This is a genomic window from Sphingomonas sp. P3_C6 (assembly GCF_056402595.1).
This window is the reverse complement of the sequence record NZ_JBFUHB010000014.1, coordinates 57,177-109,944: the sequence shown is the minus strand read 5'-3', so window position 1 is coordinate 109,944 and position 52,768 is coordinate 57,177. Positions and strand designations below refer to the sequence as shown.

The 52,768-nt window shown below is 64.1% G+C and carries 67 protein-coding genes (2 of these 67 only partly in view); 14 read left to right on the top strand and 53 right to left on the bottom strand.

Annotation, left to right across the window (positions count from 1 at the left end; all coding sequences use genetic code 11):
• On the bottom strand, positions 1-1,494 hold the 5' portion of the coding sequence (gene guaA / locus AC1DT7_RS14790) for a glutamine-hydrolyzing GMP synthase (protein WP_478036787.1). The gene continues 63 nt to the left of window position 1, outside the view; the window shows 1,494 of its 1,557 coding nt (coding positions 1-1,494); the start codon lies at positions 1,492-1,494; its stop codon lies off the left edge, out of view.
• A gap of 58 nt (positions 1,495-1,552) precedes the next feature.
• Positions 1,553-2,098, bottom strand: coding sequence for a hypothetical protein (locus AC1DT7_RS14785; protein ID WP_478036786.1), 546 nt, complete (start codon positions 2,096-2,098; stop codon positions 1,553-1,555).
• Between the two features lie 105 nt (positions 2,099-2,203).
• Between AC1DT7_RS14785 and AC1DT7_RS14780 the strand changes: the two genes are divergently transcribed.
• Positions 2,204-3,301: a 50S ribosomal protein L11 methyltransferase gene (locus tag AC1DT7_RS14780; RefSeq protein WP_478036785.1), complete on the top strand. Its 1,098-nt coding sequence runs from the start codon at positions 2,204-2,206 to the stop codon at positions 3,299-3,301.
• 31 nt (positions 3,302-3,332) lie between these two features.
• On the opposite strand, the gene AC1DT7_RS14775 is transcribed toward AC1DT7_RS14780, so the two are convergent.
• From AC1DT7_RS14775 to rpsL, 36 genes are all read right to left on the bottom strand, one after another.
• On the bottom strand, positions 3,333-5,465 hold the full coding sequence (locus tag AC1DT7_RS14775) for a prolyl oligopeptidase family serine peptidase (RefSeq protein ID WP_478036784.1): 2,133 nt from the start codon (positions 5,463-5,465) through the stop codon (positions 3,333-3,335).
• 89 nt (positions 5,466-5,554) lie between these two features.
• Positions 5,555-5,977 (bottom strand): 50S ribosomal protein L17, encoded by a 423-nt coding sequence (rplQ, locus tag AC1DT7_RS14770; RefSeq protein WP_478036783.1) that lies wholly within the window; start codon positions 5,975-5,977, stop codon positions 5,555-5,557.
• A gap of 199 nt (positions 5,978-6,176) precedes the next feature.
• A complete protein-coding gene (locus tag AC1DT7_RS14765; RefSeq protein ID WP_372852003.1) occupies positions 6,177-7,241 on the bottom strand; it encodes a DNA-directed RNA polymerase subunit alpha in 1,065 nt (354 codons plus the stop codon).
• Between the two features lie 95 nt (positions 7,242-7,336).
• Positions 7,337-7,726 carry a 30S ribosomal protein S11 gene (gene rpsK / locus AC1DT7_RS14760; RefSeq protein ID WP_034161671.1) on the bottom strand — a complete coding sequence of 130 codons (390 nt, stop codon included), beginning with the start codon at positions 7,724-7,726 and terminating at the stop codon, positions 7,337-7,339.
• Between the two features lie 59 nt (positions 7,727-7,785).
• Positions 7,786-8,154, bottom strand: coding sequence for a 30S ribosomal protein S13 (gene rpsM / locus AC1DT7_RS14755; protein WP_478036782.1), 369 nt, complete (start codon positions 8,152-8,154; stop codon positions 7,786-7,788).
• A 239-nt stretch (positions 8,155-8,393) separates the two neighbouring features.
• Positions 8,394-9,104 carry a hypothetical protein gene (locus AC1DT7_RS14750; RefSeq protein WP_478036781.1) on the bottom strand — a complete coding sequence of 237 codons (711 nt, stop codon included), beginning with the start codon at positions 9,102-9,104 and terminating at the stop codon, positions 8,394-8,396.
• 22 nt (positions 9,105-9,126) lie between these two features.
• Positions 9,127-10,476, bottom strand: a complete 1,350-nt coding sequence (locus AC1DT7_RS14745; RefSeq protein ID WP_478036780.1) for a sensor histidine kinase — start codon at positions 10,474-10,476, stop codon at positions 9,127-9,129.
• Positions 10,476-11,168, bottom strand: a complete 693-nt coding sequence (locus AC1DT7_RS14740) for a winged helix-turn-helix domain-containing protein (RefSeq protein ID WP_478036779.1) — start codon at positions 11,166-11,168, stop codon at positions 10,476-10,478. Before AC1DT7_RS14740 ends, AC1DT7_RS14745 begins: the two co-directional genes overlap by 1 nt.
• A gap of 291 nt (positions 11,169-11,459) precedes the next feature.
• A complete protein-coding gene (locus AC1DT7_RS14735) occupies positions 11,460-12,017 on the bottom strand; it encodes an SRPBCC family protein (protein ID WP_478036778.1) in 558 nt (185 codons plus the stop codon).
• Positions 12,018-12,085: 68 nt separating this feature from the next.
• Complete coding sequence (locus AC1DT7_RS14730) at positions 12,086-12,736, bottom strand: adenylate kinase (protein ID WP_478036777.1); 651 nt, start codon at positions 12,734-12,736, stop codon at positions 12,086-12,088.
• 31 nt (positions 12,737-12,767) lie between these two features.
• A complete protein-coding gene (gene secY, locus AC1DT7_RS14725; RefSeq protein ID WP_478036776.1) occupies positions 12,768-14,132 on the bottom strand; it encodes a preprotein translocase subunit SecY in 1,365 nt (454 codons plus the stop codon).
• Positions 14,133-14,320: 188 nt separating this feature from the next.
• Positions 14,321-14,863: a 50S ribosomal protein L15 gene (gene rplO, locus AC1DT7_RS14720; RefSeq protein WP_478036775.1), complete on the bottom strand. Its 543-nt coding sequence runs from the start codon at positions 14,861-14,863 to the stop codon at positions 14,321-14,323.
• A 118-nt stretch (positions 14,864-14,981) separates the two neighbouring features.
• A complete protein-coding gene (gene rpmD, locus AC1DT7_RS14715) occupies positions 14,982-15,182 on the bottom strand; it encodes a 50S ribosomal protein L30 (protein WP_299904200.1) in 201 nt (66 codons plus the stop codon).
• Between the two features lie 5 nt (positions 15,183-15,187).
• Positions 15,188-15,910 carry a 30S ribosomal protein S5 gene (rpsE, locus tag AC1DT7_RS14710; protein ID WP_478036774.1) on the bottom strand — a complete coding sequence of 241 codons (723 nt, stop codon included), beginning with the start codon at positions 15,908-15,910 and terminating at the stop codon, positions 15,188-15,190.
• 2 nt (positions 15,911-15,912) lie between these two features.
• The gene (gene rplR, locus AC1DT7_RS14705; RefSeq protein ID WP_478036773.1) at positions 15,913-16,272 is read right to left on the bottom strand and encodes a 50S ribosomal protein L18; all 360 of its coding nucleotides are present in this window, start codon (positions 16,270-16,272) and stop codon (positions 15,913-15,915) included.
• Positions 16,272-16,805, bottom strand: coding sequence for a 50S ribosomal protein L6 (gene rplF / locus AC1DT7_RS14700; protein WP_478036772.1), 534 nt, complete (start codon positions 16,803-16,805; stop codon positions 16,272-16,274). Before rplF ends, rplR begins: the two co-directional genes overlap by 1 nt.
• A complete protein-coding gene (gene rpsH, locus AC1DT7_RS14695; protein WP_272626176.1) occupies positions 16,805-17,200 on the bottom strand; it encodes a 30S ribosomal protein S8 in 396 nt (131 codons plus the stop codon). The genes rplF and rpsH overlap by 1 nt, the downstream gene beginning before the upstream one ends.
• 10 nt (positions 17,201-17,210) lie before the next feature.
• Positions 17,211-17,516 carry a 30S ribosomal protein S14 gene (gene rpsN / locus AC1DT7_RS14690; protein WP_372852027.1) on the bottom strand — a complete coding sequence of 102 codons (306 nt, stop codon included), beginning with the start codon at positions 17,514-17,516 and terminating at the stop codon, positions 17,211-17,213.
• A gap of 1 nt (position 17,517) precedes the next feature.
• Positions 17,518-18,075, bottom strand: coding sequence for a 50S ribosomal protein L5 (rplE, locus tag AC1DT7_RS14685; protein WP_478036799.1), 558 nt, complete (start codon positions 18,073-18,075; stop codon positions 17,518-17,520).
• A gap of 31 nt (positions 18,076-18,106) precedes the next feature.
• Complete coding sequence (rplX, locus tag AC1DT7_RS14680) at positions 18,107-18,424, bottom strand: 50S ribosomal protein L24 (RefSeq protein ID WP_301085640.1); 318 nt, start codon at positions 18,422-18,424, stop codon at positions 18,107-18,109.
• Positions 18,424-18,792 (bottom strand): 50S ribosomal protein L14, encoded by a 369-nt coding sequence (gene rplN, locus AC1DT7_RS14675; RefSeq protein WP_332716285.1) that lies wholly within the window; start codon positions 18,790-18,792, stop codon positions 18,424-18,426. The genes rplX and rplN overlap by 1 nt, the downstream gene beginning before the upstream one ends.
• A 61-nt stretch (positions 18,793-18,853) precedes the next feature.
• Positions 18,854-19,126 carry a 30S ribosomal protein S17 gene (rpsQ, locus tag AC1DT7_RS14670; protein WP_372852031.1) on the bottom strand — a complete coding sequence of 91 codons (273 nt, stop codon included), beginning with the start codon at positions 19,124-19,126 and terminating at the stop codon, positions 18,854-18,856.
• A gap of 11 nt (positions 19,127-19,137) precedes the next feature.
• The gene (rpmC, locus tag AC1DT7_RS14665; protein ID WP_372852033.1) at positions 19,138-19,356 is read right to left on the bottom strand and encodes a 50S ribosomal protein L29; all 219 of its coding nucleotides are present in this window, start codon (positions 19,354-19,356) and stop codon (positions 19,138-19,140) included.
• 1 nt (position 19,357) lies between these two features.
• The gene (rplP, locus tag AC1DT7_RS14660) at positions 19,358-19,792 is read right to left on the bottom strand and encodes a 50S ribosomal protein L16 (RefSeq protein ID WP_272626165.1); all 435 of its coding nucleotides are present in this window, start codon (positions 19,790-19,792) and stop codon (positions 19,358-19,360) included.
• Between the two features lie 12 nt (positions 19,793-19,804).
• Positions 19,805-20,500 (bottom strand): 30S ribosomal protein S3, encoded by a 696-nt coding sequence (gene rpsC, locus AC1DT7_RS14655; RefSeq protein ID WP_372852037.1) that lies wholly within the window; start codon positions 20,498-20,500, stop codon positions 19,805-19,807.
• Positions 20,500-20,877 carry a 50S ribosomal protein L22 gene (rplV, locus tag AC1DT7_RS14650; protein ID WP_272626161.1) on the bottom strand — a complete coding sequence of 126 codons (378 nt, stop codon included), beginning with the start codon at positions 20,875-20,877 and terminating at the stop codon, positions 20,500-20,502. The genes rpsC and rplV overlap by 1 nt, the downstream gene beginning before the upstream one ends.
• Positions 20,877-21,152, bottom strand: a complete 276-nt coding sequence (gene rpsS / locus AC1DT7_RS14645) for a 30S ribosomal protein S19 (RefSeq protein WP_034161646.1) — start codon at positions 21,150-21,152, stop codon at positions 20,877-20,879. The genes rplV and rpsS overlap by 1 nt, the downstream gene beginning before the upstream one ends.
• Positions 21,153-21,157: 5 nt before the next feature.
• The gene (rplB, locus tag AC1DT7_RS14640; protein ID WP_478036771.1) at positions 21,158-21,994 is read right to left on the bottom strand and encodes a 50S ribosomal protein L2; all 837 of its coding nucleotides are present in this window, start codon (positions 21,992-21,994) and stop codon (positions 21,158-21,160) included.
• The gene (locus tag AC1DT7_RS14635; RefSeq protein WP_478036770.1) at positions 21,994-22,311 is read right to left on the bottom strand and encodes a 50S ribosomal protein L23; all 318 of its coding nucleotides are present in this window, start codon (positions 22,309-22,311) and stop codon (positions 21,994-21,996) included. The genes rplB and AC1DT7_RS14635 overlap by 1 nt, the downstream gene beginning before the upstream one ends.
• Complete coding sequence (rplD, locus tag AC1DT7_RS14630; RefSeq protein WP_478036769.1) at positions 22,304-22,933, bottom strand: 50S ribosomal protein L4; 630 nt, start codon at positions 22,931-22,933, stop codon at positions 22,304-22,306. The genes AC1DT7_RS14635 and rplD overlap by 8 nt, the downstream gene beginning before the upstream one ends.
• Positions 22,934-22,935: 2 nt before the next feature.
• Entirely contained in the window at positions 22,936-23,691 is a 756-nt protein-coding gene (rplC, locus tag AC1DT7_RS14625) for a 50S ribosomal protein L3 (RefSeq protein WP_478036768.1), read from the bottom strand.
• Positions 23,692-23,905: 214 nt separating this feature from the next.
• A complete protein-coding gene (rpsJ, locus tag AC1DT7_RS14620; RefSeq protein ID WP_034161642.1) occupies positions 23,906-24,217 on the bottom strand; it encodes a 30S ribosomal protein S10 in 312 nt (103 codons plus the stop codon).
• A gap of 118 nt (positions 24,218-24,335) precedes the next feature.
• Positions 24,336-25,526, bottom strand: a complete 1,191-nt coding sequence (gene tuf / locus AC1DT7_RS14615) for an elongation factor Tu (RefSeq protein ID WP_478036767.1) — start codon at positions 25,524-25,526, stop codon at positions 24,336-24,338.
• A 76-nt stretch (positions 25,527-25,602) separates the two neighbouring features.
• A complete protein-coding gene (gene fusA, locus AC1DT7_RS14610; protein ID WP_478036766.1) occupies positions 25,603-27,678 on the bottom strand; it encodes an elongation factor G in 2,076 nt (691 codons plus the stop codon).
• A 67-nt stretch (positions 27,679-27,745) separates the two neighbouring features.
• Positions 27,746-28,216: a 30S ribosomal protein S7 gene (gene rpsG, locus AC1DT7_RS14605; RefSeq protein ID WP_478036765.1), complete on the bottom strand. Its 471-nt coding sequence runs from the start codon at positions 28,214-28,216 to the stop codon at positions 27,746-27,748.
• A gap of 76 nt (positions 28,217-28,292) precedes the next feature.
• A complete protein-coding gene (gene rpsL / locus AC1DT7_RS14600) occupies positions 28,293-28,664 on the bottom strand; it encodes a 30S ribosomal protein S12 (RefSeq protein WP_019516007.1) in 372 nt (123 codons plus the stop codon).
• 307 nt (positions 28,665-28,971) lie between these two features.
• Here rpsL and glpD point away from each other — a divergent pair, with 307 nt between their 5' ends.
• A complete protein-coding gene (glpD, locus tag AC1DT7_RS14595) occupies positions 28,972-30,432 on the top strand; it encodes a glycerol-3-phosphate dehydrogenase (RefSeq protein ID WP_478036764.1) in 1,461 nt (486 codons plus the stop codon).
• Here glpD and AC1DT7_RS14590 read toward each other — a convergent pair.
• On the bottom strand, positions 30,425-30,988 hold the full coding sequence (locus AC1DT7_RS14590; RefSeq protein WP_478036763.1) for a DUF4337 domain-containing protein: 564 nt from the start codon (positions 30,986-30,988) through the stop codon (positions 30,425-30,427). The two genes, glpD and AC1DT7_RS14590, sit on opposite strands and share 8 nt — an antisense overlap.
• Before the next feature lie 117 nt (positions 30,989-31,105).
• Here AC1DT7_RS14590 and trhO point away from each other — a divergent pair, with 117 nt between their 5' ends.
• The 3 genes from trhO to AC1DT7_RS14575 all read left to right on the top strand — a co-directional run bounded on the left by trhO (position 31,106) and on the right by AC1DT7_RS14575 (position 33,842).
• Entirely contained in the window at positions 31,106-32,050 is a 945-nt protein-coding gene (gene trhO, locus AC1DT7_RS14585; RefSeq protein ID WP_478036762.1) for an oxygen-dependent tRNA uridine(34) hydroxylase TrhO, read from the top strand.
• Between the two features lie 230 nt (positions 32,051-32,280).
• Positions 32,281-32,631 (top strand): YciI family protein, encoded by a 351-nt coding sequence (locus AC1DT7_RS14580; protein WP_478036761.1) that lies wholly within the window; start codon positions 32,281-32,283, stop codon positions 32,629-32,631.
• Positions 32,628-33,842 (top strand): RNA polymerase sigma factor, encoded by a 1,215-nt coding sequence (locus AC1DT7_RS14575; RefSeq protein WP_478036760.1) that lies wholly within the window; start codon positions 32,628-32,630, stop codon positions 33,840-33,842. The genes AC1DT7_RS14580 and AC1DT7_RS14575 overlap by 4 nt, the downstream gene beginning before the upstream one ends.
• A gap of 118 nt (positions 33,843-33,960) precedes the next feature.
• Here AC1DT7_RS14575 and AC1DT7_RS14570 read toward each other — a convergent pair whose 3' ends face one another.
• From AC1DT7_RS14570 to AC1DT7_RS14555, 4 genes are read right to left on the bottom strand one after another with little or no spacing between them, the layout of a single operon-like run.
• On the bottom strand, positions 33,961-35,379 hold the full coding sequence (locus tag AC1DT7_RS14570; protein ID WP_478036759.1) for a coniferyl aldehyde dehydrogenase: 1,419 nt from the start codon (positions 35,377-35,379) through the stop codon (positions 33,961-33,963).
• 37 nt (positions 35,380-35,416) lie between these two features.
• On the bottom strand, positions 35,417-35,866 hold the full coding sequence (locus AC1DT7_RS14565) for a hypothetical protein (protein ID WP_478036758.1): 450 nt from the start codon (positions 35,864-35,866) through the stop codon (positions 35,417-35,419).
• Positions 35,863-36,618 (bottom strand): prepilin peptidase, encoded by a 756-nt coding sequence (locus AC1DT7_RS14560; protein WP_478036757.1) that lies wholly within the window; start codon positions 36,616-36,618, stop codon positions 35,863-35,865. The genes AC1DT7_RS14565 and AC1DT7_RS14560 overlap by 4 nt, the downstream gene beginning before the upstream one ends.
• Entirely contained in the window at positions 36,611-36,865 is a 255-nt protein-coding gene (locus AC1DT7_RS14555; RefSeq protein ID WP_478036756.1) for a hypothetical protein, read from the bottom strand. Before AC1DT7_RS14555 ends, AC1DT7_RS14560 begins: the two co-directional genes overlap by 8 nt.
• A gap of 119 nt (positions 36,866-36,984) precedes the next feature.
• On the opposite strand from AC1DT7_RS14555, the gene AC1DT7_RS14550 reads away from it, so the two are divergent.
• A complete protein-coding gene (locus AC1DT7_RS14550; RefSeq protein ID WP_478036755.1) occupies positions 36,985-37,404 on the top strand; it encodes an acyl-CoA thioesterase in 420 nt (139 codons plus the stop codon).
• 220 nt (positions 37,405-37,624) lie between these two features.
• Positions 37,625-38,812 (top strand): acetyl-CoA C-acyltransferase, encoded by a 1,188-nt coding sequence (locus AC1DT7_RS14545; RefSeq protein ID WP_478036754.1) that lies wholly within the window; start codon positions 37,625-37,627, stop codon positions 38,810-38,812.
• Positions 38,813-39,030: 218 nt separating this feature from the next.
• Here AC1DT7_RS14545 and AC1DT7_RS14540 read toward each other — a convergent pair whose 3' ends face one another.
• Both AC1DT7_RS14540 and AC1DT7_RS14535 read right to left on the bottom strand, forming a co-directional pair.
• Positions 39,031-39,486 (bottom strand): GNAT family N-acetyltransferase, encoded by a 456-nt coding sequence (locus AC1DT7_RS14540; protein WP_478036753.1) that lies wholly within the window; start codon positions 39,484-39,486, stop codon positions 39,031-39,033.
• 8 nt (positions 39,487-39,494) lie between these two features.
• On the bottom strand, positions 39,495-39,977 hold the full coding sequence (locus AC1DT7_RS14535; protein WP_478036752.1) for an SH3 domain-containing protein: 483 nt from the start codon (positions 39,975-39,977) through the stop codon (positions 39,495-39,497).
• Between the two features lie 118 nt (positions 39,978-40,095).
• On the opposite strand from AC1DT7_RS14535, the gene AC1DT7_RS14530 reads away from it, so the two are divergent.
• Entirely contained in the window at positions 40,096-41,094 is a 999-nt protein-coding gene (locus AC1DT7_RS14530; RefSeq protein ID WP_478036751.1) for a 2-hydroxyacid dehydrogenase, read from the top strand.
• Between the two features lie 4 nt (positions 41,095-41,098).
• On the opposite strand, the gene AC1DT7_RS14525 is transcribed toward AC1DT7_RS14530, so the two are convergent.
• Positions 41,099-41,950 carry an ABC transporter permease gene (locus AC1DT7_RS14525; RefSeq protein ID WP_478036750.1) on the bottom strand — a complete coding sequence of 284 codons (852 nt, stop codon included), beginning with the start codon at positions 41,948-41,950 and terminating at the stop codon, positions 41,099-41,101.
• Positions 41,951-42,014: 64 nt separating this feature from the next.
• On the opposite strand from AC1DT7_RS14525, the gene AC1DT7_RS14520 reads away from it, so the two are divergent.
• On the top strand, positions 42,015-42,719 hold the full coding sequence (locus AC1DT7_RS14520) for a GcrA family cell cycle regulator (RefSeq protein WP_478036749.1): 705 nt from the start codon (positions 42,015-42,017) through the stop codon (positions 42,717-42,719).
• A 2-nt stretch (positions 42,720-42,721) separates the two neighbouring features.
• Here the strand turns inward: AC1DT7_RS14520 and AC1DT7_RS14515 are convergent, their stop codons facing one another.
• Positions 42,722-43,282 carry a demethoxyubiquinone hydroxylase family protein gene (locus AC1DT7_RS14515; RefSeq protein WP_478036748.1) on the bottom strand — a complete coding sequence of 187 codons (561 nt, stop codon included), beginning with the start codon at positions 43,280-43,282 and terminating at the stop codon, positions 42,722-42,724.
• 82 nt (positions 43,283-43,364) lie between these two features.
• Here AC1DT7_RS14515 and parE point away from each other — a divergent pair, with 82 nt between their 5' ends.
• Positions 43,365-45,344: a DNA topoisomerase IV subunit B gene (gene parE / locus AC1DT7_RS14510; protein WP_478036747.1), complete on the top strand. Its 1,980-nt coding sequence runs from the start codon at positions 43,365-43,367 to the stop codon at positions 45,342-45,344.
• Here the strand turns inward: parE and AC1DT7_RS14505 are convergent, their stop codons facing one another.
• The 5 genes from AC1DT7_RS14505 to AC1DT7_RS14485 form a co-directional block, all read right to left on the bottom strand.
• Complete coding sequence (locus AC1DT7_RS14505; RefSeq protein ID WP_478036746.1) at positions 45,345-45,620, bottom strand: hypothetical protein; 276 nt, start codon at positions 45,618-45,620, stop codon at positions 45,345-45,347. It lies immediately after the preceding gene.
• Entirely contained in the window at positions 45,617-46,144 is a 528-nt protein-coding gene (locus AC1DT7_RS14500) for a GNAT family N-acetyltransferase (RefSeq protein WP_478036745.1), read from the bottom strand. Before AC1DT7_RS14500 ends, AC1DT7_RS14505 begins: the two co-directional genes overlap by 4 nt.
• A complete protein-coding gene (locus AC1DT7_RS14495; protein WP_478036744.1) occupies positions 46,141-46,932 on the bottom strand; it encodes a LysR family transcriptional regulator in 792 nt (263 codons plus the stop codon). Before AC1DT7_RS14495 ends, AC1DT7_RS14500 begins: the two co-directional genes overlap by 4 nt.
• A 130-nt stretch (positions 46,933-47,062) precedes the next feature.
• Positions 47,063-47,461: a Co2+/Mg2+ efflux protein ApaG gene (apaG, locus tag AC1DT7_RS14490; RefSeq protein WP_478036743.1), complete on the bottom strand. Its 399-nt coding sequence runs from the start codon at positions 47,459-47,461 to the stop codon at positions 47,063-47,065.
• Positions 47,458-48,663 carry a trans-sulfuration enzyme family protein gene (locus AC1DT7_RS14485; RefSeq protein ID WP_478036742.1) on the bottom strand — a complete coding sequence of 402 codons (1,206 nt, stop codon included), beginning with the start codon at positions 48,661-48,663 and terminating at the stop codon, positions 47,458-47,460. The genes apaG and AC1DT7_RS14485 overlap by 4 nt, the downstream gene beginning before the upstream one ends.
• Before the next feature lie 95 nt (positions 48,664-48,758).
• On the opposite strand from AC1DT7_RS14485, the gene AC1DT7_RS14480 reads away from it, so the two are divergent.
• On the top strand, positions 48,759-50,060 hold the full coding sequence (locus tag AC1DT7_RS14480) for a glycosyltransferase family 39 protein (protein ID WP_478036741.1): 1,302 nt from the start codon (positions 48,759-48,761) through the stop codon (positions 50,058-50,060).
• Between the two features lie 421 nt (positions 50,061-50,481).
• Positions 50,482-50,703, top strand: coding sequence for a hypothetical protein (locus AC1DT7_RS14475; protein WP_478036740.1), 222 nt, complete (start codon positions 50,482-50,484; stop codon positions 50,701-50,703).
• A 508-nt stretch (positions 50,704-51,211) separates the two neighbouring features.
• Here AC1DT7_RS14475 and AC1DT7_RS14470 read toward each other — a convergent pair.
• Positions 51,212-51,541, bottom strand: a complete 330-nt coding sequence (locus AC1DT7_RS14470; RefSeq protein ID WP_478036739.1) for a YciI family protein — start codon at positions 51,539-51,541, stop codon at positions 51,212-51,214.
• 268 nt (positions 51,542-51,809) lie between these two features.
• Here AC1DT7_RS14470 and AC1DT7_RS14465 point away from each other — a divergent pair, with 268 nt between their 5' ends.
• Positions 51,810-52,562: an SDR family oxidoreductase gene (locus tag AC1DT7_RS14465; RefSeq protein WP_478036738.1), complete on the top strand. Its 753-nt coding sequence runs from the start codon at positions 51,810-51,812 to the stop codon at positions 52,560-52,562.
• Positions 52,563-52,693: 131 nt separating this feature from the next.
• On the top strand, positions 52,694-52,768 hold the beginning of the coding sequence (locus AC1DT7_RS14460; RefSeq protein WP_478036737.1) for an SDR family NAD(P)-dependent oxidoreductase. The gene runs 726 nt beyond the window's last position; only the first 75 of its 801 coding nucleotides appear in the window; its start codon is at positions 52,694-52,696; its stop codon lies off the right edge, out of view.

Here is a 52,768-nt window from a genome sequence, read left to right as displayed (position 1 = left end):
CTTCACTTCGTTGACGATCCGCGTCGCGACGCGGGGAAGGAAGTCGCCGGGGAACTGGAAGGCCACTGCGGTCATGCCATCGGTCGAGGTAACCGCGCGGAGCGCCAGCACATTGTCATAGGTCCGGCCGTCGCCCATCACGCCGACGCTGCGTACCGGCAGCAGCACCGCAAAGGCCTGCCAGATCGCGTCGTAGAGGCCCGCGTCGCGGATCTCTTCAAGATAGATCGCATCGGCCTTGCGCAGGATATCGCAGCGCTCCTTGGTCACCTCGCCCGGGATTCGGATGGCGAGGCCGGGCCCGGGGAATGGATGGCGGCCGACGAATATCTCGGGGAGGCCCAGCTCGCGGCCGAGCGCACGGACTTCGTCCTTGAACAGCTCGCGTAGCGGCTCGACCAGCTTCATGTTCATCCGCTCGGGCAGGCCGCCGACATTGTGGTGACTCTTGATCGTCACTGAGGGACCGCCGGTGAAGCTGACGCTTTCAATCACGTCGGGATAGAGCGTGCCCTGCGCGAGGAAATCGGCGCCGCCGATCTTGCGCGCTTCCTCCTCGAACAGATCGATGAAGGCGCCGCCGATGAACTTGCGCTTTTTCTCTGGGTCGGTGAGCCCGGCCAGACCGCCGAGGAACTGCTCCTCGGCGTTCACATGGACGAGCGGGATATTATAGTGGTTGCGGAACAGGGTGACGACCTGATCGGCCTCGCCCGAGCGCATCAGGCCATGGTCCACGAACACGCAGGTCAGCTGCTCACCGATCGCTTCGTGGATCAGCACTGCGGCGACCGCTGAATCGACGCCGCCCGAAAGCCCGCAGATCACTTTACCCTTGCCGACCTGGGCGCGGATATCCGCGATCTTGGCCGCGCGGAACTCGGCCATCGTCCATTCGCCGGAGAGGCCGCAGACATGACGGGCGAAATTGGCGATCAGCTTCGCGCCATCGGGCGTGTGCACGACCTCGGGATGGAACTGCATCGCGTAATAGTGCCGGGTATCGTCGGCAATGATCGCATAAGGCGCACCCTTGCTCGCCGCGACGGGACGGAAGCCCGGAGCAAGCTCGGTGACCTTGTCGCCATGGCTCATCCAGACCTGATGGTTCTCGCCCTCGCTCCACAGGCCGTCGAACAGCGCGCAGCTGTCGGTCACCTCAATCACCGCGCTGCCGAACTCGCCGCTGTCGCCGAGCGTCACCGTGCCGCCGAGCTGCGCCATCAGCACTTGCTGGCCGTAGCAGATGCCCATGATCGGCAGGCCGCTGTCGAGGATCTCCTGCGGGATGCGGGGGCTGCCCTCTTCCAGCACGGAGGCCGGGCTGCCGGACAGGATCACGCCCTTGGGCTGCATCCGGGCAAAGGCCTCGGCGGCTGAATTGAAGGGAGCGATTTCGCTATAGACCCCCGCTTCACGGACGCGGCGCGCGATGAGCTGGGTCACCTGGCTGCCGAAATCGACGATGAGGATCGAGTCGTTGGGCTGTGTCATGCGGCCAGATAGCAGATGCGGCCCCAGGGGGAAGCCCCGGCGGGATGGTTGAGCGGCTTTAGTTCGCCGCGACCGCCGGACCCTCGATCGTGACCTGCTCGACGCCCCGTTCGCCGACGCGGCAGGTGAAGTCGCGGTGATCGGACGAGGGCGCCCGGTAATCGTCGCGCAGGCCGAGCGAGCCGCGGATGATCCAGTCCGACGCGACCGCGTCGACGACAGTCACCTTGTCGATCTTGGCGACGCGAGCATAGCGCCGCCCTTCCGATTCGGCGGAGGAAACGCAGGCGTCGACTGCCGCTTCCTCGTCGCTACGGGCGATCGAGACGGTGCGATTGCCTTCTTCCGGGCCGATGACCGGTGTCGGGTCGACATCTTCCTCCATGGCGACGTCTTCGGGAGGCGGCGACTTCTTCTTGCCGACGCCGGACAGGATGGCGAACAGGCCGCCGGCGAGCACCGCTCCGAGCAGCACGTCACCGCCATCGATGCGATCATTGCCGCCGCGATGGCGCGGACCATGACGCTCCGCCTGAGCGGGAACCGACGTGAGGGCCATCGCTATCAGCGCGGTTGCTGCGACTGCCCTGCCGAAAATTGTCATCCCTGCTCCCTTCGATTCGTTAGCGTATCAATTAGGTGAGTCGTTCTGTCGCAGCGATGAACCACTTGTTTGGACAGCGGCCCCGCGACGTGCAAGGGGCCGCTGATGACGGATGACGGCAAGCAGGACGAACTGGCGCGAGCCGGGTTCGAGGGCGAAGTAATGGCAGCACAGGGCGATGCGCGGCAGCTCGCGCAACTGGCAGCGACGGCGAACCGGATCGGCCTGGGGCCGAGGGTCTATGCCCTGGCGCGCGAGGCGCAGGCCCTGGCGCCGGACGACGCGGACGTGACCAGCATGACCGGCGAGCTGATCGCAGGCGGCGTGCCCGGCTGGCATTTCTACATGGTGCTCGACGAAGCCCGGAACCGGGCGTTCGAAGCCGCGATCAAGCGTGCGGTAAAATCCGACAGCCGTGTCCTCGACATCGGTGCCGGAACCGGGCTGCTCGCGATGATGGCGGCGCGGGCCGGCGCGGCATCGGTGACGAGTTGCGAGATGAACCCGGCAATCGCCGACGTCGCAACGGAGATCGTGGCGCTGAACGGCTATGCCGACCGGGTTCAGGTGATTTCGGCGCCATCGACCCGGATCACGCCCGAAGATATGGGCGGCCGGGCGACACTGATCGTTTCGGAAATCGTCTCCAACAATCTGCTGTCCGAGGATGTCCTGCCGACCATGGCCGACGCCGTGACGCGCCTGCTGGCGCCGGGCGGCCGGATGATCCCGGAAGCCGGGCAGATCGTGGTCTCGCTTGCCGACTGGGACGGTTACGGCCGCGATGGGATGGAACATGTCGCGGGATTCGACATGCGCCCATTCAACCGGCTGGAGCAGCGGCCGTTGCGCCTGAAGGTCGGCGACCGGGGCATCGAGCTACGCGGCGAGCCCGCCGACCTGTTCGATTTCGACTTCACCAGCGGTGGGCCTTGGCCGGAGGAACAGCGGAGCGTCGATCTCGTCGCTGACGGCAACTACATCAACGGCGTGATCCAATGGATCCGGCTGAAGGTCGATTCGCTGAACAGCTACGAGAACCGGCCCAAGCCCGACACCATGTCCAACTGGGCCGCCCTGTTCGTCCCGTTCGGCCGCGAAATCGTGCCGCCGCAAGGTACGATCATTCGCGTATATGGCGCGCATGACGGCCATGCGGTGCGCATCTGGGTCGATGAGCAGATGATCGGGGCCGATCGCTGACGCCGGCCGATTGGCCTGAACTCAAAGCCCTCTATCGGGCAGCCTTCACCGTCATGCCCGTCCAGGCCGCGATGAACGCCCAGCTGTCGGCAGCCTCCGCGATCACTTTGTCGGTGGGCTTGCCCGATCCATGGCCGGCCCTAGTCTCGATGCGGATCAGATGCGGCTTCGGTCCGATCCGCGCGGCCTGAAGCGCCGCTGTATATTTGAAGCTGTGGCCCGGCACGACGCGGTCGTCGGTGTCGGCGGTCGTCACCATAATCGCGGGATAGTCCTTCCCGTCCACGATGTTGTGATAGGGCGAATAGGCACGGAGCACGCGGAAATCCGCTTCCTTCGACGGATAGCCATAATCGTCGACCCAATAGCGGCCGGCGGTGAAGCGGTCGAAGCGCAGCATGTCCATCACGCCGACCTGCGGCAGCGCGGCCGCGAACAGATCGGGCCGCTGATTGACCACGGCGCCGATCAGCAGGCCGCCGTTCGAGCCGCCCTGAATGGCGAGCTTGCCCTTCGAGGTGACACCCTGCGCGATCAGATCCTCGCCCGCGGCGATGAAGTCGTCGAACACATTCTGCTTGTTGGCGAGGCGACCGCCATCGTGCCACGCCTTGCCATATTCGCCGCCGCCACGGATGTTGGCGACCGCAAGCACCCCGCCCTGCTCGAGCCACGCGATCCGCGTCGCGGAAAAGCCCGGGTTCATTGAAACGTTGAAGCCGCCATAGGCGTAGAGCAGGGTCGGCGCCGGACCTGCAGGCAGATCCTTGCGACGGACGATGAACATCGGAACCTTCGTACCGTCCTTTGACGCGTAGAAGCGCTGCGAGACGTCATAGAGGCCCGGGTCGAACGCGACCTTAGGCTTAGCCCAAGGGACGGCAGCGCCGGTCGCCAGATCGTAGCGATAGATGGTGGTCGGCGTCGCGAAACTGGTGAAGGCGTAGAACAGCTCATTGTCGTCCTCGGCGCCGCTCGTGCCGGCGACGCTGCCGATGCCAGGCAGCGCGACGATCCCGTCGGGCTTGCCGTCGAGCGTGTAGCGCCGCAGCTCCGACTTCACATCGACGAGATAGGAGGCGATCAGCTTGCCGCCGACGATCCCGGCGCCCTCGAGCACCGCCTTGTCTTGCGGGACCACTTCATGGATCGCAGGCACCGCCTGATGCACATCCATCGACACCACGCGCAGACGCGGCGCGTCCTTGTCGGTCGTCCAGTAGAAGGTCGCGCCGACATTGCCGGCGAGCGACCATTCATTCTCAAGCCCCTTCACGACCGTGCGCGGCTTCGCTGCGGCATCGGTGAGGTCGAGGATAGTGATCTCGTAGCGATTGTCGGTGCCCTCGGTCGTGGTGATCACCAGCCATTTGCCGTCCTCGGTCACCTGCGCACTGTGGCCGCGGCGCGGAGCGTCAGGCGTCGCATAGATCAGCCGGTCGGCCGACTGGGCAGTGCAGAGCTTGTGGAAATAGACCTGCTGGTTCTCGTTGAGTGCCTGGAACTTGGCGCCTTCCGCCGGGGCGGCGAAGCGCGAATAATAGAAGCCGGAACCGTCCTTCGCCCAGGACAGATGGGAGAATTTGACCCATTCGACGGTGTCAGCGGCGATCGCGCCGGTCGCGACGTCCAGGACCTTCACGGTGCGCCAATCGGTACCGCCGTCCTGTATCGAATAGAGGATGTGCGTGCCGTCTTCCGAAGGAACCCATTCGCCGAGCGCGGTCGCGCCGTCTTTCGCCCAGGCATTGGGATCGATCAGCACGCGGCCGGCGCCATCGAGGGAATCGCGGACATACAAGACCGACTGGTTCTGCAGACCGCTGTTGCGCATGTAGAAATAGCGCCCGCCCTTCTTCACCGGCACGCCGAACCGCTCATAATCGAGCAGCTGCTTCATCCGGGCCGCGAAAATTTCCCGGCCGGGCAGGCTCGCCAGATAGGCGTTCGTCACTGCATTCTCATCAGCGACCCATTTCGCGACCGCGGCATCCGTACGAACATCGTTCTCTAGCCAGCGATAGGGATCGGCGACCTTCACGCCGAACTGCTCGTCCACCGTGTCGCCACGGGTCGTCTGGGGATAGATCATGCTTGGGGCCTTGGTCTGCGCGGCAGCGGGGGTTGCGAGAAGAACGAAGATCAGGGGTAAGGCGCGGCGCATCAAGAGCTCCGAAAACGAAAAAGGAGCCGCACCCTATCAGGTGCGACTCCTTCCTCAACTCATCCTCACCGAAACGGGAGGATTAAATCTTATGCGGCCTGATCGTAATCATCGTCGCTCTGCACCGGACCGGAATCCTGGCCCTTGGCGCTGACGTCGCGGTCGACGAACTCGATGATCGCCATCGGCGACGCGTCCGAGGCGCGGATGCCGGCCTTGATGATGCGGGTGTAGCCACCGTTACGATCGGCATAACGCGACGCCAGAACGTCGAACAGTTTCACCAGCTGCGCATCGTCGAGCAGGCGAGCGTGCGCCAGGCGGCGGTTCGAAAGGCCGCCCTTCTTGGCCAGCGTGATCAGTTTCTCGACATAGGGGCGAAGCTCCTTCGCCTTGGCTGTCGTGGTCATGATCTGCTCATGCTTGATGAGCGCTGCCGACATGTTGCGAAACAGGGCAATGCGGTGAGCCGAGGTCCGCTGAAGCTTACGGCCGCCTACGCGATGGCGCATGTATCATTCCTTCGTTCGTTAAGGGGCCGTTTGACGGAACCCCAGACCAGGCGGTGTTGAGGCCACCGCCCATTGCCTGTCTCTTCCATGCAGCGCCGCGGCAAAGCCGCGTCGTCGGACGGCACTTGAAGTGCCGCCGGCCGGCTGAACGCTAATCCTCGGCAGAAGCGGATTCCCGCTTCTGCCTTGGGCATTCAGCTCAGCCCATGATCTCTTGTTCGAGCTTCTTGGCCATCTCTTCGATGTTCTCAGGCGGCCAGCCCGGGATTTCCATCCCGAGACGCAGACCCATCGACGACAGCACTTCCTTGATTTCGTTCAGCGACTTGCGGCCGAAATTCGGGGTGCGCAGCATCTCGGCTTCGGTCTTCTGAACCAGGTCGCCGATATAGATGATGTTGTCGTTCTTGAGGCAGTTGGCCGAACGCACCGACAGTTCGAGCTCGTCGACCTTCTTGAGAAGGTAACGGTTGATCTGCTGGGTGTCGCCCGAGACCTCACCGGCCGAAGACGGCGCGGCATGGCCGATCGGCGCCGACGGACGAACCGACGAATCGTCGAAGTGGACGAACAGCGCGAGCTGGTCCTGCAGGATGCGGCCGGCATAGCCTACGGCGTCCTCAGGCGTGATCGTGCCGTCGGTTTCGATGGTCAGCGTCAGCTTGTCGTAATCGAGCTCCTGCCCGACGCGCGTATTCTCGACCTTGTACGACACCTGCCGCACCGGCGAGTAGAGCGCGTCGATCGGGATCAGGCCGATCGGAGCATCAGCCGGACGGTTGGCAACCGCCGCGACATAACCCTTACCAACGTCAGCGGTCAGCTCCATGTTGAGCGTCGCACCTTCGTCGAGATGGCAGATCACGAGATCGGGGTTCATCACCTCGATGTCGCCCGACACCGCGATGTCGCCTGCCTTCACATCGGCCGGACCGGTCGCGGATAGCTGGAGACGCTTCGGGCCTTCACCCTGCATGCGCAGTGCGATCTGCTTCACGTTCAGGACGATGTCGGTCACGTCTTCGCGCACGCCGGCCAGCGACGAGAATTCGTGGAGAACGTTCTCGATCTTGATCGAGGTAACGGCAGCGCCCTGAAGCGAGGAGAGCAGCACGCGACGCAGCGCGTTGCCGAGCGTCAGGCCGAAGCCCCGCTCGAGCGGTTCGGCCACGAAAGTCGCCTTGCGCTTGGGATCACCGCCCGGCTTCTTCTCGAGGCCATTGGGCTTCTTCAGTTCCTGCCAGTTCTTAGCATTGACGGACACGGGCTTCCCCTTGGTTTTGGGCCTGAGCGGGGTAACTCAGACCATGTGGGAATCGTCCGCGCGGCGCGATCAACCGCGCGCGGACGAGACGGAAATCAGACGCGGCGGCGCTTGGAAGGCCGGACGCCGTTGTGCGGGATCGAGGTCACGTCGCGGATCGAGGTGATCTGGAAACCAACCGCCTGCAGCGCGCGGAGCGCCGACTCGCGGCCCGAACCCGGACCCTTAACTTCCACTTCGAGCGTGCGCACACCATGTTCGGCGGCCTTCTTGCCGGCGTCCTCGGCTGCGACCTGGGCCGCATACGGGGTCGACTTGCGGCTTCCCTTGAAGCCCATCATGCCGGCCGACGACCACGAGATCGCGTTGCCCTGGGCATCGGTGATCGTGATCATGGTGTTGTTGAAGCTGGCGTTCACGTGCGCGACGCCAGAGGTGATGTTCTTGCGCTCACGCCGCTTAATGCGCTGAGGTTCGCGTGCCATGTTGAAATCCTAACCTGTAGCTGGAAGGCGAGCCGTCCCGAAAGGAACGGCTCAGCGCATCACTTCTTCTTGCCGGCGATCGGCTTGGCCTTGCCCTTGCGGGTGCGCGCATTGGTATGCGTACGCTGGCCGCGGACCGGAAGGCCCTTGCGATGGCGAAGGCCGCGATAGCAGGCCAGATCCATCAGCCGCTTGATGTTCATCGCGGTCTGGCGGCGGAGATCACCCTCAACGGTGTGATCGGCGTCGATCGTTTCGCGAATCTGCAGCACTTCCTGATCGGTCAGGTCCTGCACGCGGCGCTCGGGGGCGATGCCCAGCTTGGCAGTGATTTCCTTGGCCTTGGTATCGCCAATGCCGTGGATATAGGTCAGCGCGATAACAACGCGCTTGTTGGTCGGGATATTGACACCCGCAATACGAGCCATGAAATTCGTTCTCCTGCTCCACGGGGCGTGCATGGCTGCAGCCGCCCCATCTCAACGCGTTGCCATCCTAAACGCAAGATAACGGCGAGCGCAAACGAGCGCCGCCGGGACCCGGTGTTTCGGAATACCGCCCAAATAGGAAGGCGAGTCGATTGTGTCAAGCTGGCGTGGCCAACGTTGGCGCCAACACCGTCGTCACCGGCGGCAATACATCAAAAACGAGACGATACCAATTCAGGTCATGCCAGGATGTTCACTGCCCGAGCCGCAACCAGCGCGATCGTCAGTAGCGAAATGGCGGATTCGATCATCATCAGCATCTTGGCGCGGCCCGACAGGGGAAGCGTGTCGGTCGGCGAGAAGGCGGTCGCGTTGGTGAAGGACAGATAGAGATAATCGACGAAACCAGGCGACCAGGTGCAGGGCTCGCGCGGCTCCCCGATGGTCATCTGGGGATAGAGGAAGTCGCATTTCTCGGTCTCGATCAGTCCGCGCGAGGCCGGCCCACCATGATCGATGTTCCAGAACCACAATGCGAAGACGATGACGTTGGTCGCCCAGATATTGAGCGCATCGAGCAACAGGGTCTGGCCGATCTTCGTCGCGCTGCCGGCAAGCAGCGCATGGACGAGTTCGATCAGCGCGCCGAGATTGATGACGGTGATCAGCGCGGTCAGCGTGAGTGCCGCACGGCGGATCATCAGCCTTTCCCACGCGACCCGCTGCCAGTAATGGTCCGCCTGTGCCTCGCGGGCATTGGCCTGGGTCCATGCGGTGGCCGCCGACAGCGGCAGAAGCAGCGCGATCTCGAGTCCCGGCGCCAGCCAGCGCGGACCTATCGTCAGATCGTTGAACATCAGCATCTGAAGCCCGGCCACCAGCGCGACCGAGGCGCGGGCGAACCAGAAATCCCAGGCATGGGTATGAATGGCCTTCAGCGCCCAGCTCATCGATAATCGTTCCGCGACACCATCACGCCGGCAGGACGATCGCCGCGACCAGGCCCGGCGCATTGTCGCCCAGATCGAGCCGACCGCCATGCAACCGCGCCACCGCCTCGATCAGCGAGAGCCCGAGTCCGGCGCCAGGCGTGCTGCGCGCGTTGTCGAGCCGTCCGAAGCGGCGTAGCGCCTGGTCACGATCCTCGGTGGCAATGCCTGCCCCGCGATCCTCGACCTGGAAACGCACCTCGCCCCCCTGCCCCGCCAGCCGCAGGGTCACCTCTCCCCCGTCGGCGCCGTGGCGCAGGGCGTTGTCGACCAGATTCGCGATCGCCTGGGTCATCAGTTCGCGGTGGAGGATCAGACGTGGCGGATGCGTTTCCAGCACAGCCGCGAACCGCAGACCGGCATCTTCCGCCACGGGCGCATAGAGCTCGGCGATCTCCTCGATCAGTGCTGCCGGATCGATGCTGGCAAACCGGTCACGCGAGACCGACTCGGAGCGGCTGATCTCGATCAGCATGGTCAGCATGCGCATCACCATGTCCGTTTCGGTCAGCAAGCCACCCAGAGCAGCCTCTCGCTGCGCCGGATCGGCGAGCAGCACCGCATTCTCCGTCTTGGTCCGAAGCCGTGCCAGCGGAGAACGCAGATCATGTGCCAGGCTGTCCGTGACGACCCGCAGCTCGATCATCAACCGTTCGACCTTATCGAGCATCGCGTTGAGCCGGGTCGCGAGCCGGTCGAAGGCATCCCCCCCGCCCGAAGCATTTGCGACGCGCCGGGTCAGATCTCCATCCGCCACGCCTTCGATCACATCAGCGACGTTATTCAGGCGCCGCCCGACATAGCGCGTAACGACGAGACCGCCGATGATGCCGAGGCCAAGCGACAACAGCATCGCCAGCACCAGCGCCCGCTCGATCCCGCGCTGTACCTGCTCCCAATCGTCGAGCATCCGCCCGCTGATCAGTCGCAGCGCGCCGATCCGCCGTACCGAATAGCCCGCGTCGCGCAGCGACCAGGGCGGCGAGGCGCCGATCCGTCCGATATGGAAATCGACCGAAGCCTGTGAGCCGATCGTCGCCACCGCCGGGCCGATGCCCGCGACTCGCCTGCCCTTCGCATCGACCACGGCAATGATCAGCGACAGATCGCCCGGCGCCCGGGCTTCCTCGATGGTCTGGTCGAGCGCCCGCAGGCCACCCGCCCGCCAGACCGACACAAGGGCATCGGCCTGCTCGGCAGTATCCCGGCGGAGCGAGTCGATCGCGTCGTCATGAACCTGACGCCAGACGAACGCGACGAGGACCAGGTTGGACACCAACGCCAGGGCGATCGCGAGCAGCGCGATGCGCGCCGTGACCGACAGCCGCCGCATCAGGCGTCGGCCGAGAGCCGGTACCCCGCGCCGCGCACCGTGTGGAGGATCGGGGTGGCGAAGCCTTCCTCGATCTTGCGACGCAACCTGCCGATATGGACATCGACCACGTTCGAACCCGGATCGAAATGATAGTTCCAGATCTTCTCCAGCATCATCGTGCGGGTGACGACCTGACCGGCATGGCGCGCGAGGAATTCGAGCAGGTTGAATTCGCGGGCGCCAAGCGCGATCGGCCTGCCGTCGCGGGCCACGGTGCGGGCGAGCAGGTCGATCTCGAGATCCCCGACCGTGAGACGAGTCGTCTGGGCCTCGCTGGCGATTCGATCCGCCCTACGGAGCAGCGCCTCGATCCGTGCGGAGAGCTCCGCAAAGGAGAAAGGCTTGACCAGATAATCATCGGCGCCGGCGCGAAGCCCGTCGACCCGATCATCGACCGTCGCCAAGGCCGACAGGATCAGGGCCGGCGTGCGAATGCCTGCCGCCCGGATTGCGCCGATCATCGCCAGGCCGTTCAAGCCAGGGAGCATACGATCAGCGATGATCAGGTCAAAGATGCCCTCGCTGGCGAGGAACAGGCCGTCGCGACCATCGCCGCACGTCTCTACTGCAAAACCAGCCTCGCCCAGCCCCTTCGCGAGATAGCCAGCGGTCGACGCGTCGTCTTCGACGATCAGGATCTTGCGGGTCATCGGCGGCATTCCGGGCGGTGCCTTTCTGCCTTTACAGCAAAATTGGCCGACGGAAAGCGAACCTTCCGCCGGCCACGGCGCCCCCGGGAGTGCGGACGCCGATTCAAGGAGTTTGGTACCCGCGCGCCGGGCACGTCCTCTTGATAGCGGCGCCCGCCGGGCGGTCCGATGAAGGCCATATGAAGAATTTGTCATGAAGCGTCGGAGGGCGCCCGAACGCCCCACCTTACGCCAGCCGATCGTCACACCGCACAAACGGGGCGTACGCTGAGCCGGGTTGGTCCAGCCGACCTAACGCTGCGGCGTCGGCGCGGGCGGCGGCGGGCCTTCAGCGGCAGATTTCAGATTGACCACCTGCAGCGCCAGCACCTCGTCGACCTTGGGTGCAAGGGTATCGGCGCCCGCCCGGACGTAGCCGCTGACGACATAGGTTAACGTCAGCCGGGTCGCATTCGTCCCCTCCGGTGCGAGCGCGAAGGTGAGCGTGCCCACTACCGCCTCGGCCTGGAGCGGCCCGAGCGCACCGGACAGGCGAATCATCTGGGGCGGCTGGATATAGAGGATCCGGGCATGCTCGACGCTGCCCCGGCGATCGGGGAAGCGCTCGCAGAAACAGCCGGTCGCCTGGCCGTCCATATAGAGATTGGCCGAATCGTCGCTGTAGGTGTGCTCCTTGCTCCACCAGCGCTGCGGCGAGCGCAGCGTGTCCCAGACCCGCGCGATAGGTGCGTCGACGGTGACGACCTGGCTGATCTCCATCGTGGTCGGCGTGGAAGAGACGACTTCCGCCCCGGCCGGGGCGGCAAGCAACAGCACCGCGGCGGCGCCCAACAGACCGACAGACTTCATCGACGCCCTCCCCCGATTGACCGTGGGCATCATATGCCCTGCGGACGGAACGGCAAGCGACGCGGGCGTTACTTGCCGTCGAGAATGGCTTCGATCGCGTTGGTCACATGATCGATATCGGCCATGCCGTCGACACGCGACACCAGGCCCCGCGCTTCGTAGATCGGCAGGATCGGTGCGGTCTTGGCACGATATTCGGCCATGCGAGTCCGAACGGTCGCCTCATTGTCGTCATCGCGACGATTAAAATGGGTCGAGCCACACACATCGCATACGCCGGAAATCTTCGGCTGCTTGTAGCGGTCGTGATAGCCGGCACCACATTTGGCGCAGGTGTAGCGGCCGGTGATACGATCGACGAGCGCTTCCTCATCGACATCGAGCTCGATCACATGATCCAGCGTCCGCCCGCGCTCGTTCAGCAACGCGTCGAGCTGCTCGGCCTGTGGCGCGGTGCGCGGATAGCCGTCGAAGATCACGCCGTTCAGCGTGTCGGACATGTCTAGCCGCTCGCCGATGATCCCGGACACGATCTCGTCGGGAACGAGCCCGCCGGCTTCCATGATCGGCTTGGCTCTCAGGCCTACGGGCGTGCCGGCATTCTTCGCGGCGCGCAGCATGTCGCCGGTCGAGAGCTGGACCATCCCCCGGTCAGCCATCAGCCGGCTCGCCTGGGTACCTTTGCCCGCTCCCGGCGGACCCAGGAGGATGATATTCAAGGCAGTTCCCCTCACTACGATGTCACCCCTCTCAACGGAGGCGCCCACCCTTCAATTTAGCCTTCTTGATCAGATCGCCATATTGATGCGCAAGCAAGTGGCTTTGGATCTGAGTTACCGTATCCATCGTCACGTTGACGACGATCAGCAGGCTGGTGCCGCCAAGGTAGAACGGAATGCTCAGCGCCGACACCAGATATTCCGGCAACAGGCAGATGATCGTCAGATAGGCGGCGCCGATCACGGTGATGCGAGTCAGCACATAATCGAAATAGGCCTCGGTATTCTTGCCTGGGCGGATGCCCGGGATGAAACCGCCGTACCGCTTCAGATTGTCCGCCGTCTCCTCGGGATTGAACACCACTGCGGTGTAGAAAAACGAGAAGAAGATGATACCCGCGCCGTACAGCGCCATGTACACCGGCGAGCCATGCTGGAGATACTGGTTGAGGGTGATGATGAAATCGCCCCAGGTGCTCTCGCCCGCGACGCGGTTGCCCGCGAACTGGGTGATGGTCAGCGGCATCAGCAGCAGCGACGAGGCGAAGATCGGCGGAATCACGCCAGCCGTGTTGATCTTCAGCGGCAGATGGCTGCGATCAGCCTGCATACCGCGCTGCGTTTGTCGCTTCGGGTACTGGATCAGGATGCGGCGCTGCGCACGCTCCATGAAACAGATAAAGAGGATGAGCAGGACGACGGCCACGATGATGCCGATCAGGCGCACCGGATCAAGCGAGCCCGAACGGCCGCCCTCGAACAGGTTGTAAAGCGTGCGCGGCAGGCTGGCGACGATGCCGGCCATGATGATCAGCGACATACCGTTGCCGATGCCGCGGCTGGTGATCTGCTCACCGATCCACATCAGGAACATGGTGCCGCCGACCAGGCTGATCACCGCGCCGACGCGGAACAGCATGCCCGGCTCGATCACCGCCTGCAGGCCGTTGGTCGCACCGAGCGTCTCGAGCCCGATGGCGATGAACCAGCCCTGCACCGCGGTGAGTCCGACGGTGCCGTAGCGGGTATATTGGTTGAGCCGCTTGCGGCCGCTCTCGCCTTCCTTCTTGATCGCGGCCAGCGTCGGCGACAGCGAGGTCGCGAGCTGAACGACGATCGAGGCAGTGATATAGGGCATCACGCCGAGTGCAATCAGGCTCATCCGGCTGAGCGAGCCGCCCGAAAAGGCATTGAAGAAATCGAGCACGCCGCCCGAGGTCTGCTGCGACAGCTGGGCGAGCACTGACGGATCGATGCCCGGCAGCGGCACATAGCTGAGCATGCGGAAGACGATCAGCGCACCGATCGTGAACCACAGGCGCTTCTTGAGATCAGTCGCCTGGGAAAATTTCGACAGGCTGATGCCGGAGGCCATCGAGTCGGCTGCGGATGCCATATTGGTGATCGTCCCAAAAAAAACATCGGGGGAAACAAAAGCGGCGGGAAACGTTTAACCGCCCCGCCGCTCATATAGGGGCCCGATCGGGCTTGTCTAAGGCCTTTGATGCCGGATCTGCGACAACATCGCCAAGCCAGCCCGAAAAACCCGTCGCGGTACCCGGCCTGCGCCGGGCCCGCAGGGATTTATGCCTTGAACGAAGCCTTGTGCGCGATGCGCTCGAGGCGGGCTACGCCCTTCTTGGCCTTGGCCTTCTCGGCTGCGGGCACGACGACGAGAACGTCGACCTTGCCGCCGGCCTTTTCGACTGCCTCGATCGCGCCCTTCGACGCGCCGGCAACGGTAAAGGTCAGCTTGGCCGAGATCTCGCCCTTGCCGAGCAGACGGACGCCGTCCTTGCCACCGCGCGCCAGACCGGCGGCCTTGAGCGCCGCGTGGTCGAGCGCCGCACCGGCCTCGATCTTGCCGGCATCGACTGCCTTCTGGATCGCACCAAGGTTCACCTCGGCATAATCCTTGGCGAAGATGTTGTTGAAGCCGCGCTTCGGCAGACGCATGTGGAGCGGCATCTGGCCGCCTTCGAAGCCGGCGATGGACACGCCCTCACGGCTCTTCTGGCCCTTGATGCCGCGGCCGCCGGTCTTGCCCTTGCCGGAACCGATACCACGGCCGACCCGCATGCGGGACTTGCGGGCGCCTTCATTGTCGCGGAGTTCGTTCAGTTTCATGTCGTGCACTCGCTTTCGCTTTTGTCGCGCTGATTAAAAAGGTTGAGGGCGAGACACCCGAACCTGCGTTCGAGCCGTCCCGCCCTTCACCCTCCCCTTACGGGGAGGATCGTTCAGGTCAACCCTCGACCGATACCATGTGCGCGACCTTGCGGATCATTCCCCGAACTTCGGGGCTGTCCTGCAGTTCGCGCGTCTTGTGCATCTTGTTGAGGCCGAGACCGATCAGCGTCGCGCGCTGATCCTTCTCGCGGCGGATCGGCGAACCAGTCTGGGTCACCTTGATCGTGCCGCCGGTGGCTGCGTTCTTCTTCGCCATCTGTCTTACTCCGCGATCGCTGCGGCTTCGGCCTCGGCGGCCTGCGAGCCACCACGGCCGAGCAGGTCGGCGATCTTCTTGCCGCGACGCTGCGCGACCGACTTCGGGCTGACCTGGGTGGTCAGCGCCTCGAAGGTCGCACGGATCATGTTGTACGGGTTAGACGTGCCGACCGATTTGGTCACCACATCGGCCACGCCCAGGCTCTCGAAGACGGCGCGCATCGGGCCGCCCGCGATAATGCCGGTGCCCTGCGGCGCCGAACGCACGGTCACGAGGCCGGCGCCGAAATGGCCCTTGCCGTCATGATGCAGCGTGCGACCCTCGCGAAGGGGAACGCGGACCATTGCCTTCTTGGCAGCAGCCGTCGCCTTGGAGATGGCTTCCGGCACTTCGCGTGCCTTGCCATGGCCGAAGCCGACCCGGCCCTTGCCGTCGCCCACGACGACCAGCGCCGCGAAGCCGAAGCGCTTGCCGCCCTTTACCGTCTTCGAGACGCGGTTGATGTGAACCAGCTTCTCGATCAGCTCTTCGCCGCCATCGTCGGTCGCGCCGCGACGATCGTCGCGGCGGCCACGATTGCCGTCACGGCCGCCACGGCCGCGGTTGTCACCGCCGCCCGGGCCACCACGGCCACGGCCGCCACGCGGACCACGGCCCTGCGGCGCGTCCTGCGGGGCAGCTTCGCCGCCGGCAACGACTTCCGTCGTATTGATTTCGTCGGCCATTCTTAGAACTCCAATCCGGCTTCACGCGCGGCTTCCGCCAGCGCCTTCACGCGACCGTGGAACAGGAAGCCTCCGCGGTCGAACACGACCTTGGTGACGCCTGCCTGCTTCGCCGCTTCGGCGACGCGCTTGCCGACCAGGACGGCAGCATCGATGTTCGCGCCGGACGTGTTGCGCACGTCCTTCTCCAGCGTGGAGGCGGAAGCGACCGTCGTGCCCTGGGCATCGTCGATCACCTGAGCATAGATGTGCTTGCCCGAACGATGCACCGACAGGCGCGGACGGCCAGCGGCACGCGAGCGGAGCGCGGTGCGGTTGCGAAGGCGACGCTTCGCAAAGAGGGAGAGACCTTTGGTGCTCATTACTTCTTTTTCCCTTCCTTGCGGAAGATGAACTCGCCGGCGTACTTGATGCCCTTGCCCTTATAGGGCTCCGGCTTCCGCCACTGGCGAATCTCGGCGGCCAGCTGACCGACCTTCTGCTTGTCCGACCCGGAAATCTCGACGGTCGTGTTGTCCGGCGTCTTCACCTCGAGGCCTTCCGGCACGTCGATGTTGACGTCGTGGCTGTAGCCAAGCTTCAGGTTCAGGACCTTGCCCTTGGCGTCCGCACGATAACCAACGCCGGTGATCAGCAGCTTCTTGGTGAAGCCGTCCGACACGCCGGTGATCAGGTTCTGCACCAGGGTACGCTGCATGCCCCAGAAGGCACGGGCGCGCTTGGTGTCGTTCGCCGGGTTCACCGAGATGCCGCCGTCCTCGAGGACATAGCTGATCTCTTCGCGAAGCGGCATGCTCAGGGCGCCCTTGGGGCCCTTCACGCTCAGCTGCCCGCCGTCGATCGTCGCGGTCGTACCGCTCGGGATCGCGACCGGCTTCTTACCGATGCGGCTCATCAGAATACCTCCGCCAGCACTTCGCCGCCGACATTCTGCTCACGCGCTTCCGCGTCGGACAGAACGCCGCGAGGCGTCGATACGATGGTGATGCCCAGGCCATTCATGACGCGGGGCAGCTCGGTTGCGCCCGAATAGACGCGGCGGCCGGGCTTCGAGACGCGTGCGACATGCTTGATCGCAGGCTGGCCCTCGAAATATTTCAGCTCGATGCGGATGCCCTTTGCGGGGCCCATCTCTTCTTCGCTGTAGCCACGGATATAGCCCTCGCGCTGAAGCACGTCGAGCACACGGGCCCGCAGCTTGGACGCAGGCGACAGGACGGAGTCCTTGCGCGCGCGCTGGCCGTTGCGGATGCGGGTGAGCATATCACCCAGGGGATCGGTCAATGCCATCTCGTGATCCTTACCAGCTCGACTTCGTAACGCCCGGGATCAGGCCCTTGTTGGCCAGATCGCGCAGCTGAATACGGCAGAGGCGGAACTTGCGGTAATAAGCGCGGGGACGACCCGTCACTTCGCACCGGTTGCGGATGCGCGTCGGATTTCCGTTGCGCGGGATCTCTGCCATCTTCAGGCGAGCGATCAGACGATCGCCGTCATCGAGCGAATTGTCCGCCGCGATCGCCTTCAGCTTCGCATAGGCGCCGGCGTATTTCTTCACCAGCAGCTTGCGACGCTCGTTCTTGTTCACAGAACTCTTCTTAGCCATCTTACGCTGCCTTCTTTTCTTCGTCAGCTTCGATCGGGAACGGGAAGCCGAACAGGCGGAGCAGCTCGCGCGCTTCGTCGTCGGTCCGCGCAGTGGTCGTCACGATCACGTCCATGCCGCGAATCTGGTCGACCTTGTCGTAGCTGATTTCCGGGAAGATCAGCTGCTCCTTCAGACCGCAGGCATAGTTGCCGCGACCGTCGAAGCTCTTGGGGTTCAGCCCGCGGAAATCGCGAACGCGCGGCAGCGCGATCGTGATGAAGCGGTCGAGGAACTCGTACATGCGCTCGCGACGAAGGGTTACCTTCACGCCGATCGGCATGCCCTCACGCAGCTTGAACTGCGCGATCGACTTCTTCGCCTTGGTGACGACGGGCTTCTGACCTGCGATCAGTTCCATCTCGCTGGCGGCCTTGTCGACCTTCTTCTTGTCCTGCGTCGCTTCGCCAACGCCCATGTTCAGGACGATCTTGTCGAGGCGCGGGACCTCCATCGGATTCTTGTAACCGAACTTCTCGGTCATCGCCTTGATGATACGATCTTCGTAGATCGCCTTCATCCGCGGCTTGTGCGCCGCCTTCTGATTTGCATCAGCCACTGATCGTCTCCCCGGACTTCACGGCCACGCGGACCTTCTTGCCGTCCTTGGTTTCAAAGCGAACGCGCGTCGGCTTGCCATCGGCAGTCACGTGAGCGACCTTAGAAACGTGCAACGGCGCTTCGGCGCGCTTCAGGCCACCCTGGGGGTCGCCCTGGCTCGGCTTGGTGTGGCGGATCGCGATGTTCACGCCCGACACGATGACCTTGCCGTCTTTCGGCAGGGCCTGAGTGACTTCACCGGTCTTGCCCTTGTCCTTACCGGACAGGACGATGACGCGGTCACCCTTCTTGATCTTCGCAGCGGCCATTACAGAACCTCCGGCGCCAGGCTGATGATCTTCATGTGCTTGCGAGCGCGCAGCTCGCGAACCACCGGGCCAAAGATACGGGTGCCGATCGGCTCCTCGTTCTTGTTGACCAGCACTGCCGCGTTCGAATCGAAGCGGATCACGGTGCCATCGGCCCGGCGAATGTCCTTCGCCGTACGCACGATGACGGCACGGTGCACGTCGCCCTTCTTCACGCGGGCACGGGGTGCCGCTTCCTTGATGCTGACGACGATGATGTCGCCAACGCCTGCCGTCCGGCGCTTGGATCCGCCAAGCACCTTGATGCACTGCACCCGCTTCGCGCCGCTGTTGTCAGCGACCTCGAGATTGGATTGCATCTGGATCATCGATCCGGTTCCTTCTCACTCTGGGGCCGATTCCGACCGGACCCCGCCTCAACTGTCGGCGTTAGCCGTCGATGGTTGCCCGCTCGGGGGTCGCGTGGGTGTTGACCCGCTCGATCACCTTCCAGGTCTTCAGCTTGGAGATCGGTGCGGTCTCTTCGATCCGCACGGTTTCGCCCTGCTTGAACTCATTGCCCTCGTCATGGGCATGATACTTCTTCGTACGGCGGATGATCTTGCCGTAGAGCGGGTGCTTCACCTTACGCTCAACGTTCACCACAACCGTCTTGTCGGTCTTGTCCGAGACGATCACCCCGGTCAGCACGCGCTTCGGCATGTCGTTCTTCCTTACTTGGCTTCGGCCGAGCGCACGCGCTGGCTCTGCAGGGTCTTGATGCGAGCGATGTCGCGGCGGACCTCACGCACCCGGCTCGGCTTTTCGAGCTGGTTCGTGGCTGCCTGGAAGCGGAGGTTGAATGCCTCGCGCTTCAGGTTGCCCAGCTCCTCGTCGAGCTGGTCTTCGGTCTTCGCCGTGAGGTCGGAGCGACGGGTGTCGATCTTGCTCATGTTATGCAACTCCCAGATGCGAGGTGTCGCCGAGACGGGCAACGACCTTCACCTTGATCGGCAGCTTCATCGCGGCGCGGCTGAACGCCACGGCTGCGATATCGCCAGGAACACCGTCCAGCTCGAACAGGATCCGGCCGGGCTTGACCCGGGCGGCCCAATATTCAGGCGAACCTTTGCCCTTGCCCATGCGGACTTCGGCAGGCTTCGACGTGACCGGAACGTCCGGGAACACGCGGATCCACAAACGCCCCTGGCGCTTGATGTGACGCGTGATCGCGCGGCGAGCCGCCTCGATCTGGCGTGCGGTGATCCGCTCCGGCTCCATCGCCTTCAGCCCGTAAGAGCCGAAGTTGAGGGTCGTGCCGCCCTTGGCATCGCCATGGATCCGGCCCTTGAAGGCCTTGCGGAACTTGGTCTTTTTCGGTTGCAGCATTGCTCTTGTTCCTTAGCGAGCCGGGCGCACGCCGGAGGTTTGAGCCTCCATCATGATCCGGTCCTGCGCCATCGGGTCGTGACCCAGGATTTCGCCCTTGAAGATCCAGACCTTCACGCCGCACACGCCATAAGCGGTGTGTGCCTGCGCTTCGGCATAGTCGACGTTCGCGCGCAGCGTGTGCAGCGGAACGCGGCCTTCGCGATACCATTCGGACCGGGCGATCTCGGCGCCGCCGAGACGGCCACCGCAATTGATCCGGATGCCCTCTGCACCAAGGCGCATCGCCGACTGAACCGCACGCTTCATGGCGCGGCGGAAAGCGATACGACGCTCAAGCTGATCGGCAATGCCCTGGGCGACGAGCTTGGCGTCGACTTCAGGCTTGCGGATCTCGACGATGTTCAGCGACACGTCGGACGAGGTCATCTTGCCGAGGAGGCGGCGCAGCTTCTCGATGTCCGCACCCTTCTTGCCGATGATCACGCCAGGGCGTGCGGCATAGATGGAAACGCGGCACAGCTTGGCCGGACGCTCGATCACCACCTTGGAGATCGCCGCCTGGGGCAGCGTCTTCATGATGAAGGTGCGGATCTTCAGATCCTCGAGCAGGAGGCGGCCGTAATCGGCGCCTTCCGCATACCAGCGGCTGTCCCAGGTACGGTTGATCTGGAGACGCAGACCGATCGGATTGCTCTTTTGACCCATTATGCTTCTTCCTGCTCGCGCACGACGATCCGCAGCCGTGAGAACGGCTTGAGGATGCGCGTCGATTTGCCACGACCGCGGGTCGCGAAACGCTTCATGACGATCGACTTGCCAACCGAAGCCTCCGACACGACGAGCGCATCGACATCGAGGTTATGGTTGTTCTCCGCATTGGCGATCGCCGAGGCGAGAACCTTGCGGGCATCGACTGCCATCGCCTTGGTCGAGAAAGCGAGGATGTTCATCGCATCGCCGGCCTTCTTGTTGCGGATGAGCGCAGCGACGAGACCGAGCTTCTGAGCCGAGCCGCGAATCTGCGTACCGACCGAGAGAGCTTCCTTCTCACCGACCTTGCGGGGGGATTTTGCCTTCGACATCAGCGCTTGCCCTTCTTGTCGGCGGCATGGCCGGGGAAGTAACGCGTCGGCGCGAACTCGCCGAGCTTCATCCCAACCATGTCCTCGTTGACGGACACGGGCACGAACTTGCGACCGTTATAAACGGTGAAGGTCAGGCCAACGAACTGCGGCAGGATCGTGGAGCGGCGCGACCAGGTCTTGATCGGTGCACGCGCGTTGGTTTCCTGCGCGGTCTCTGCCTTCTTGAGCAGATGGAGGTCCACGAAGGGACCCTTCCAGACGGAACGAGCCATTGCGGTTAGCCCTTCTTCTTCGCGTGACGCGACCGGATGATCATCTTGTCGGTCGCCTTGTTGTGACGGGTGCGAGCACCCTTGGTCGGCTTGCCCCACGGGGTGACCGGATGACGGCCGCCCGAGGTCCGGCCTTCACCACCGCCGTGCGGATGGTCGACCGGGTTCTTGGCGACGCCGCGGGTCAGCGGGCGCTTGCCCAGCCAACGGTTGCGGCCGGCCTTGGCGAGGTTGGTGTTGCCGTTGTCCGGGTTGGACACCGCACCGACGGTCGCCATGCAGTTCGAGTGGATATAGCGCTGCTCGCCCGAGTTGAGGCGGACCATCACCATGCCCTTGTCGCGACCTACGACCTGCACATAGGTGCCGGCCGAACGTGCGAGCTGACCACCCTTGCCGGGCTTCATCTCGACGTTGTGGACGATCGTGCCGACCGGCATCTGACCGAGTTCCATGGCATTGCCAGGCTTCACGTCGGTCTTCTTGCCGGCAACAACCTTGTCGCCGACGGCGAGGCGCTGCGGCGCGATGATGTAGGCGAGCTCTTCGTCCGGATACTTGATCAGGGCGATGAACGCGGTGCGGTTGGGATCATATTCGATCCGCTCGACCGTACCGTCCACGTCCCACTTGCGACGCTTGAAGTCGATCATACGATAGCGCTGCTTGTGACCGCCGGCGATGCCGCGCGAGGTGACATGGCCCTTGTTGTTGCGGCCGCCAGTCTTGCGCTTGCCTTCGGTCAGCGCCTTGATCGGGCCGCCCTTGTGCAGACCGCTGCGGTCGACGAGGATAAGACCGCGTCGTGCCGGGCTGGTCGGGTTGTAATGCTTAAGTGCCATTACTGGATTCCCGTCGTCACATCGATCGACTGGCCGTCAGCCAGCGTCACAATCGCCTTCTTGATGTCGGAGCGCGTGTAGGGAACGCCCTTCCACTTCTTCGTCTTGCCCTTCTGGACAATCGTGTTCACGCCGGTGACCTTGACCGAGAAAAGCGCCTCGACGGCCGCCTTGATCTCGGGCTTGGTCGCGTCGCCGGCGACCTTGAACACAACGGCGTTCTGCTCGCTGAGCAGGGTCGCCTTCTCGGTGATGTGCGGAGCGACGATCACGTCATAATGACGGACGTCGATCTCGGCTTTCTGCTTCTTAGCCATTGAAGCGCGCCTCCAGCTTTTCGACAGCGGAGCGCGTCAGCACCAGCGTGTCATGCTTCAGGATGTCGTAAACGTTGGCGCCGGCGGCCGGCAGCACGTTGATCTCGTGGAGATTGCCCGCGGCGAGCGCGAAGCTCGTCTCGACCATGTCACCATCGATCACCAGTGCCGTCTTGCCGAGGCCGAGCTTCGCCCAATCCGCGATCAGCGTCTTGGTCTTGCTCTCGGCCACTGCCAGGCTGTCCATCACGACCAGCGAGCCGGCCTTGGCGTGGCTGCTGAGAGCCATGCGCAGGCCGAGTGCCCGGATCTTCTTGTTCAACGACGGGTTGAAATCACGGACGCGAGCGCCGTGAGCCTTACCACCACCAACGAAGGTGGGAGCGCGGCGATCGCCGTGACGAGCGGTACCGCCGCCCTTCTGACGACCGAACTTCTTGCCGGTACGGGCAACGTCGGCGCGCTCGCGAGTGCCGCGTGCGGTGGCACGACGCTTCTCGAGCTGCCAGGTAACGACGCGGTGCAGGATGTCGGCGCGCGGGTCGAGGCCGAAGACCTCGTCGTTGAGCTCGATATCGCCGGCTTTCGCCTTTGCGTCGAAGGACTGAATAGTGACCTTCATGTTCAGCCCTCCTGGCCTTCGGTCGCTTCCGGAGCGGCCGTCTCTTCGGCGGGCGTCTCGGCGGGAGCGGAGTTGCTGTTCGCGGCGGCCTTCAGGCCGGCCGGGTACGGCGCATCGGCGTGACGGGCGACCTTGACGGCGTCCTTGACGAGCAGCCAGCCACCCTTCGAGCCGGGCACGGAGCCCTTCACGAAGATCAGGCCACGCTCGACGTCAGTCGATACGATTTCGAGATTCTGCTGGGTGCGGTTCTTGTCACCCATCTGGCCGGCCATCTTCTTGTTCTTGAAGACCTTGCCCGGATCCTGACGCTGACCGGTCGAACCGAGCGAACGGTGCGAGACGGACACGCCGTGGGTGGCGCGCAGACCGCCGAAGCCCCAACGCTTCATGCCGCCCGCGAAACCCTTACCCTGGGTGACGCCCTGGATGTCGACGATCTGGCCGGCGACATAATGGTCAGCCGAAATCTCGGCGCCCACTTCGAGCACGGCGTCGTCGGAGACGCGGAATTCGGCAACCTTCGCCTTGGGCTCAACTTCAGCCTTGCCGAAGTGGCCGCGCTGCGGCTTGGCGACATTCTTCGCCTTGGCGGTGCCAGCACCAAGCTGGACAGCGGTATAACCATCACGGTCGGCCTCGCGAACGGCCACTACCTGCAGATTTTCCAGTGCCAGAACGGTCACGGGCACATGGCGCCCATCGTCCTGGAACAAGCGGGTCATCCCCATTTTCTTCGCGATCACGCCAGTGCGCATGATCCTTGCTCCCATTACAGAGGCCCGCCGGAACCATTTCCGACGGGCGTGTCAGCCCAAATTGTAGAAGTCGCCCCGTCCCGGGCTGGTGCCCAGCTAGCTGGGCGTGACGGGGGACTCGGGCCCGGGCCACATCTTTCGAAAAAGAGGGCTCGGCGGTATCCCTACTCAGGCTCCACCGCAGTGGAGCCGAATCTCGTTTGGAGCGCGGCCTTTAGGCCAGCTTGATCTCCACGTCTACACCCGCGGCAAGATCGAGCTTCATAAGCGCGTCTACCGTCTGCGGGGTCGGCTGAACGATGTCCAGCATCCGCTTGTAGGTACGGACTTCGAACTGCTCACGCGACTTCTTGTCGATGTGCGGTCCGCGGTTAACCGTGAACTTCTCGATGCGCGTCGGAAGAGGGATAGGACCGCGAATAAGAGCGCCAGTGCGGCGAGCAGTGTCGGCGATGTCGCCGGTTGCCTGATCGAGCACACGATGATCGAATGCCTTCAGACGAATCCGAATATTCTGCGTTTCCATAACCCTACCGATGCGAAAGAGCGGGCCGTCTGTACGACGACTCTTGGTTGTTCACTAAAATAGCAACCGCCCGACTCTCCGCTGCAAGAGCGGAGAATCGGGCGGAGGCGCGTCTATATTACTTCGAGATGCCGCTGACAACCCCTGCGCCGACGGTACGACCGCCCTCGCGAATGGTGAAGCGCTGGCCCACGTCCATGGCGATCGGCGCAATGAGCTTGACGCCCAGAGCGATGTTGTCGCCCGGCATGACCATCTCGGTGCCCTCAGGCAGCTCGACGGTGCCGGTCACGTCCGTGGTACGGAAGTAGAACTGCGGACGATAATTGGCGAAGAACGGCGTGTGACGGCCACCTTCGTCCTTCGACAGCACGTACACTTCCGACTGGAAGTCGGTGTGCGGCTTGATCGAGCCCGGCTTGCAGAGAACCTGGCCACGCTCGACTTCGTCGCGCGCAACACCACGGATCAGCGCACCGACGTTGTCGCCTGCCTGGCCCTGGTCGAGCAGCTTGCGGAACATTTCGACGCCCGTGACGGTGGTCTTGCGGGTGTCGTGGATGCCGACGATCTCGACTTCCTCGCCAACCTTGACGATGCCGGTCTCGACGCGGCCGGTGACGACGGTGCCGCGACCCGAGATCGAGAACACGTCCTCGATCGGCATCATGAACGGCTTGTCGAGCGGACGCTCCGGCTGCGGGATGTACTCGTCGACAGCCTGCATCAGCTTGAGGACGGCGTCATGGCCGATCTCAGGCGTCTTGTCGGTGAGCGCGGCAACGGCCGAACCCGGGATCACGGGGATGTCATCGCCCGGGAAGTCGTACGAGCTGAGCAGCTCGCGGATTTCCAGCTCGACCAGCTCGAGGATCTCGGCGTCGTCGACCAGGTCGACCTTGTTCATGAACACGACCATCGCCGGCACGCCGACCTGACGAGCGAGCAGGATGTGCTCGCGGGTCTGCGGCATCGGGCCGTCGGTGGCGGACACGACCAGGATCGCGCCGTCCATCTGGGCTGCGCCGGTGATCATGTTCTTCACATAATCGGCGTGGCCCGGGCAATCGACGTGCGCATAGTGGCGCGCAGCCGTCTCGTACTCGACGTGGGCGGTCGAGATCGTGATGCCACGCTCGCGCTCTTCCGGCGCCTTGTCGATGTTGTCGTAGCTCGTGAAGGTGGCGCCACCGGTCTCGGCGAGCACCTTGGTGATCGCGGCCGTCAGCGACGTCTTGCCATGGTCGACGTGACCGATGGTGCCGATGTTGAGATGCGGCTTCGTCCGCTCAAACTTTGCTTTTGCCATTTTCGCCTCTTCTTATTCAAATTCCGGGGTCGCTGCGGAGCCGCGCGGACGCGGCCCTTTAGCGACTGATTTCAGATTACGCCAGCTTCGCCTTCACTTCGTCGGCAACGTTGGCAGGAACCTCGTCGTAATGCGAGAACTGCATCGAGTATTGTGCGCGGCCCTGGCTGAACGAGCGGAGCTGGTTCACATAGCCGAACATGTTCGCCAGCGGCACGACTGCCTCGACTGCCGTAGCGTTACCGCGGCTGTCGGTGCCCTGGATCTGACCACGGCGGCTGTTGAGATCGCCGATGACGTCACCGAGATAATCCTCGGGCGTCACGACCTCGACCTTCATGATCGGCTCCAGCAGCTTGATGCCGGCCTTCTGGGCCGCTTCACGCATCGCACCACGGGCGCAGATTTCGAACGCCAGTGCCGACGAATCGACGTCATGGTATTTACCGTCGATCAGCTGCACTTCGAAATCGATGATCGGGAAACCGATCAGCGACCCCGTCTCGGCGGTCTCCCGCATGCCCTTCTCGACCGAAGGGATATATTCCTTCGGAACGTTACCGCCCTTGATCTGGTCGGAGAACACGAAGCCCGAGCCACGCTCGCCAGGAATGACCTTGATCTTGATCTCGGCGAACTGACCCGAACCACCCGACTGCTTCTTGTGGGTGTAGGACATTTCGATCGGCTTTGCGAGATATTCGCGATACGCCACCTGCGGCGCGCCGACATTTGCCTCGACCTTGAACTCGCGACGCATGCGGTCGACCAGGATCTCGAGATGGAGCTCGCCCATCCCCTTGATGATGGTCTGGCCACTCTCGACGTCGGACGTCACGCGGAACGAAGGATCCTCGCGAGCGAGACGATTGAGCGCGATGCCCATCTTCTCCTGGTCGGCCTTCGTCTTCGGCTCCACCGCGACCTCGATGACGGGATCCGGGAACTCCATCCGCTCCAGGATGATCGGAGCGTTCGCCGCGCACAGCGTATCACCGGTCGTGGTATCCTTGAGGCCCGCCAGAGCGACGATGTCGCCGGCATAGGCCACCTGGATGTCCTCACGGTCGTTCGCATGCATCAGCAGCATGCGGCCAACCTTTTCCTTCTTGTCCTTGACCGAGTTGACCACCATCGACGCGGTTTCGAGCTTGCCCGAATAGATGCGTGCGAACGTCAGCGTACCGACGAAGGGATCGTTCATGATCTTGAACGCCAGCGCCGAGAACGGCGCATCGTCGGTCGGCGGACGCGTGTCCGGGGTTACGCCGTCGATCTTCAGACCTTCGACGTCCTTGATGTCCAGCGGCGACGGCAGATAGTCGACGACCGCGTCGAGCAGGGGCTGAACGCCCTTGTTCTTGAACGCGGAGCCGCACAGCACCGGCACGAACGAGAAGTTCAGCGTGCCCTTGCGGATCAGCTTCTTCAGCGTCGCGACGTCGGGCTCGTTGCCCTCGAGATACTGCTCCATGATGTCGTCGTCCTGCTCGACGGCCATCTCGATCAGTTCGGAACGAGCGGTCGCAGCAGCATCGGCCAGATCGGCGGGAATGTCGCGATATTCGAACTTCGCGCCCAGCGACTCTTCGAGCCAGATGATCGCGCGGTTCTCGACGAGATCGACGAGGCCCTTGAAATCACCCTCAAGGCCGATCGGAAGATACAGCACCGCCGGACGCGCGCCCAGGCGATCCTTGATCATCTGCACGCAGCGATCGAAGTTCGCGCCGGTGCGGTCGAGCTTGTTGACGAAGCACATCCGCGGGACGTGATACTTCTCGGCCTGACGCCACACGGTCTCGGACTGCGGCTCGACACCGGCAACGCCGTCGAAGCAGGCGACAGCACCGTCGAGCACGCGCAGCGAACGCTCGACTTCAATCGTGAAGTCGACGTGGCCGGGGGTGTCGATGATGTTGATGCGATGGTCGTTCCAGAAGCACGTCGTTGCAGCCGACGTGATCGTGATCCCGCGCTCCTGCTCCTGCTCCATCCAGTCCATCGTCGCGGTGCCCTCATGGACCTCGCCGATCTTGTAGGACTTGCCGGTGTAGTAGAGGATACGCTCGGTCGTCGTCGTCTTGCCGGCGTCGATGTGCGCCATGATGCCGATATTGCGGTACATGTCGAGCGGATGGCTGCGGGCCATGATCGTTTCCTTGAGCGATGTAGGAGGCCGGGGATCGTCCCCGGCCTTCACGATATAGGAGGTTTTATTACCAGCGGTAGTGGCTGAAGGCGCGGTTCGCTTCAGCCATACGATGGGTGTCTTCGCGCTTCTTCACCGCGTTGCCACGGTTATTCGACGCGTCGAGCAGTTCGCCCGACAGACGGGCCGACATGGTGTTCTCGGACCGCGCGCGCGCAGCGTTGATCAGCCAGCGGATCGCCAGCGCCTGGGCGCGCTCGGGACGCACTTCGACGGGAACCTGATAGGTCGCACCACCGACGCGGCGCGAACGGACTTCGATGCCCGGCTTCACATTGGCGAGCGCCTCGTGAAACACGCCGATCGGATCCTTCTTCGCGCGCTGCTCGACGGTCGAGAGGGCACCATAGACGATCAGTTCGGCGACGGACTTCTTGCCGTCCAGCATGACGCTGTTCATGAACTTGGAGAGAACCTCATCACCATATTGGGGATCAGGCAGGATGACCCGCTTTTCGGGACGACGACGACGTGCCATTGGTTTTTCCTTCTAAACTTCAGCCCTGGGGGTCGGAAGCTCCAGCACCTGTATGAACAGGGTGGAGCCGACCGGCTTACTTCGGACGCTTAGCGCCGTACTTGGAACGCGACTGGCGGCGATCCTTCACACCCTGCGTATCGAGCACGCCGCGGAGAACGTGATAGCGGACGCCGGGAAGGTCGCGAACGCGGCCGCCACGGATCAGCACCACGGAGTGCTCCTGGAGGTTGTGCCCCTCGCCGGGGATGTAGCTKATGACTTCGCGCTGGTTGGTCAGGCGGACCTTGGCAACCTTGCGCAGAGCCGAGTTCGGCTTCTTCGGAGTCGTCGTGTAGACGCGGGTGCAGACGCCACGCTTCTGCGGGTTCTGCTCCATTGCAGGGACCTTGGACTTGGCCTTCTGCGGGTCGCGGCCCTTGCGGACCAGCTGGTTGATCGTCGGCATGAATCTCTTCACCTTAGACTGTGGTTACTTTGCTGGAGCCATGACGCTCGGGAATACAAAAAGGACCGCTGGGTGGACTTTCGACCCCCCGGGTCCTGGAATGCATCCAGCAATGTTCAAGCTTGTCCCGACAGGTACGGTCCCGTCGGAGCAGCGGCGCCTATACAAGCCGACTCGGGGGTGGTCAATGGCGCCCGAGCGAGGCGCTTGGAACATGGACGTCCACAGACCTGCTCGCGCAGAGCCAGGTCGAGACGCTATGCCGTGGAAGCGTGTCTCGACTTCGCTCGACTCGAAGGGTTAGGAGATGGGCGTGACGTATGATCTCCTTATCATCGGCGGCGGCATCAATGGCTGTGCGATCGCGCGTGAAGCCTCCCTGCTCGGTCTCAAGGTCCTGCTGGTAGAGCGCGACGATCTCGCCGGCCATACCTCCTCGGCCTCGACCAAGCTGATCCATGGCGGGCTGCGCTATCTCGAATATTACGACTTCAAGCTGGTCGCCGAGGCGTTACGCGAGCGCGAGCGGCTGATCCACGCCGCGCCGCACATCATCCGTCCGCTGCTGTTCGTGCTGCCGCAGGAGAATTCGGTGCGGCCCTGGTGGATGATCCGGATCGGCCTCTATCTCTACGACATGCTCGGCGGGAAGATGTCCCTGCCCCGCTCACGCGGGCTACGTGCCGGCGACATGGCCTATTCGGCGCCGCTCAAGGGCGGCAACCGGGGCTTCGTCTATTCCGACGCCGCCGTCGATGATTCGCGCCTGACCGTGCTCAATGCGATCGACGCCGCCGACAATGGCGCCGAAATCGCTGTCGGCGTCGCGCTCGAGTCGGCGCGGCGCGATGGCGAGGTCTGGCTGGCAAAACTCTCTGATGGGCGCGAGATCACCGCCCGTGCCGTCGTCAATGCCGCCGGCCCCTGGGTCCACCGGATGCTCGACGATCTGGGTGTCAGCGCAAAGAGCGACGTGCGGCTGGTCAAGGGCAGCCATATCGTCGTGCCGAAGCTCTATGAGGGCGACCACGCCTATATCCTGCAGCTTTCCGACCGCCGAATCGTCTTCGCCATTCCCTATCAGGGCGCTTTCACCGAGATCGGCACCACCGACATTCCGGTCGAGAACCCGGAGGATGCGACGATCAGCGAGGACGAGATCACCTATCTTTGCGAGGCGGCCAACAGCCATTTCGTAAAAAAGATCAGTCCCGCCGACGTGACGTCGAGCTGGTCGGGAGTCCGCCCGCTCTACGACGACGGTGCGAGCGAGGCGAAGGCAGTCACCCGCGACTATGTGCTGGAACTCGACACAGAAGGCCCTGCCCTGCTCAGTGTGTTCGGCGGCAAGATCACCACCGCGCGACATCTGGCCGAAGAGGCGATGGGCAGGCTCGCCGAATCGCTTGGCCTGTCGGCCCATCCGGTGACCCGCGCCCGGGTCTTTCCGGGCGGCGCCATTCCCGACTTCGCGCTGTTCCTGGCGCAGGTCCGCACGACCTGGCCCTTTCTCGGCCAGACTCGCTCGGAACGCATGGCGCATGCCTATGGCACGATGCTGGCCGACATGCTGCACGGCGTGACCGACGAGGCCGGCATGGGCGCCGATCTCGGCGGCGGCCTGACCGAGATCGAGGCGCGCTGGATGAAGAGCCGCGAATGGGCCCGCACGCCCGAGGACGCGCTGATGCGCCGCAGCAAGATCGGCCTGCATCTGACCGAAACCGAATGCGCAGCGTTCGCCGGGCGCTGGGCAGCACTCAGCTGAGAAAACTCGCCAGCGCGTTGGGATGGATCGCCCAGCCGGCAAAACCGGCAATGCCCATGAGCAATCCGAACCCGCCAAAGCCCCAGGCGGCGAACAGCAGCCACCGGGTCTCGGCCAGCGCGGCGACCGCCGCCAGCGATACCGCGATCGAGATCAGCGCGTCGCACATGTCGAACTGATCGTCATGGACGTTCAGCGCGTCATATTGCGCATCGTTCGCCTCGGCCTTCGCCTTCAGCCGCGGCGTCTCGGCCGCATATTTCCCGAGCTCGGCATCCATCGAGACCAGCGCCGCACGGGCGGCCGGTGACGGAGTCGCCCCGGCGATCACCGTCATCTGGGCCTTTGCCGTCTCGACGATATGCGCCTTGGTACGGGTCGCCTGATATTCAGACCAGGTATCGATTGCATCGCTCTTTGCGAGTTGCATCCCCTGGACCAGATTGTCGTCCTTGATGTTCGCCACCGCCATGAAGACCGAGAGGATGACCACCGTCATCGCCACCAGTCGATTCAGCGTGCGGTCACGGCCACCCTCGGGGAGATCATCCTGCATGCACTGTCCTTCGTCATGAGCATTCTCCCGGATCGCAGAGAGTGGTGACCATCAGGCCGCCGCGCAATAGGGACCGGATTTTGACGTGAGGGGCAGGGATACTCTAGCGGACCGCGCATGACCGACCATCCCCCTCTTCGCGTGACCGCTCTTTACCGCTTCGCCCGCTTCCCCGACCCGGCGGCGTTGCGCGTACCGCTGGAGCGCCTGTGCGAGGAGAATGGGGTCCGCGGCACGATCCTGCTCGCTGGCGAAGGAATCAACGGCACCATCGCCGGCGCGCCGGACGCGATCGACCGGGTGCTGGCCCATATCCGCACCCTGCCGGGTTGCACCGATATCGAGGTGAAGGACAGCCATGCGGAAAAGATGCCGTTCCACCGCCTGAAGGTCCGCCTCAAGCGCGAGATCGTCACGATGGGCGAGCCCGATATCGATCCGCTCGAGGACGTCGGCCACTATGTCCCGCCGGCCGAGTGGAATGCGCTGATCGAGGCGCCCGGTACGATCCTGATCGATACGCGCAACGATTATGAAGTGGCGATCGGCAGTTTCACCGGCGCGATCGACCCCAAGACCCACAGCTTCCGCGACTTCCCCGCCTGGTTCCGCGCGCACCGCGAAGAATTCGAGACCGCGCCCAAGATCGCGATGTTCTGTACCGGCGGCATCCGCTGCGAGAAGGCGACAGCCTTTCTCAAGGCCGAGGGGCTGGACGAGGTCTATCATCTCGAAGGCGGCATCCTGAAATATCTGGAGCAAGTCCCTGCTGAGCGGAGCCGCTGGGAAGGCGAATGCTTCGTCTTCGACCAGCGCGTGTCGGTGAAGCACGGACTGGAACTCGGCACGCACGCCCTGTGTCACGCCTGCCGCATGCCGGTGAGCACAGGGGACCAGGCCTCACCGCACTATGTCGAGGGTGTGAGCTGCCCCACCTGCCACGATTCTCGCGATGAAGCGCAGCGCGCAAGCTATGCCGAACGCCACCGCCAGGAGCGCTTGGCCGAGGCACGCGGCGAAATGCATGTCGGGCGGGTGTTCGGAGAAACCTCGTCAGACTGATCCTCCATTCTTTCCCTTCCCCGGCGAAGGCCGGGGCCCAGTTGGAAAGGTGGATAAAACGAAGCGCAACACCGGTCAGAATCGCCCCCAACTGGACCCCGGCCTTCGCCGAGGAAGCAGAAGGGTGAGGCAAGCCATCGAAATAAATTTCGACCGCTGTCGAATCCCCCGCCCCTCGCCCGTCTCCGCTATACGATCGCATCGTGCGATCGCAGATGGAGGACCGACCGATGCAGTACATGCTCCTGATCTATGAGGACGAGACGGTCTACGGCGAGGAGCATGATAGTCCCGCCGTGATGGAGATCGTTCAGCGCCACATGGCGTTCGGCGACGATCTCGGCGACGCGCGCAAGGGCGGCGCCGGCCTTCACCCGACCAATGCCGCGACCACGATCGTCACCCGTTCCGGCGCGCAAACCATCCATGACGGCCCGTTCGCCGAAACCAAGGAGCAGCTTGGCGGCTTCTACCTGATCGACGCACCCGATCTCGATGCGGCGATCGCCATCGCAAAGAAGCTACCGCTCCATGCAGATGGCTCGATCGAGATCCGGCCGGTGCTCGGCGGGATGGATTGAGCCCATCGCTCGACCGGGCCGCGCGCGATCATGGCGCGCGGGTGCGTGCCGCGCTGGCGGCCCGGTTTCGTGACCTCGACATCGCCGAGGAGGCCTTTGCCGAGGCCTGCGCCCGTGCCGCGACGGCCTGGACAAGCGAGACGCCGCGCGATCCGGCCGCCTGGCTATACCGCGTCGCCGACCGTGCCGCGCTCGACATGGTCCGGCGCCGCGCCGTGCGCACGGGCGCCACCCTGCCGGACCCCGAGCAGCAGCCGAGCCCCGAGGAGGAACTGATGGCCGACACCAGGCTCATCCCGGACGAGCGGCTGCGGCTGATCTTTATCTGCTGCCACCCCGCCATCCAGCCCGAAGCGCGTGCGGCACTGACGCTCAAGCTGGTCTGCGGCCTCTCGACATCGGAAATCGCCCGCGCCTTCCTCCTGCCCGAACCGACGCTGGCGCAACGGCTGGTGCGCGCAAAGAACAAGATCGCCGCGGCCGGCGTACCCTTCGAAGTGCCCGGCCCGGAGGCCTGGCCGGTCCGGCTCGACGCCGTGCTGAGCACGATCGAGATCGCCTATGCCAAGGCACATGAGGATGGCGGGGGCAGCGGCCGGCATGCTGGCTATGCTCGGGAGGTGCTGGGCATCACCGCGACGCTGGCCAGACTGGCGCCGAACGAGCCCGAGGTGCTGGCGCTGGCTGCAACGGTGCGCTTCGCCGAGGCACGGCGGCCGGCGCGGGTTGATGCCGACGGGGTGATGGTGCCGCTCGACCGGCAGAATCCCGTGACGTGGGAAAAGGCGATGATCACCGAGGCTCGGCCCTACCTCGCCCGCGCACTTCGCGCCGGACCGCCTGGACGGCGCACCCTGCAAGCGCTCGTCCACGCGGAATGGTGCGCGCGGCTGTCGCTGGACGAGCCGGCCCCATGGCGTTCGGTGGTCGTCCTGTACGACGCGCTGCTCGCGCTACGCGACGATGCCATCACCCGGCTTAACCGCGCGGTCGCGCTCGCCGAGATTGCGGGGCCGCAGACGGCGCTGGAAGAAGTCGATGCGCTGGACGCGCCTGGCCTAGCGGACTTCCTGCCATATCACGCCGATCTTCTCGGGCGGATCGGCCTGAACGATGCGGCGCATGAGGCCTATGAATCGGCACTGCGACTCGGACCGGAGCACGCCGAACGCCTTTGGCTGGAAAGGCGATGCGCGGCGTTGAGGAACTGACAGCCATCTTCTTCGTCACCCCGACTTGTTGTGGGGTGACGGCGCTACGAAGCTGAAGGCGGAAGATTTCGGAACGGTGGATACAGTAACAAGTCCGGTATGACGGCCTGAGAGGCTCCTACCCCTTCATCTGCCGCGCAACCGCCTTCATCGTTGCCTTGCCATAAGGCGGCTTGAGCCCGGCGATCTTTGCCACATCCAGCCTCACCTGCTTGTACACGCTCTTGGCGTGACTGAACGTCCGGAAGCCGTCGAGCCCGTGATAGGCCCCCATGCCCGAAGGCCCGACCCCGCCGAACGGCAGATCCTCCATGCTGATATGGAAAATCACATCGTCCAGCGTCACGCCCCCCGCGATGGTCCGGTCGAGCACCTGCCGGCGCTCCCCTTCGTCACTACCGAAATAATAGAGCCCGAGCGGCCGGTCGCGGCGGTTCACCTGGGCGATCGCGTCGCCGATCCCGTCATAGCGGCGCACCGGCAGGATCGGGCCGAAGATCTCCTCCTGCATGACCGCCATGTCGTCGGTCACGTCGGTGACGATGTGCAGCGGCATCTTGCGCGCGTTGGACGCGCCGAAATCCTCGTTCGCCGGATTGACCGTCTCGACCTTCGCTCCCTTGGCGCGGGCATCGTCGAGCAGGCCGTTGAGCCGCGCGAAATGCCGGTCATTGATGACCGAGGTGTAGTCGGGATTGGAGAGCAGGGTCGGATACATCGCCGTAGCCGCGGCCTTCAGCCCGCTCACCACCTCGGCCTCCTGCGCCGCCTCGACGAGCATGTAATCGGGTGCCAGGCAAATCTGTCCGGCGTTCAGCATCTTGCCGAGCGCCACACGCTCGGTCGCCTTTGTCAGATCGGCCGACTTGCCGATGATCACCGGCGACTTGCCGCCAAGCTCGAGCGTCACCGGCGTGAGATTGTCGGCCGCCGCGTGCAGGATGTGCTTCCCGACAGCGGTCGCGCCGGTGAAGATCAGATGATCGAACGGGAGTTCGGCGAATGCCTTGCCAACGTCCGGCCCGCCCGAGACAAAGGCGAGTTCATCGGCCGCGAAATAGTCGCCCACGATCTCCTCGAACAGGGCGGCGACGCGGGGCGTGTACTCGCTCGTCTTCACCATCGCCCGGTTGCCCGCAGCAAGCACACCGGCCAGCGGCGACATGACGAGATTCACCGGGAAATTCCACGGCGCGATCACACCGACCACTCCCTTGGGCTGATATTCGATCCACGCCTTGGCTCCGAGCAGGCCGAGCGGGAACAGCACCGGGCGCTTTTCCGGCCGCGCCCATTTCTCGACCGATTTCAGCGCGTGATGAATCGGCGTGATCGAGCTGGCGATATCGGTCAGCATCGATTGCTCGCGGCTGCGATGCCCGAAATCCTCGCTCAGCGCGTCGCAGAATTTCCCGGCATTGTCGCTGATCATCGCGGCTGCACGCTTCAGCCGGTCCTTGCGGACCGCGATCGACACCGGCAGTTCGGCCATGAACGCCTCGCGCTGGCTCTTGAGGATTTCCTGCATCGTCGCCATCGTCTCTCTCCCCTGCCCGCCCTGTGGCGTGACTATTCTATGCGGCGCAACCGATCAGGCCGGCCACCGGTACCACTATGCTATCCTGACCCGTCCGGTCGATCCTGAGTGTCGCTTCCGGCACCGAGGCGCCGTCCTTCAGGTCGCCGCGAGTCGCGATCGACATGGTCAGCACCGCGGTCACGTCGCCCGCCCGATATTGGGTTGTGCCGGCAAAACCGTAGCCGCCTGGCTCATGTTCTTCGGTACGCGGCAGATCGGTCAGCGTCCCGCCGACCGACAGGCGAAGCTGCGCCGGGTCAGCTCCGGCCATCGCGACCAGGGCGCGGGTGCCGCTTGCGGTCCACAGAAAGGCGGCACAGCCCTTAGTCGGCAAGGCCTGGGTCGGGATCGCGCCGATCGGCAGGCCATCGATCGCGGCCGGCGGCGGTGTCTGGGCGGAAGCGGCGCCGGCGAGCAGTACCTGCAGGATCGCGAAAAGCTTCATCCTCCCGACCCTAACAGGAACAGCCATGCCGGGTAAGCGGCGATCGCGAGCAGGGCGCCGAACGGCATCCGATCGTCCAGCTTCGCGGCGCGGCCACGCAGCATTCCGACCAGAACGAAGGCGAGGCCGGTCAGCGCGGCGAGCAGTAACACCGACGGCAGCATACGCCAGCCAAGCCACAGCCCAATAGCGCAGAGCAGCTTGGGATCGCCCCCGCCCAGCCCTTCGCGGCCGCGCAGTCTTTTGTACGCGAAGCCGATCAGCCAGAGCGAGCCGAAACCGGCAGCGCCGCCGATCAGTCGATCGACCAGCGGCGGATCAATTCCCGCGACGCCCGCGACCAGGCCGGCAAGCGCCAGGGTGAGTGTCAGCGGATCAGGCAGCCAAAATTCCGTAATATCGAGCGCAGCGAGCGTAAGCAGTAGCCAGCCGAACACCGAGCCGGCCAGAGCAGCCGGCCCCGGAACCACCAGCCCCGCGATCACCCCGATGCCGAGCGCGGTAAGCTCGATCTGCCAGTGCAACGGGTCGATCGGCGCGGCACAATGCCGGCAACGCCCCCGCGCCATCGCGGCGCTGACCAGCGGGATCAGGTCGCGCGGGCCGAGTACCACATCGCAGCCGTCGCAATGCGATCGGCCTTTCAGCACGGAACGATCCTGCGGCCAGCGGATCACCAGCGTGGCGAGGAAGCTGCCGATCACTGCGCCGAGTATACCGAGCACGACCGGCCAGACCCAGGACTCAACCATTGGGCTTCTTGCGTACGAGATAGCGATAGACACCGAACAGATTGATCCCGAACAGCACGACATTCTGCGTGCCGAGCGCGAAATCATGGGTCAGCACGGAACCAGCGATCCAGGCGATCGACGAGGCGACGAAGATCACGAATCCCCAGCCGGTGACCTTCCGCCCCAGATCGAACGAGACCATCGCGGCTGCGATCATGCCGCTGCCCGACGCGAACCATTTGAGGGCATTGATCAGCATTTCCATGGCACCGCGATACGCTGCCGCCTCGCCCGCGTCATGCCGAAGTTGCGATGCGACGGATTGCGGCGGATGCCCCTGCTTGCCCCTCGCCAAAACTTGCCGTTTACGTTAAGAGCAATACTATGTCCGAACCAGAATTTGCCTCGCACAGCTACGCCATCGCCATAGATGCGGCCGACATCGATTTCATGGGGCACGTGAACAATGCGAGCTACCTGAAATGGGTTCAGGAAGCAGTGATAAACCATTGGCAGCGCTTTGCGCCGGCCGAGGCCGTGTCAGGCCATCTCTGGGTCGCGCTGAAGCATGAGATCACCTATCGCAAGCCGACCTTTCTCGAAGACGATGTGATCGCCACCGTCTTGCTCGAGAAGGTCCAGGGTGCCCGCGCTTTCTATGAGACGATCATCAAGCGCGGCGAGGAGGTGCTCGCCGAAGTGAAGTCGAGCTGGTGCTGCATCGACGCCAAGACCCAGCGCCCGGCCCGCATCGCACAGGGCGTGATCGAGCGCTTCTTCAAGACCGAGACCAGTCCCGCCTGAGCCCCAGCCACGACCTTATCTCCGACTTCGTCGGGGTCTGCCACGCGGTGCTCCGATCCCCAGAGATCCAGGTGCCACGGTTTTTGCGCACAGTGCAACAAGACGCCTTCGTGACCTACCCGTCCTGCAAAACCGCAGTGCCGCGCTGCACGGCATCCGTTTGTAATCGCCTACGTCCCGGCCTAGATCGCCTGCACCTTCTCCCATCCGGAGCCACCCCATGTCCGCCGATCCGATCGTCATCCTGTCCTACGCCCGCACCCCAATGGGCAGCTTCCAGGGGGCGCTCGCCGGCGCGACCGCGACCGAGCTCGGCGCGACCGCAGTCGGGGGCGCCGTGGAGCGTGCGGGACTTTCGGGAGAGGCGATCGAGCGGATTTATATGGGCTGCGTGCTGCCGGCCGGTCTCGGCCAGGCCCCGGCGCGCCAGGCGGCGCTGAAGGCCGGCCTGCCGAACCATATCGAAGCGACCACGGTCAACAAGATGTGCGGATCGGGCATGCAGGCCGCGATCATGGCGTGTGAAGCACTGGCGGCCGGCTCGGCCGACCTGATCGTCGCCGGCGGCATGGAGAGCATGACGAACGCCCCTTATCTCTCGCTGCGCCACCGCGGCGGCGCGCGCATCGGCCATGACCGGCTGATGGACCACATGTATCTCGACGGCCTCGAAGATGCTTATGAACCCGGCAAGCTGATGGGCAATTTCGCCGAGGATACGGCGGCCGACTATCAGTTCACCCGCACCCAGCAGGACGATTTCGCCATCGCCTCGCTCGAGCGCGCACAGAAGGCGCAGCGCTCCGGCGCATTCGACCGGGAGATCGTGCCGATCGAGATCGCCGGCCGCAAGGGCCCGGCCCAGGTCACGATCGACGAGCAGCCCGCCAAGGGCGATCCGGCGAAGATTCCGACGCTGCGGCCCGCCTTCTCGAAGGACGGCACGATCACCGCCGCCAATGCCTCGTCGATCTCGGACGGCGCTGCGGCACTGGTACTCACCCGTGCCTCGATCGCCGAAAAGCTCGGCCTCGATCCCATCGCGCGCATCGTCGCACACGGCGCGCATGCCCATGCGCCATCGCTATTCACCACCGCCCCGGTCTTCGCAATGCGCAAGGTGCTGGACAAGGCCGGCTGGTCGGCGGACGAGGTCGATCTGTTCGAGGTCAACGAGGCCTTCGCCGTGGTTGCGATGATCGCGATGCGCGACCTCGCCATCAGCCACGATCGGCTGAATATCCATGGCGGCGCCTGTGCACTTGGCCATCCGATCGGCGCCTCGGGCGCACGCGTGCTCGCGACCCTGCTCTCGGCGCTGCAGACCACGGGCGGCAAGCGTGGCGTCGCCTCACTCTGCATCGGCGGCGGCGAGGCTACCGCGATGGCCGTGGAGCTGATGAACTAACCCGCGCTGCTCGTGCTAAAGCTGAACATTGTACGAGATTCTGCACAATGTTCGGCAAATATGTCAGCAACCCTCATGACATTTCCAACAGCGTGACGCGTCTCCCCGATTCAGCCGTCGCAATTGCCGCGCTATTGAAGACGATGCGGGAGGATCTCTCCGGCTTCTTTCTCAGTGCCGGATAAACGAAGGGGCACCTTGCCGGTCGGCCTGACCGCCTAAAGGTCCAGCCGATAATAGCGGCTGAAATCGCCGTCGGTATAATCGGCGAACGGCCCACACGGCAGAAAGCCAGCGCGTTCATAGAGTGCACGCGCCGGCGCGAAGGGCTCGTTCGAGCCTGTCTCGAGGCTTAGCCGCCGGTAACCGCGTGCCCTGCCCTCTGCGACGAGATGATCGAGCATTGCGGCCGCCACGCCCTTGCGCAGATGCGCCGGTGCGGTGCGCATCGATTTCAGCTCACCATGATCCGCATCGAGTCGCTTCAGCGCGCCGAGGCCGAGCAGATCCTCGTCATCCCAGGCCGACCACAGAGTTACGGCCGGATCGCGCAACCCGGTCAGGTCGAGCGCGAAGACACTGCCCGGCGGCGAATTGTCGAAGGCGGAGCGCAGGTGGAATTCGAGCAGCGCGATGACGTCGGGATGCGTCAGGTCGTCACGAACGATACGCATGCCGGGGCTCAGCTCAACGTCTCGTCAGGCGCCACGCCCCAGAGATGGCTCGCCTCGATGAAACCGCCCTGCCCGCGTACGTCCAGGAAACACCAGCCTCGCACGCATTTGCTCAGGCGCCCGACCACACCGGGCTCGACCCGCCACACGACCCGGCCGCCATAACGCGGCGAATCGCGCAGTTCGCCGATGGTCCCCGTCACTACCCCGGTGCGGGTCTCGCTGATCAGCGAGCCGAGCATCCAGCCTTGTGTTCCACTCGGATCCTCCACCTTCAGCCAGGCACCGCGATCATAGATGTCGATCACCCTGATCGGCAGGCCTGCGCGCTGATAGAGCCAGCTTGCCGGATAGGTCTTGCCCGGTCCGGTGCGCATCCGCGCCTTGCTGGCAGAGATCGAGGCGAAATACGGAGGCTTTTTCTGGATCAGCGCGGCGAGTGCCGGCGCGACCGTTGAAATGGTCAGTCCGGCGGCGGCTGCCGCAAGCATGATTTTTGTCCCCAAACGCATATACTGGCCTTCCCGTGATCGCGATTCATCTACCCGCTTTGAGCGACGGGCTTCAACCACCGTTGACGGGGGCAAGAGGCTTCGCCAAGCCGGATATATGCCCGAAACGAGACGCTCCCGGACCCCGAAGGTCATCGTCACCCGCGAACTTCCCGACACGGTGATGGAGCGAATGGAGCAATTGTTCGACACCACGAACAACCGTGGGGATGCGCCGATGGACCGCGCCCGGCTCGCCGACGCGATGGCCGACTGCGACGTGTTCGTGCCCACCGTCACCGACGCGATCGACGAGTCGCTGATCGAGGGTGCCGGCGAGCGACTGAAGCTGATCGCCAATTTCGGCGCGGGCGTGAACCATATCGATCTGAGGGCGGCGCGGGCGCGAGGCATCGTCGTAACCAACACGCCTGGCGTGCTGACCCAGGACACTGCCGATGTCACCATGGCGCTAATTCTCTCGGTACCGCGCCGGCTCGCCGAGGGCGAGAGACTGGTGCGTGACGGCCGTTGGAACGGCTGGTCGCCCAGCGGCATGCTCGGCCATCGCATCGGCGGCAAAACGCTCGGCATCGTTGGCATGGGGCGCATCGGCAGGGCAGTCGCGGCACGCGCGCGCGCTTTCGGTCTGTCGATCCATTATCACAACCGCCAGCGCCTGCCTGCGTCGGTCGAGGCCGAATATGGCGCGATCTGGCACGACACGCTCGACAGCCTGCTCGGCGCGATCGACATCCTGACGATCCATACCCCGCGCAATGCCGACAGCGAGAACATGATCGATGCGCGGCGGCTCCGCCTTATGCGACCGACCGCCTGCATCGTGAACACGGCCCGCGGCGGCATCGTCGACGAGGAGGCGCTGATCGATGCTCTGGAGAATGGCCGCCTGGCCGGTGCCGGTCTCGACGTATGGAAATTCGAGCCCGAGATCGACCCGCGCATGCTGGCGCTGACAAACGTCATGCTGATCCCGCATATGGGTTCCGCTACCTATGAGGGTCGCATGGCGATGGGCGAGAAGGTAATCGCCAATATCCGCATGTGGGCCGACGGCCACCGTCCGCCCGACCAGGTGCTCGAGGGCTGGGTCTGAAGCCCTAGTTCTTCAGCTTCCAGCCGCTGCGCAATAGACGGTAGCACAGCAAGGCGAGCGCCACGTCAAGCACCAGGATAGCGATGCTGCCCACCATCACTGGCGAGTCGGCAGTGCCGAGGAAGCCGTATCGGAAACCCGAGATGATGTAGAAGAACGGGTTGCCGTGGCTGAAAGCACGGAACGCAGGGGCAAGGTGATCGACCGAATAGAAGGTGCCCGACAACAGGGTCAGCGGCGCGATGAAGAAATTCTGCACCGCCGCCGCATGGTCGAACTTCTCGGCCCAGATCGAGGTGAGGATGCCGATCAGCGACAGGAACACGGCGCCGAGCAGCCCGAACCACAGGATCGCGAGCGGATGCACGGGCGTGACATGCACGCCGGGCCACAGCGCCATCGCCAGCCACACCGTCAGTCCAACACAAAAGGCACGCGTCACCGCGCCGCCGACCATCGCAACGAGCAATTCAGAGGTCGAGAGCGGGGGCATGAGATAATCGACGATCGTGCCCTGGATCTTTCCGACCAGCAGGGAGAAGCTCGCATTGGCGAAGGCATTCTGCAACATGCCCATCATGATCAGGCCTGGCGCAATGAAATCCGCGAAGGGCACATCGACTCCGCCGACATGAACCGGACGTTTTCCGCCCGTCGCGACAGTGAAAATGATCAAAAAGAGCAGGGTCGTGATCGCCGGTGCCCATACCGTTTGAAGCTGCACCTTGAAGAAACGGCGCACCTCCTTGATATAGAGCGTTCGAAGACCGCCCCAATTGACGTTTCTGATGACGGGAACGCCGGGGGCGTTCATCACCGCCGACTGGATTTCGCCGATTGGGGGCTGGCTGCTCATTGCGGACGCGCTAATAGCTGCCGCCGCCGCCCGCAACCCGGCACGTGTGACTTGAGGAATAAAGATGGCCTGGACTGACGAGCGAATCGATACGCTGAGGAAGATGTGGGAAGCTGGCCAGACCGCCAGCCAGATCGCGGAAGAGCTGGGCGGCGTCAGCCGCAACGCCGTGATCGGCAAGGCGCATCGCCTCGGCCTTCAGTCGCGTCCGTCGCCGGTGAAGCCGAACGAGCCCGATAAGGCCGCCGCCGCCGCTGCAGCTTCTGCCGCCGCGCCTGAGCCGAAACCCGCACCACCCAAGGCGCCGGAGCGCGCGCCCCAGCCCACTCCTGCCCCAGCACCGATCGCCGCCAAGGTCGAGATCGAGGAAGAGGATGGGGACGACGATAGCGACGATGTCGAGACCGTCGCTGCCCCGGTTGCGGCCCCGCAACCGATCCTTCGCTCGGTCGGCCCCGGCGGCTTCCTCCGCCAGGCTCCTGGCGAGCAACAGGCGCCGATCACCCCGGCCCCGCCGCGCCGCCTCGTGCCGGCAAAGCCTTCCGCCGACATGGCGGGCAAGACCACCCTGCTCGATCTCAACGACAAGATCTGCAAATGGCCGCTCGGCCATCCCGGTGAGCCCGACTTCCATTTCTGCGGCGACAAGGTGAACCCAGGTTTCCCCTACTGTGTCGCGCATTGCGGCCACGCCTATCAGGCGCAGCTCCCGCGCCGCGATCGCCGTCCCCCGCCGCCTCTGCCCTTTGGCGGTCCGCGCGTTCGCTGATCCTACAGCCGCATGCCCATCCAGATCACCGTCTCGGTCGAGGCGGTGATCACCGGGTTAAGGATAGCCGACCAGGTCGTGTCGGATCCGAGACGCGACTCGGACGCATCTTGATGTGCCTGTTCTTCTTGATGTGCCTGTTCTTCGGCGATGACGTCGCGAAGCGCGGTAACCGCCTGTGGATCGACACCCTCGAGCGTCGCGATTTGTTCGCACATATGCCGCAGCATGACCGTTTCGATGGCAAGCGTCGTCGCCGCGATCGCCTGGCGGCCAAGCAGCCCAGTCACCCCGCCCAGCACGAAGCCGCCGAGTCCGCAGGCGAGGAAGCTGCGGCAGCGCCCCCGCCCCCGCCGTGCCAGCTCGGCACCGAAGATGTCGCGATGGCGGCGCTCGTGCCGCAGGAAGCTGTCGATTTCGGCTACCATCTCGGGCGCACGCCACCGCGCCATCCAGCGTTGCGCACGATAGATGCAGATCGCGCCGTGCTCGCCGGCGTGATCGACCTTCATCACGCGGTCGCCAAGCGTTTCGCCATAAGCCAGCCGTGCCGCGATCGTCATGGCCGTCACCCTAGCGCAATCGGCCCTGTCGACAACGCCGCAGGCCTTGCACCTCCGACTCCCGCCCACGTATAGCTTGCCAATGGCCGAAGACCTTTTCGCTTCCTCATCCAAAACTTCCACCGATTACGACGCCTCCTCGATCGAGGTGCTAGAAGGGCTCGAACCCGTCCGGCGCAGACCCGGCATGTATATCGGCGGCACCGACGAGCGCGCGCTGCACCATCTCGCTGCCGAGGTACTCGACAATGCGATGGACGAGGCCGTCGCCGGCCATGCGACACGCATCGAAGTGACGCTCGAACCCGGCAACCGGCTGACCATCGTCGACAATGGCCGCGGCATCCCGGTCGATCCGCATCCAAAGTTCCCGGGCAAGTCGGCGCTTGAGGTCATTCTCTCCACGCTCCATTCGGGCGGCAAGTTCGACGGCAAGGCCTATGCGACGTCGGGAGGTCTGCATGGTGTCGGCGTCAGCGTGGTCAACGCCCTGTCGTCTGACACGACGATCGAGGTCGCGCGCAACAAGGAGCTGTTCCGCCAGCGCTTCTCGCGCGGCGTCACCCTGGGTCCGCTCGAATCGCTGGGCGGCACACCCAACCGGCGCGGCACTTCGGTCAGCTTCGTGCCCGACGAGGAGATTTTCGGGCCGGAGATGCACTTCAAGCCAGCGCGGCTCTACAAGCTCGCCCGCTCCAAGGCCTATCTCTTCGCCGGCGTCGAGATTCGGTGGAAATGCACGCCCGAGCTGATCAGCGACGATACCCCACCAGAAGCAGTGTTCCAGTTCCCCGGAGGGCTTGCCGATCACCTGCGCGAGCAGATCGGCGGGCGCGAATGCGCCACGGCTGACTTCTTCACCGGCAACCAGGAATTCGCCGAATCGAAGGGCCGCGTCGAATGGGCCGTCGCCTGGCCGCTGTGGAGCGACGGATCATATAGCTGGTATTGCAACACCATCCCGACACCCGATGGAGGCACGCATGAGGCCGGGCTGCGTGCGGCGCTGGTCAAGGGCATCCGCGCGTTCGGCGATCTCGTCGGTCAGAAAAAGGCCAAGGAAATCGCGGCCGAGGACGTGATGACCGGCAGTGAACTGATGCTCTCCGTCTTCATCCGCGATCCGCAATTCCAGAGCCAGACCAAGGACCGACTGACGTCGCCCGAGGCCGCAGTGCTCGTCGAAAAGGCGGTGCGCGACCATTTCGACCATTTCCTCAGCAACAACATGGAGCGGGGCAAGGCGCTGCTCGGCTATGTGCTGGAGCGGATGGACGAACGCCTGCGCCGCAAGCAGGAGCGCGAGGTCAAGCGCAAGACCGCGACCTCAGCGCGTAAACTGCGCCTGCCGGGCAAGCTGACCGATTGCTCGGCGGACGACCCCAAAGGCACCGAGATCTTCATCGTCGAAGGCGATTCGGCCGGCGGTTCGGCCAAGCAGGCACGTGACCGCAAGACCCAGGCGATTCTGCCGATCCGCGGCAAGATCCTGAACGTCGCCTCGGCCACCTCGGCAAAGATCCTGGCCAATCTGGAGATCGCCGACCTGATCCAGGCGCTTGGCTGCGGTACGCGCAAGGACTGCGTGCCCGACAATCTGCGCTACGAACGTATCGTCATCATGACCGACGCAGACGTGGACGGCGCGCATATCGCGACGCTGCTGATGACCTTCTTCTTCCAGGAGATGCCGGAGCTTGTCCGGCGCGGGCACCTCTATCTCGCCCAGCCGCCGCTCTACCGCCTGACCGCGGGCACCAAGAGCCTCTACGCCATGGACGACGCGCACCGCGCGTCGATCGAGGCGAAGGAGTTCAAGGGCAAGAAGGTCGAGGTCGCCCGCTTCAAGGGTCTTGGCGAGATGAACCCGATGCAGCTTCGCGAAACCACGATGGACCCGAAGACCCGCAGCATGCTGCGGATCACCCTGCCCCAGGAATATGAGGAGCGCGCAGTGGTGAAGGATCTGGTCGACCGGCTGATGGGCAACAACCCGGCACACCGCTTCGCCTTCATCCAGGAGAATGCCGCGCGGATGGACGAGGACGCGATCGACGCCTGATCAGGGTTCCCTGGAGGTCACATCACTCTTCATCCGCTGCTGATGATAGCGAGTGCGGATCGCGATCGCGGCGAGCATGTTGAGCACTCCCAGCGCGAGCGCGGCCATCGGAATGGCTGACGGCATCTGCGGCGCCCATTTGCTGCGAGCAATGGCCAGCAACGCCCCAAGCAGCGCAAACGCCACACCGGTATAGCGCAGCGGCTTGGCGACATTCTGCAGCTCGCGTCGATAGGCGGCACGCGCGATGGGGTCGGTCAAATCCGGCTTGCTCATCTGTTCTTCCACTCCTCTGCGAGCAGGCCCCAGATCAGGCTGTCGCGTACGCCGATATGCGTTTCCCACTCGCCGCGCAGTCGCCCCTCCAGGGTGAAGCCCAGTCGGGTCAGCAGACCATTCGACCCGGCATTGTCCGGGTCGGTGTCGGCCATCACCCGGCGATGCCCCTCTTCCCGAAACAGCAGATCGAGCAGCCGGCCGACCGCCTCGCGGGCATAGCCGCGGCCCCAATGGCGGCGGATGACCAAATAGCCGATTTCGCTCAGCCCTGGGCGTCGTGCGCCGGCGGCAAGCGTTCCGATCACCTCGCCAGTGTCGGCCAGGGTGATCGTCCAGCCTCGCCAATCGGGCTTATCGATCCGCGGGGCAAGATAGGCGCGTGTCTCGTCCAGATCGACATGCGGGCCGCTCGACCAGTATCGCATGACCTTCTCGTCGCGATATGCCTCGTGCATCGCTTCGGCATCCTCGATGCCCTGCGGGCGCATCACGAGACGTTCGCTCGAGAAGGTTTCGCTCATGCCGTCAGCGCGTCGACCAGCGCCTTGACCTTTTTCTGGCGCCATTGCGGCAGCGGCGCGACGAGCCAATAGCCGAGAGTGGAAGGACGTGCGTCACCGACCAAGACCACCCGACCCGACGCGATGTCGCCCGAGGCGAGCAGTTCCGGCACGGTCGCCCGGCCAAGCCCCTGCGCGGCCGCATCGATCGCGAGGCCGGCATCGCCCACGCGGACCAGCGAGACGTCGGGATCGTTGACACAACCCGGCCAGGAGATGCGGGTGTCGATGCCGCCACCGGGGCGTTCGATCGTCACCATGCCTTCGGACTCGAGCGCCTCGCCCTCATGCTCGCCGGGACCATCGCCCCAGCGGATCGCGAGATCGAGATTGGCTTCGGTGAAATCGATATCGTCGTCGGCAGAGACCAGCACGAAGCGAAGCTCGCCATCGACGCGCGCGATGTCGGCGAGGCGCGACATCAGCCATTTCTCGGTCAGGTCGCGCGGCGCGGCGATGGTCAGCGATTTTGAGGTCTGCCCCGCCTGCATGGCGCGCACCGCCTCCTCGAACTGGAGGAACCCATGACGGAGCGCGGCAAGGCCGGCCTCGCCTTCAGGCGTCAGTTCCAGGCCCTTGGTGGTGCGGCGGAACAGGACGACGCCCAGCGTGTCCTCAAGCGCGCGGATCTGCTGGCCGACCGCCGCCGGGGTGACGGCGAGTTCGTCGGCGGCGCGGGTGAAGGACAAATGCCGCGCGGCCGCGTCGAGCACGCGCATGCCGTTGAGAGGAAGATGCGTGCGTTTCATCTTGCTCCCCTCCCGCTTGCGGGAGGGGCTGGGGGTGGGCGCCCGATCTCCGCTGACGATCCCGATCGAGGAGAGCGCGAGCCCACCCCTCGGTCCCCTCCCGCAAGCGGGAGGGGAAGAAGAAAGGCCCTCACGCGCCCACCGCCGGCGCCAGGAGCGCGAATTTGGGGATATCCACGTCGAAGGCCGACCCGTCCTCGCCGATCATGTGATAGCTGCCCTGCATCGATCCGGTCGGCGTCGCGAGCGGACAGCCCGAGACATAGTCGAAGCTGCTGCCCGGAGCGATCAGCGGCTGTTCTCCGACCACGCCTTCGCCCTCGACGGTGTGGCGCGCACCGCGGCCGTCGGTGATGATCCAGTGGCGGGTGAGCAACTGCACCGCCATCTCGCCTTCGTTCTCGAGCCTGACGTGATAGGCCCAGAACCAGCGACCGCGGCCCGGCTCCGACTGTTCGGGAAGATAGCTGACCGAGACGCGCACGATTACCCCACGCGTCTCGGCGACATTGGGGAAGAGCGCCTTCACAATCCCACCGCCCGGAGGGCGCCATCGATATCCTCGATCACGTCTTGCGGGTCCTCAAGGCCGACATTCAGGCGCAACATGCCTTCGGTCACACCCATTTCGAGCCTCTTGTCCTCGGCCACGCCGGCGTGGGTGGTCGAGGCAGGATGGGTCATCAGCGAGCGCGAGTCGCCGATATTGTTCGAGATATCGACCAGGGCGAGCGCATCGAGCAGGCCATGCGCCTGCTGGCGCCCCTCGACCTCGAAAGCGAAGATCGGGCCGCAGGCGTCCATCTGCGCCATGGCGAGATTGTGCTGCGGGTGGCTCGCCAGGCCGGGGTGGAGGATCCGCGGTACGCGGCCTTCGAGAAAAGTGCCGACCTTCATCGCATTCTCGCTCTGACGGCGGATGCGCAGGTCGAGCGTCTCCATGCCCTTCAGCACCACCCAGGCGTTGAACGCACTGAGCGTCGGGCCGGTGTTGCGCGTAAAGGGCAACAAGGTGTTGTTGATGAAATCCTCGGTTCCGCAGACGGCACCGGCGAGCACGCGACCCTGCCCGTCCATCATCTTGGTCGCCGAATAGGCAGTCACATCGGCACCGAATGCCATCGGCCGCTGAAGCGCGGGCGTGGCAAAGGCATTGTCGACGACGCTGGTGATGCCGTGCTTGCGCGCGATGTCGCAGACCGCCTTCAGGTCGACCACGTCCATCGTCGGATTGGCCGGGGTTTCGAAGAAGAAGACCTTCGTCTCCGGCCGCACCGCATCGGCGAATTGCTGCGGATCGCGTGCGTCGACGATCGTCACGCCGATGCCGAATTTGGGCAGCAGCGTGTCGGTAAGCCAGCGGCACGAACCAAAGGCAGCGCGGCCCGCAACGATATGGTCGCCGGTCTGAAGCTGGCAGAGCAGCACCGCGGTCATCGCCGCCATGCCGGTCGCCATCGAGCGGCACGCCTCGGCGCCTTCGAGCAGCGCGATACGCTCCTCGAGCATCTGCACCGTGGGGTTCTGCAGGCGGGAATAGGTCATGCCGACCTGATCGCCCGCGAAGCGCGCAGCGGCATCGCCGGCGCAGTCATAGGCATAGCCCGAGGTCAGGAAGAGTGCTTCGGACGTCTCACCCCATTCCGAGCGCGCGGTGCCTCCGCGCACGGCCTGGGTTGCGGGGCGCCAGTTGCTGGTGATCGAGCGGTCTTGTCCGGTACGGCGTTTCATGCAGGACGCTTTGCCGGGACGGATTGCCCTGCGTCAATGGGCGACTCTTCCGGCATGCCTTGAAAGGCCGCCGCCGAAGTGGGAATGGCACGATAATGACCCCCGAGACACAGCCCCGGTCGCCGCCCCGCCCGTACCGCGCCGCCGCGATCATCGGCCTTGTCGCCCAATTGCTGTTCAGCTTCCGCCTCACCACGCCGCACAAGCTGGTGTTCGACGAGACGCATTATGTCGCCGCCGCGCGGGTGCTGATGCAGATGAGCGGGCCGACCAATATCGAGCATCCCCTGCTGGGCAAGGAACTGATCGCGCTCGGCATGTTGATCTTCGGCGACAACAGCCTTGGCTGGCGGATCATGTCGACCTTCGCCGCGACCGCAGTGGTGCTTGGTATCTTCGCCATCCTGTGGCTGCTGTTCGGCCGGGTGCGAACGGCGACGATGGGCGCGCTGTTCGTGCTGCTCAACATCACCGTGTTCATTCAGGCGCGGATCGGGATGCTCGACGGGTTCATGGCCGCGTTCGTCGTCACCGGCATCGCCGCACTGCTCTGGGCGATGCGTGCGCCGCCCGAAAAGACCTGGCGGCGCTGGCTGCTCGGCGCGGTGCTGCTTGGCCTGGCGGTCGGCACAAAATGGACGGCGGCACCGTATATCGCCTTTGCGGCGCTCGCCATGATCGCGATCCGCCTGCGTGACGGGCGGACACGCAAACGGTCGATCTACGCTGCGCTCAACCCCGGCAACCAGACCTATTGGCCGGGCCTGCCTGTCGTGCCGGCGATCCTGGCGCTCGGCGTGGTGAGTATCGCCGTCTACAGCCTGACCTTCCTGCCCGCCTTTTTCTACGCGCAATATCCGCTGACCATGGGCGATTTCGTCCAGTTCCAGATGCGGATGTACACATCGCAGACCCAGATCCTGCCGCCGCATACCTATCAGTCCAACTGGCCGACCTGGCCGCTGATGATCCGCCCGATCTGGTATCTGTACGAGCCGGTCGACGGCGCGGTGCGCGGCATCTTCATGGTCGGCAATCCCGCGATCCTGTGGGGCGGGCTGATCGCGGTGGTCGCGTGCCTCTACGCCTGGCTGCGCGACGGATCGGGCAGGATGCTGGCGGTCGCCGGGCTGTGGATCGCCTCCTACGCGATGTGGATCCTGATCCCCAAGTCGCTGGGGTTCTTCTATTATTATTACCTGTCGAGCATCTTCCTGGCCCTGCCGCTGGCGGCGGCGTTCCACTGGTTCGGCAAGGACAGGTTCGCGCGGTGGGACATGTGGTTCCTCGGGCTTGCCCTGTGCCTGTTCGCCTATTTCTATCCGATCATCTCGGCGATGCCGCTGAGTAATGCGCAAGATTTCAGACATTGGATGTGGTTCCCGACATGGCCCTGAGGCGGGTGGTGCAGTAACGGAGGCGCGGGAAGATCGTGCCTTGCGTAATATTCGGCCTATTTTGCCGCCCAACGTCGACCCCGATTTTTTCGCGGATCACACGCCCCGAGCGTCGCCTGTTGGAAAGATTCACTCCGTTCGCGAGACAGATCCAACATATCAAGCCTCGCCGCGAGAATCGGCACTGGCCCGATACCAGCCCGTTACTCGAACAATTATGAGAATCGATCGGATTCGACTTCCATTCTACTTTGCCGCCCTGCTTTTCCGCCATCGTCGGGATTCCCCTTGCCTCGTCGGCGAACGGTAGAACGCAGGGGCGGTGAGGTGAATCGAGCCGGTCAGCCACCGTTCAGCGACAGAGCTTCAGCTTCCGGCTCGTTGCGGCAAAAGCCGGTTCGGTGCCAGAAGGGGGTACGCGATGCGCGTGATGCTGATTGCCGGCGGAGCGGCAATGCTGTGCGGTTGCGCCGCCTATCAGCGCCCCGGTCCGGGTGACCCACCCTATCCGCGGACCGAGGCAGCGCCTCGCAAGCAACCCCGCGCCTCGAAAGTAGAACGCTGGACCGAACGCCAGCGCGACTGCGAGGTCGGTGACCGCAAGGATCAGCGGCGCTGCATCATGCCGTACCCGGAAGACTGATCGTCGCGCATCGAGATCCGCTCTCCCACCGAGCGGCTTCCCGGCAAGCCAGCGCCTTTCGAACTCAGGCGCTCGCCCATGACTGCGTCCACCTTCACTAAGCCCTCTCGCCGTCCTGATAGCGAGGGCGGACGGAGTGAGCTCGGCCAGGTTGCGAACCCATAAACGACCGCTCGACACAGTAACTGAACGGCTGACTATAGGTGGAGAACGGACTGACCGCGTTGGAGCATCAAGACGAGCTGAGTGGTCCTTCGTTTACAATGCGGAACCGGCAGCTAAGCGCCCCAGTTCCCGCCGTTCGGGATGGCACTTGTGAATCCTGAAAGCTGCCAATTTGTACTATGCGCGGCTCTCACGACTGGCCGCGCCACTTTCTGTGGCATTGCTTTGGAAGCTTGACCGCAGGCGTCACCATGTTGAGCGCGAACATGGCTCTCGCACATTTACTGCGAGGTGCGAGCATCGGTGCGGTTCACGGCGGGAGGCGGAACCCACGCGCGATCGGTCAATCGTGGAACGGCACCCACAACATTTTCACCTCAACGGCGAGTTGACCCGACTTCACCGACGGATCGTCCGTGGCGATCTTTACCGCCTCTTCGAGGTCGGCGGCCTTGAAGATCGTCATGCCGCCATCGGCGAGAACGCCATTGAGACCGCCAGCCTTCTCCATAAACGGCCCGCTCAATACGGTCAGCCCCTTGTCCTGCATCTCCGCCATGTAGCCGACATGGATGGGGAAATCGGGCTGTTCATTGTATTTTACGCCCTGCACCCACTTCGGACCCGGCGTCTGAAATGCCACGAAATAATGGGGACCATTTTCGTCGATCATGGCTGCACTCCTTCTGAAAATCGAACGCCGTTGAACCTTGTGGTTCGGCGAGTCCAATGTGTGTCCGATGATGGGACATGCGTAGTGGGAGCTTTCGAATAACATTGATGCGCCCGCCGAATGACTACGCCGTCGCGGATTCGTAGGCGACACGCCGCCTCCCAGGCGATGAATGACTGTTATTCGCAAGTCGGGGCTAATCCTCCGCGCAACGACTGCCATCTTCGGCCTCGACGGAAAGCGCTCCGCTTCCGAGGAGGATCAGGACATGAAAAGACTTGAAGGCAAGATTGCCGTGGTAACCGGCGGCAGCAGCGGCATGGGACTGGCCACGGCAAAGCAGTTCGTGGCGGAAGGCGCATCGGTGATCATCACCGGCCGTCGGCAGGACAAGCTTGACGAAGCGGTCGCGGAGATCGGAGGCGCGATCGAAGGCTTCCAGGGCGACATCGCGGATCTCGCCGATCTCAAACGGCTGCACGCCCATATCGCCGAAGGATATGGGCGCATCGACGTGATTTTCGCCAATGCCGGAGGCGGCACTTTGGGAGCGTTCGGCACAATCGAAGAAGCCGATTTCGATCGGACCGTGACGATCAATCTGAAGGGTACCTTCTTCACGGTGCAGACGCTCTTGCCGCTCGTCGTGGATGGGGGTTCGATCATCCTCAACGGATCGATAGCAGCCAGTCTGGGGATGCCGGCCTTCACCGTCTATTCGGCGACCAAGGCGGCCATCCGTTCGTTCGCCCGTACCTGGACCACCGATCTCAGCGCGCGCCGCATCCGCGTGAACGTATTGGCCCCGGGGACGATCGTCACACCGATCATGTCCGAACAGGCCGGGTTTAGCGACGAACAGGTCGACGCATTTTACGCGAAGTTCGCTGCCGAGACACCGCTCGGCCGCAATGGCGATCCGAGCGAAATTGCGTCTGTCGCGACATTCCTTGCCTCGGCCGAAAGCAGCTTCATCACGGGCGTCGAGTTGCACGTCGATGGTGGCTTCGCACAGGTCTGACGCATGTCGTCGACGCCGGCGGGGCTCCCTGCCGGCCTCGACGCTCAGCCGCTTTCTAGTCATCCGCGACCGGTTGGAAACCAAAGGGAGATATGTTGTGCACGATCCAGTGAAAGGCGTTGGGACGCGCCGTGACCCTCCTGAAATCAATCGACACGTCCTGGTTCTGCGAGCGACAAACCCGCTTGGGGGCGAATGAGATGGCA

Bases quoted from the DNA above. Each gene is read 5' to 3' on its own strand.
- glpD (WP_478036764.1), top strand. From the start codon at position 28,972: ATGGGCGTGACGTATGATCTCCTTATCATCGGCGGCGGCATCAATGGC.
- rplV (WP_272626161.1), bottom strand. From the start codon at position 20,877: ATGTCGAAGGCAAAATCCCCCCGCAAGGTCGGTGAGAAGGAAGCTCTC.
- rplO (WP_478036775.1), bottom strand. From the start codon at position 14,863: ATGAAACTGAACGAACTCCGCGACAATGAAGGCGCCCGCAAGTCCCGC.
- rplR (WP_478036773.1), bottom strand. From the start codon at position 16,272: ATGAGCACCAAAGGTCTCTCCCTCTTTGCGAAGCGTCGCCTTCGCAAC.
- AC1DT7_RS14735 (WP_478036778.1), bottom strand. From the start codon at position 12,017: ATGAAGTCTGTCGGTCTGTTGGGCGCCGCCGCGGTGCTGTTGCTTGCC.
- AC1DT7_RS14750 (WP_478036781.1), bottom strand. From the start codon at position 9,104: ATGAGCTGGGCGCTGAAGGCCATTCATACCCATGCCTGGGATTTCTGG.
- AC1DT7_RS14590 (WP_478036763.1), bottom strand. From the start codon at position 30,988: ATGCAGGATGATCTCCCCGAGGGTGGCCGTGACCGCACGCTGAATCGA.
- rpsG (WP_478036765.1), bottom strand. From the start codon at position 28,216: ATGGCACGTCGTCGTCGTCCCGAAAAGCGGGTCATCCTGCCTGATCCC.
- secY (WP_478036776.1), bottom strand. From the start codon at position 14,132: ATGGCATCCGCAGCCGACTCGATGGCCTCCGGCATCAGCCTGTCGAAA.
- AC1DT7_RS14480 (WP_478036741.1), top strand. From the start codon at position 48,759: ATGACCCCCGAGACACAGCCCCGGTCGCCGCCCCGCCCGTACCGCGCC.
- AC1DT7_RS14775 (WP_478036784.1), bottom strand. From the start codon at position 5,465: ATGCGCCGCGCCTTACCCCTGATCTTCGTTCTTCTCGCAACCCCCGCT.
- AC1DT7_RS14550 (WP_478036755.1), top strand. From the start codon at position 36,985: ATGTCCGAACCAGAATTTGCCTCGCACAGCTACGCCATCGCCATAGAT.
- trhO (WP_478036762.1), top strand. From the start codon at position 31,106: ATGACCGACCATCCCCCTCTTCGCGTGACCGCTCTTTACCGCTTCGCC.
- AC1DT7_RS14495 (WP_478036744.1), bottom strand. From the start codon at position 46,932: ATGAAACGCACGCATCTTCCTCTCAACGGCATGCGCGTGCTCGACGCG.
- AC1DT7_RS14470 (WP_478036739.1), bottom strand. From the start codon at position 51,541: ATGATCGACGAAAATGGTCCCCATTATTTCGTGGCATTTCAGACGCCG.
- fusA (WP_478036766.1), bottom strand. From the start codon at position 27,678: ATGGCCCGCAGCCATCCGCTCGACATGTACCGCAATATCGGCATCATG.
- rplF (WP_478036772.1), bottom strand. From the start codon at position 16,805: ATGAGCCGCATCGGTAAGAAGCCGGTCGCGATCCCGAGCGGTACGACC.
- AC1DT7_RS14580 (WP_478036761.1), top strand. From the start codon at position 32,281: ATGCAGTACATGCTCCTGATCTATGAGGACGAGACGGTCTACGGCGAG.
- AC1DT7_RS14530 (WP_478036751.1), top strand. From the start codon at position 40,096: ATGCCCGAAACGAGACGCTCCCGGACCCCGAAGGTCATCGTCACCCGC.
- rplQ (WP_478036783.1), bottom strand. From the start codon at position 5,977: ATGCGCCATCGCGTAGGCGGCCGTAAGCTTCAGCGGACCTCGGCTCAC.
- AC1DT7_RS14745 (WP_478036780.1), bottom strand. From the start codon at position 10,476: ATGCGGCGGCTGTCGGTCACGGCGCGCATCGCGCTGCTCGCGATCGCC.
- AC1DT7_RS14500 (WP_478036745.1), bottom strand. From the start codon at position 46,144: ATGAGCGAAACCTTCTCGAGCGAACGTCTCGTGATGCGCCCGCAGGGC.
- rpsN (WP_372852027.1), bottom strand. From the start codon at position 17,516: ATGGCTAAGAAGAGTTCTGTGAACAAGAACGAGCGTCGCAAGCTGCTG.
- AC1DT7_RS14560 (WP_478036757.1), bottom strand. From the start codon at position 36,618: ATGGTTGAGTCCTGGGTCTGGCCGGTCGTGCTCGGTATACTCGGCGCA.
- AC1DT7_RS14540 (WP_478036753.1), bottom strand. From the start codon at position 39,486: ATGCGTATCGTTCGTGACGACCTGACGCATCCCGACGTCATCGCGCTG.
- AC1DT7_RS14635 (WP_478036770.1), bottom strand. From the start codon at position 22,311: ATGGCTAAGAAGCAGAAAGCCGAGATCGACGTCCGTCATTATGACGTG.
- rpsK (WP_034161671.1), bottom strand. From the start codon at position 7,726: ATGGCACGCGAACCTCAGCGCATTAAGCGGCGTGAGCGCAAGAACATC.
- AC1DT7_RS14740 (WP_478036779.1), bottom strand. From the start codon at position 11,168: ATGACCCGCAAGATCCTGATCGTCGAAGACGACGCGTCGACCGCTGGC.
- AC1DT7_RS14785 (WP_478036786.1), bottom strand. From the start codon at position 2,098: ATGACAATTTTCGGCAGGGCAGTCGCAGCAACCGCGCTGATAGCGATG.
- rpmC (WP_372852033.1), bottom strand. From the start codon at position 19,356: ATGAGCAAGATCGACACCCGTCGCTCCGACCTCACGGCGAAGACCGAA.
- AC1DT7_RS14565 (WP_478036758.1), bottom strand. From the start codon at position 35,866: ATGAAGCTTTTCGCGATCCTGCAGGTACTGCTCGCCGGCGCCGCTTCC.
- rplE (WP_478036799.1), bottom strand. From the start codon at position 18,075: ATGAAGGCGATCTACGAAGATCGTATCATCAAGGCGATGACCGAGAAG.
- AC1DT7_RS14545 (WP_478036754.1), top strand. From the start codon at position 37,625: ATGTCCGCCGATCCGATCGTCATCCTGTCCTACGCCCGCACCCCAATG.
- AC1DT7_RS14780 (WP_478036785.1), top strand. From the start codon at position 2,204: ATGACGGATGACGGCAAGCAGGACGAACTGGCGCGAGCCGGGTTCGAG.
- AC1DT7_RS14515 (WP_478036748.1), bottom strand. From the start codon at position 43,282: ATGACGATCGCGGCACGGCTGGCTTATGGCGAAACGCTTGGCGACCGC.
- rplC (WP_478036768.1), bottom strand. From the start codon at position 23,691: ATGCGCACTGGCGTGATCGCGAAGAAAATGGGGATGACCCGCTTGTTC.
- rpsS (WP_034161646.1), bottom strand. From the start codon at position 21,152: ATGGCTCGTTCCGTCTGGAAGGGTCCCTTCGTGGACCTCCATCTGCTC.
- rpsH (WP_272626176.1), bottom strand. From the start codon at position 17,200: ATGGCATTGACCGATCCCCTGGGTGATATGCTCACCCGCATCCGCAAC.
- rpsQ (WP_372852031.1), bottom strand. From the start codon at position 19,126: ATGCCGAAGCGCGTGCTGACCGGGGTGATCGTCTCGGACAAGACCGAC.
- tuf (WP_478036767.1), bottom strand. From the start codon at position 25,526: ATGGCAAAAGCAAAGTTTGAGCGGACGAAGCCGCATCTCAACATCGGC.
- AC1DT7_RS14570 (WP_478036759.1), bottom strand. From the start codon at position 35,379: ATGGCGACGATGCAGGAAATCCTCAAGAGCCAGCGCGAGGCGTTCATG.
- rplN (WP_332716285.1), bottom strand. From the start codon at position 18,792: ATGATCCAGATGCAATCCAATCTCGAGGTCGCTGACAACAGCGGCGCG.
- rplB (WP_478036771.1), bottom strand. From the start codon at position 21,994: ATGGCACTTAAGCATTACAACCCGACCAGCCCGGCACGACGCGGTCTT.
- rpsJ (WP_034161642.1), bottom strand. From the start codon at position 24,217: ATGGAAACGCAGAATATTCGGATTCGTCTGAAGGCATTCGATCATCGT.
- rpsC (WP_372852037.1), bottom strand. From the start codon at position 20,500: ATGGGTCAAAAGAGCAATCCGATCGGTCTGCGTCTCCAGATCAACCGT.
- rplP (WP_272626165.1), bottom strand. From the start codon at position 19,792: ATGCTGCAACCGAAAAAGACCAAGTTCCGCAAGGCCTTCAAGGGCCGG.
- AC1DT7_RS14525 (WP_478036750.1), bottom strand. From the start codon at position 41,950: ATGAGCAGCCAGCCCCCAATCGGCGAAATCCAGTCGGCGGTGATGAAC.
- parE (WP_478036747.1), top strand. From the start codon at position 43,365: ATGGCCGAAGACCTTTTCGCTTCCTCATCCAAAACTTCCACCGATTAC.
- rpsM (WP_478036782.1), bottom strand. From the start codon at position 8,154: ATGGCTCGTATTGCGGGTGTCAATATCCCGACCAACAAGCGCGTTGTT.
- rpsE (WP_478036774.1), bottom strand. From the start codon at position 15,910: ATGGCCGACGAAATCAATACGACGGAAGTCGTTGCCGGCGGCGAAGCT.
- AC1DT7_RS14465 (WP_478036738.1), top strand. From the start codon at position 51,810: ATGAAAAGACTTGAAGGCAAGATTGCCGTGGTAACCGGCGGCAGCAGC.
- rplD (WP_478036769.1), bottom strand. From the start codon at position 22,933: ATGAAGGTCACTATTCAGTCCTTCGACGCAAAGGCGAAAGCCGGCGAT.
- AC1DT7_RS14475 (WP_478036740.1), top strand. From the start codon at position 50,482: ATGCGCGTGATGCTGATTGCCGGCGGAGCGGCAATGCTGTGCGGTTGC.
- rplX (WP_301085640.1), bottom strand. From the start codon at position 18,424: ATGGCCGCTGCGAAGATCAAGAAGGGTGACCGCGTCATCGTCCTGTCC.
- rpmD (WP_299904200.1), bottom strand. From the start codon at position 15,182: ATGGCGAAGAAGAACGCAGCCACCGGCGGCACGATCAAGGTGACCCAG.
- AC1DT7_RS14535 (WP_478036752.1), bottom strand. From the start codon at position 39,977: ATGCTTGCGGCAGCCGCCGCCGGACTGACCATTTCAACGGTCGCGCCG.
- AC1DT7_RS14485 (WP_478036742.1), bottom strand. From the start codon at position 48,663: ATGAAACGCCGTACCGGACAAGACCGCTCGATCACCAGCAACTGGCGC.
- AC1DT7_RS14555 (WP_478036756.1), bottom strand. From the start codon at position 36,865: ATGGAAATGCTGATCAATGCCCTCAAATGGTTCGCGTCGGGCAGCGGC.
- AC1DT7_RS14520 (WP_478036749.1), top strand. From the start codon at position 42,015: ATGGCCTGGACTGACGAGCGAATCGATACGCTGAGGAAGATGTGGGAA.
- AC1DT7_RS14505 (WP_478036746.1), bottom strand. From the start codon at position 45,620: ATGAGCAAGCCGGATTTGACCGACCCCATCGCGCGTGCCGCCTATCGA.